The organism is Arthrobacter sp. 7Tela_A1 (assembly GCF_049311065.1).
Classification (GTDB): Bacteria; Actinomycetota; Actinomycetes; order Actinomycetales; family Micrococcaceae; genus Arthrobacter_B.
This window is the reverse complement of sequence record NZ_JAXIOO010000030.1, coordinates 1-40,464: the sequence shown is the minus strand read 5'-3', so window position 1 is coordinate 40,464 and position 40,464 is coordinate 1. Positions and strand designations below refer to the sequence as shown.

42 protein-coding genes are annotated in these 40,464 nt (G+C 66.5%); 14 read left to right on the top strand and 28 right to left on the bottom strand.

Going from position 1 to position 40,464, the window contains the following annotated elements; all coding sequences use genetic code 11:
- Window positions 1–16: 16 nt before the first annotated feature.
- On the bottom strand, window positions 17–610 hold the full coding sequence (locus TVB01_RS12605; protein WP_422456247.1) for a TetR family transcriptional regulator: 594 nt from the start codon (window positions 608–610) through the stop codon (window positions 17–19).
- Between the two features lie 82 nt (window positions 611–692).
- Here TVB01_RS12605 and TVB01_RS12600 point away from each other — a divergent pair, with 82 nt between their 5' ends.
- The 3 genes from TVB01_RS12600 (at window position 693) to TVB01_RS12590 (ending at window position 4,338) form a co-directional block, all read left to right on the top strand.
- Window positions 693–1,520 (top strand): SDR family NAD(P)-dependent oxidoreductase, encoded by an 828-nt coding sequence (locus tag TVB01_RS12600; RefSeq protein WP_422456246.1) that lies wholly within the window; start codon window positions 693–695, stop codon window positions 1,518–1,520.
- 1 nt (window position 1,521) lies between these two features.
- A complete protein-coding gene (locus TVB01_RS12595) occupies window positions 1,522–3,168 on the top strand; it encodes an FAD-binding protein (protein ID WP_422456245.1) in 1,647 nt (548 codons plus the stop codon).
- 327 nt (window positions 3,169–3,495) lie between these two features.
- Window positions 3,496–4,338 carry a class II glutamine amidotransferase gene (locus TVB01_RS12590; protein ID WP_400487785.1) on the top strand — a complete coding sequence of 281 codons (843 nt, stop codon included), beginning with the start codon at window positions 3,496–3,498 and terminating at the stop codon, window positions 4,336–4,338.
- 46 nt (window positions 4,339–4,384) lie between these two features.
- Here TVB01_RS12590 and TVB01_RS12585 read toward each other — a convergent pair whose 3' ends face one another.
- From TVB01_RS12585 to TVB01_RS12560, 6 genes are all read right to left on the bottom strand, one after another.
- Window positions 4,385–5,734 carry a dipeptidase gene (locus TVB01_RS12585; RefSeq protein ID WP_422456244.1) on the bottom strand — a complete coding sequence of 450 codons (1,350 nt, stop codon included), beginning with the start codon at window positions 5,732–5,734 and terminating at the stop codon, window positions 4,385–4,387.
- 2 nt (window positions 5,735–5,736) lie between these two features.
- Entirely contained in the window at window positions 5,737–6,183 is a 447-nt protein-coding gene (locus TVB01_RS12580) for a hypothetical protein (protein WP_152229009.1), read from the bottom strand.
- Window positions 6,180–7,640: an APC family permease gene (locus TVB01_RS12575; RefSeq protein WP_091608490.1), complete on the bottom strand. Its 1,461-nt coding sequence runs from the start codon at window positions 7,638–7,640 to the stop codon at window positions 6,180–6,182. The genes TVB01_RS12580 and TVB01_RS12575 overlap by 4 nt, the downstream gene beginning before the upstream one ends.
- 147 nt (window positions 7,641–7,787) lie before the next feature.
- Window positions 7,788–9,287 (bottom strand): MFS transporter, encoded by a 1,500-nt coding sequence (locus tag TVB01_RS12570; RefSeq protein ID WP_400487780.1) that lies wholly within the window; start codon window positions 9,285–9,287, stop codon window positions 7,788–7,790.
- Between the two features lie 166 nt (window positions 9,288–9,453).
- A complete protein-coding gene (locus tag TVB01_RS12565; RefSeq protein ID WP_422456243.1) occupies window positions 9,454–9,717 on the bottom strand; it encodes a hypothetical protein in 264 nt (87 codons plus the stop codon).
- A 108-nt stretch (window positions 9,718–9,825) separates the two neighbouring features.
- Window positions 9,826–10,062: a hypothetical protein gene (locus TVB01_RS12560; RefSeq protein ID WP_422456242.1), complete on the bottom strand. Its 237-nt coding sequence runs from the start codon at window positions 10,060–10,062 to the stop codon at window positions 9,826–9,828.
- Between the two features lie 188 nt (window positions 10,063–10,250).
- On the opposite strand from TVB01_RS12560, the gene TVB01_RS12555 reads away from it, so the two are divergent.
- Entirely contained in the window at window positions 10,251–10,724 is a 474-nt protein-coding gene (locus TVB01_RS12555; protein ID WP_152229055.1) for an ASCH domain-containing protein, read from the top strand.
- Between the two features lie 196 nt (window positions 10,725–10,920).
- Here the strand turns inward: TVB01_RS12555 and TVB01_RS12550 are convergent, their stop codons facing one another.
- Together TVB01_RS12550 and TVB01_RS12545 are read right to left on the bottom strand one after the other, a co-directional pair.
- The gene (locus TVB01_RS12550; protein ID WP_152229006.1) at window positions 10,921–11,577 is read right to left on the bottom strand and encodes an SRPBCC family protein; all 657 of its coding nucleotides are present in this window, start codon (window positions 11,575–11,577) and stop codon (window positions 10,921–10,923) included.
- Window positions 11,578–11,715: 138 nt separating this feature from the next.
- Window positions 11,716–12,612, bottom strand: coding sequence for a LysR family transcriptional regulator (locus tag TVB01_RS12545; RefSeq protein WP_422456241.1), 897 nt, complete (start codon window positions 12,610–12,612; stop codon window positions 11,716–11,718).
- A 92-nt stretch (window positions 12,613–12,704) separates the two neighbouring features.
- Between TVB01_RS12545 and TVB01_RS12540 the strand changes: the two genes are divergently transcribed.
- A complete protein-coding gene (locus TVB01_RS12540) occupies window positions 12,705–13,421 on the top strand; it encodes an SDR family oxidoreductase (protein ID WP_422456240.1) in 717 nt (238 codons plus the stop codon).
- A gap of 33 nt (window positions 13,422–13,454) precedes the next feature.
- On the opposite strand, the gene TVB01_RS12535 is transcribed toward TVB01_RS12540, so the two are convergent.
- The 6 genes from TVB01_RS12535 to TVB01_RS12510 all read right to left on the bottom strand — a co-directional run bounded on the left by TVB01_RS12535 (window position 13,455) and on the right by TVB01_RS12510 (window position 19,096).
- Window positions 13,455–14,249 carry an NAD(P)H-dependent oxidoreductase gene (locus TVB01_RS12535; RefSeq protein WP_422456239.1) on the bottom strand — a complete coding sequence of 265 codons (795 nt, stop codon included), beginning with the start codon at window positions 14,247–14,249 and terminating at the stop codon, window positions 13,455–13,457.
- A 1-nt stretch (window position 14,250) separates the two neighbouring features.
- Window positions 14,251–14,865 carry a TetR/AcrR family transcriptional regulator gene (locus tag TVB01_RS12530; protein WP_400487768.1) on the bottom strand — a complete coding sequence of 205 codons (615 nt, stop codon included), beginning with the start codon at window positions 14,863–14,865 and terminating at the stop codon, window positions 14,251–14,253.
- A 102-nt stretch (window positions 14,866–14,967) separates the two neighbouring features.
- Window positions 14,968–15,762, bottom strand: a complete 795-nt coding sequence (locus TVB01_RS12525) for a hypothetical protein (protein WP_400487766.1) — start codon at window positions 15,760–15,762, stop codon at window positions 14,968–14,970.
- 71 nt (window positions 15,763–15,833) lie between these two features.
- Window positions 15,834–16,991 carry a N(5)-(carboxyethyl)ornithine synthase gene (locus TVB01_RS12520; RefSeq protein WP_422456238.1) on the bottom strand — a complete coding sequence of 386 codons (1,158 nt, stop codon included), beginning with the start codon at window positions 16,989–16,991 and terminating at the stop codon, window positions 15,834–15,836.
- Window positions 16,992–17,287: 296 nt separating this feature from the next.
- Window positions 17,288–17,416 carry a hypothetical protein gene (locus TVB01_RS12515; RefSeq protein ID WP_422456237.1) on the bottom strand — a complete coding sequence of 43 codons (129 nt, stop codon included), beginning with the start codon at window positions 17,414–17,416 and terminating at the stop codon, window positions 17,288–17,290.
- A gap of 117 nt (window positions 17,417–17,533) precedes the next feature.
- Window positions 17,534–19,096: an LTA synthase family protein gene (locus TVB01_RS12510; RefSeq protein ID WP_422456236.1), complete on the bottom strand. Its 1,563-nt coding sequence runs from the start codon at window positions 19,094–19,096 to the stop codon at window positions 17,534–17,536.
- A gap of 242 nt (window positions 19,097–19,338) precedes the next feature.
- On the opposite strand from TVB01_RS12510, the gene TVB01_RS12505 reads away from it, so the two are divergent.
- On the top strand, window positions 19,339–20,349 hold the full coding sequence (locus TVB01_RS12505) for an NADPH:quinone reductase (RefSeq protein ID WP_422456235.1): 1,011 nt from the start codon (window positions 19,339–19,341) through the stop codon (window positions 20,347–20,349).
- Window positions 20,350–20,376: 27 nt separating this feature from the next.
- On the opposite strand, the gene TVB01_RS12500 is transcribed toward TVB01_RS12505, so the two are convergent.
- Entirely contained in the window at window positions 20,377–21,450 is a 1,074-nt protein-coding gene (locus TVB01_RS12500) for a DNA polymerase IV (protein WP_422456234.1), read from the bottom strand.
- An 83-nt stretch (window positions 21,451–21,533) separates the two neighbouring features.
- Between TVB01_RS12500 and TVB01_RS12495 the strand changes: the two genes are divergently transcribed.
- On the top strand, window positions 21,534–21,746 hold the full coding sequence (locus tag TVB01_RS12495) for a hypothetical protein (protein WP_404321083.1): 213 nt from the start codon (window positions 21,534–21,536) through the stop codon (window positions 21,744–21,746).
- A 19-nt stretch (window positions 21,747–21,765) separates the two neighbouring features.
- On the opposite strand, the gene TVB01_RS12490 is transcribed toward TVB01_RS12495, so the two are convergent.
- Entirely contained in the window at window positions 21,766–23,079 is a 1,314-nt protein-coding gene (locus tag TVB01_RS12490) for a hypothetical protein (protein WP_422456233.1), read from the bottom strand.
- A gap of 77 nt (window positions 23,080–23,156) precedes the next feature.
- Here TVB01_RS12490 and TVB01_RS12485 point away from each other — a divergent pair, with 77 nt between their 5' ends.
- From TVB01_RS12485 to TVB01_RS12470, 4 genes are all read left to right on the top strand, one after another.
- Complete coding sequence (locus tag TVB01_RS12485) at window positions 23,157–23,648, top strand: hypothetical protein (protein ID WP_055240695.1); 492 nt, start codon at window positions 23,157–23,159, stop codon at window positions 23,646–23,648.
- Window positions 23,649–24,325: 677 nt separating this feature from the next.
- Window positions 24,326–24,766: a helix-turn-helix transcriptional regulator gene (locus TVB01_RS12480; RefSeq protein WP_055242095.1), complete on the top strand. Its 441-nt coding sequence runs from the start codon at window positions 24,326–24,328 to the stop codon at window positions 24,764–24,766.
- A gap of 14 nt (window positions 24,767–24,780) precedes the next feature.
- Window positions 24,781–25,188: a VOC family protein gene (locus TVB01_RS12475; protein WP_154580004.1), complete on the top strand. Its 408-nt coding sequence runs from the start codon at window positions 24,781–24,783 to the stop codon at window positions 25,186–25,188.
- Between the two features lie 123 nt (window positions 25,189–25,311).
- Window positions 25,312–25,917 (top strand): class I SAM-dependent methyltransferase, encoded by a 606-nt coding sequence (locus TVB01_RS12470; RefSeq protein ID WP_404321086.1) that lies wholly within the window; start codon window positions 25,312–25,314, stop codon window positions 25,915–25,917.
- Between the two features lie 394 nt (window positions 25,918–26,311).
- Here the strand turns inward: TVB01_RS12470 and tatA are convergent, their stop codons facing one another.
- The 9 genes from tatA to TVB01_RS12425 form a co-directional block, all read right to left on the bottom strand.
- Window positions 26,312–26,590, bottom strand: a complete 279-nt coding sequence (gene tatA, locus TVB01_RS12465; RefSeq protein WP_055243124.1) for a Sec-independent protein translocase subunit TatA — start codon at window positions 26,588–26,590, stop codon at window positions 26,312–26,314.
- On the bottom strand, window positions 26,587–27,561 hold the full coding sequence (locus TVB01_RS12460; RefSeq protein WP_422456232.1) for an alpha/beta hydrolase: 975 nt from the start codon (window positions 27,559–27,561) through the stop codon (window positions 26,587–26,589). The genes tatA and TVB01_RS12460 overlap by 4 nt, the downstream gene beginning before the upstream one ends.
- An 8-nt stretch (window positions 27,562–27,569) precedes the next feature.
- Window positions 27,570–28,244: an N-acetylmannosamine-6-phosphate 2-epimerase gene (locus TVB01_RS12455; RefSeq protein ID WP_422456231.1), complete on the bottom strand. Its 675-nt coding sequence runs from the start codon at window positions 28,242–28,244 to the stop codon at window positions 27,570–27,572.
- Complete coding sequence (locus tag TVB01_RS12450; protein WP_422456229.1) at window positions 28,237–29,193, bottom strand: ROK family protein; 957 nt, start codon at window positions 29,191–29,193, stop codon at window positions 28,237–28,239. Before TVB01_RS12450 ends, TVB01_RS12455 begins: the two co-directional genes overlap by 8 nt.
- A gap of 5 nt (window positions 29,194–29,198) precedes the next feature.
- The gene (locus tag TVB01_RS12445) at window positions 29,199–30,131 is read right to left on the bottom strand and encodes a dihydrodipicolinate synthase family protein (RefSeq protein WP_422456228.1); all 933 of its coding nucleotides are present in this window, start codon (window positions 30,129–30,131) and stop codon (window positions 29,199–29,201) included.
- Between the two features lie 27 nt (window positions 30,132–30,158).
- The gene (locus tag TVB01_RS12440) at window positions 30,159–30,968 is read right to left on the bottom strand and encodes an ATP-binding cassette domain-containing protein (protein ID WP_422456227.1); all 810 of its coding nucleotides are present in this window, start codon (window positions 30,966–30,968) and stop codon (window positions 30,159–30,161) included.
- On the bottom strand, window positions 30,965–33,082 hold the full coding sequence (locus tag TVB01_RS12435) for a dipeptide/oligopeptide/nickel ABC transporter permease/ATP-binding protein (RefSeq protein WP_422456226.1): 2,118 nt from the start codon (window positions 33,080–33,082) through the stop codon (window positions 30,965–30,967). Before TVB01_RS12435 ends, TVB01_RS12440 begins: the two co-directional genes overlap by 4 nt.
- 2 nt (window positions 33,083–33,084) lie before the next feature.
- On the bottom strand, window positions 33,085–34,044 hold the full coding sequence (locus TVB01_RS12430; protein ID WP_422456225.1) for an ABC transporter permease: 960 nt from the start codon (window positions 34,042–34,044) through the stop codon (window positions 33,085–33,087).
- A 69-nt stretch (window positions 34,045–34,113) separates the two neighbouring features.
- Window positions 34,114–35,724, bottom strand: coding sequence for an ABC transporter substrate-binding protein (locus TVB01_RS12425; protein ID WP_422456224.1), 1,611 nt, complete (start codon window positions 35,722–35,724; stop codon window positions 34,114–34,116).
- Window positions 35,725–35,933: 209 nt separating this feature from the next.
- Between TVB01_RS12425 and TVB01_RS12420 the strand changes: the two genes are divergently transcribed.
- From TVB01_RS12420 to TVB01_RS12410, 3 genes are read left to right on the top strand one after another with little or no spacing between them, the layout of a single operon-like run.
- Window positions 35,934–36,671, top strand: coding sequence for a FadR/GntR family transcriptional regulator (locus tag TVB01_RS12420; RefSeq protein WP_422456223.1), 738 nt, complete (start codon window positions 35,934–35,936; stop codon window positions 36,669–36,671).
- Complete coding sequence (locus TVB01_RS12415; RefSeq protein WP_422456222.1) at window positions 36,668–37,411, top strand: glucosamine-6-phosphate deaminase; 744 nt, start codon at window positions 36,668–36,670, stop codon at window positions 37,409–37,411. The genes TVB01_RS12420 and TVB01_RS12415 overlap by 4 nt, the downstream gene beginning before the upstream one ends.
- Before the next feature lie 13 nt (window positions 37,412–37,424).
- Window positions 37,425–38,666, top strand: coding sequence for an N-acetylglucosamine-6-phosphate deacetylase (locus TVB01_RS12410; protein ID WP_422456221.1), 1,242 nt, complete (start codon window positions 37,425–37,427; stop codon window positions 38,664–38,666).
- A 56-nt stretch (window positions 38,667–38,722) separates the two neighbouring features.
- Here the strand turns inward: TVB01_RS12410 and TVB01_RS12405 are convergent, their stop codons facing one another.
- Window positions 38,723–39,010 (bottom strand): DUF1905 domain-containing protein, encoded by a 288-nt coding sequence (locus TVB01_RS12405; protein WP_227896287.1) that lies wholly within the window; start codon window positions 39,008–39,010, stop codon window positions 38,723–38,725.
- A gap of 199 nt (window positions 39,011–39,209) precedes the next feature.
- On the bottom strand, window positions 39,210–40,244 hold the full coding sequence (locus TVB01_RS12400; RefSeq protein ID WP_422456220.1) for an isopenicillin N synthase family dioxygenase: 1,035 nt from the start codon (window positions 40,242–40,244) through the stop codon (window positions 39,210–39,212).
- Window positions 40,245–40,464: the final 220 nt, after the last annotated feature.

The following is a 40,464-nucleotide window of genomic DNA, read 5'->3' as shown; positions in this document are numbered from 1 at the left end:
GCGCCCGCCCGCCCGGCTAGGACACGCTCAGCGCACCCAGGCCGGAAAGTGCTGCTGCAATGGTGGCTGCCGGGTCGGTGGCCTCGCTGTGCAGCGCCCACCAACTGAGCGCTTCGAGGATTGCTGTGTGCACTGCCGTCCCGGCGGTGACGGCGACGAGGCCCCGTGCGTCTTCGCCGCGGCGCCGCGCTACGAACCCTATGATGGCGTGGCGCCAGGCCTCGAACGTGGCAGATTGGTTGGCCCGGAGCTCGGGGGTGAGTGCTATCAGCCGGAGCCGAACACGCATGACCGCGAGGTCCTCGGCGTTCTGGTCGAAAACCCGGGAGACGGCGCCGGCTACGGCCTCGAAGACCGGAAGACCGTCGTCGGCGTTATCGAGTTCCCGCGTGAGCGTCTCAATCGACGATTCGATCCCGCCCCAGACAATGTCGGCTTTGGCGGGGAAGTAGCGGTGCAGCGTGCGCACGCTCATCCCGACTTGCGCAGCGAGCGATCCCATCGACGCCTGGTCGTAGCCCGCCCCGTCAATGAACCCGAGCAGCCTCGACCGCAGGACTTCCGGGTCGGCAAGGGGCGGCCGGCCGATCCGCGGTCTGTTGTGCTCCATCCGCCTAGCCTAGCCACTAGGCAGGAACAGAGTTATGGCATACCGTGACATAACTATCCGTGCACGTGCCAAGGAGGTCACCGTGTCTTTTCCTTTTCCCGATGTGTCCGCACAACCCATTGCCGATCTGATTGCCTTGAAGGGACGCGCGGCACTCATTACCGGTGGCGCGCAGGGCCTGGGCCGGGCAACCGCCGAGCGGCTCGCCGAAGCCGGCGCCAACGTCGCCCTCGCCGACCTGAACCTTGACCTTGCCGCCGAAGCCGCCCGCTCCATTGGGGAGCGGTACGGCGTCACGGCCGTGGGCGTGCGAATGGACGTCACGGATGAAGAGTCCGTAGCGGCAGGCGCCGATGAAGCCGCCGCCGCCATCGGCGCCATCACCGTGTGGGTCAACAACGCCGGCCTCTTCCCCAGCGTGCCGGTGCCGGACATGTCGGTTCAGGCCTGGGACCAGGTCTACGCGGTGAACACCCGCGGCACCTTCCTGGGGGCCCGCGAAGCAGCGAAGCAGATGGCCGGCCGCGGAGGCGTCATCGTCAACATAGTTTCCACCGCAGGTTTCCAGGCACCCGCGCCCGGCCTCTCCGCATACGTGAGCTCAAAGCACGCAGTCCGCGGCATGACGAAGGCAATGGCGCTGGAATTCGCACCGCTGGGCATCCGCGTCCTCGGCGTTGCTCCGAGCTACGTCCCGACCGAAGGCAACATGGCGATGGCCACGGCCATGATGGAACAGGCAGCCGCCGCGGGAATCGAGCTGCCGGAGATGGACGTCATGAACCAGAGCCTGATCGGGCGCACCGGCACCCCGGATGACATTGCCCGCGTTGTCCTCTTTGCCGCCAGTGACCTGTCCGCCATCATGACCGGCAGCGTCCTGCTCGCCGACGCCGGGGAGACGATCTAACGTGACACCGCAAAACAACACTGACCAGGATTACGACGTCGTCATCGTTGGCTTCGGCGTCGCCGGCGCCGCCGCAGCGATTGAGGCAGCGGACGGCGGTGCCCGCGTCCTCGTATTGGACAGCTCCTACGGCGGCGGCGCCAGCGCGCTGTCCGGCGGAGTGGTGTATGCCGGCGGCGCCACCCGGTACCAAACCGAGGCCGGCTATACCGACACTCCCGAAAACCTCTTCGCCTACCTCCGGCAGGAAGCCGGGGACGCCGTCGACGAGGCAACACTGCGCCGCTTCTGCCAGGAAAGCGCCGGGATGATCCCGTGGCTGGAGCGCCATGGCGTGTCCTTTGGCAGCGCCGTCGCGCCTTATAAAACGTCCTACCCGACCGACAAGCACTACCTGTATTTCTCCGGGAACGAAAAAGCGCATCCCTACCGGGAAACGGCCACGCCCGCTCCACGCGGACACCGGGCGGTAGCCAAGGGCCTCGCCTCGGGGAAGGTCCTGTGGACCCGCCTCGCCGAGTCAGCCATGCGGAAAGGGGTACGTTTCATCCCGATTGCCAGGGTCACCGGCCTCATCATGAACGACGGCGCAGTCAGCGGCGTGAAATACCGCGTGCTCGAGCAGTCCCACCCCGGCGCCGCACGCCACCGGCGGATGACGAAGGGCTCGGCCAAAATCGGCAACTGGGCACCGGATCTGGTCAAGGGAACCACGGAGCGTATTGCACGCATCTGGGAGGAAGGGGCGGTGGAGCGCGAAGCGCATGCCTCCACGGTGATCCTGTCTGCCGGCGGCTTTATCTACAACAAAGAGTGGGTAGCCAAGCATGCGCCGGAGTTCACGAAAATCTCGCCGCTCGGTACACCCGGCGACGATGGCAGCGGCATCCAGCTGGGCATGGACGCAGGCGGCACAACCGCGAAAATGGGCAATGTCACGGCATGGCGGTTCCTTTCCCCGCCCAGCGCCTTCATCGAAGGGGTGACCGTTGGCCTCAACGGCCGCCGCATCGCCAACGAAGATCTCTACGGGGCCACGCACGGAAACGTGCTCATGCGCCAGTTCGGAGGCAAGGGCTGGGCAGTCTACGACGCCGACAACTGGAAGAAGGCCCGCCGGCAGTTCTGGACCCAGACCCAGATCTTCCACAAGCTCACGGCAGCGTTCACCTTCACGCTCGGCCACACACGTGCCCGCACCCTCGAAGCGCTCGCCGCGAAGACCGGTGTTGACCCGGCAGCAATGATGGAAACGGTCGCCGCGTACAACTCCGGAATCGCCTCGGATGCCGGCGACCCCGCGCACAAGGAAGCCGACGTGTGCCATCCCGTCACCAAGGCTCCGTTCTACGCGGTGAACATCTCCGACGACGCGTCGTCCTTTTCGCCGATCCCCGGCCTGACCCTGGGCGGGCTGGTGGTCGACGGGCAGACCGGGCTGGTGAAGCGCGAGGACGGTTCCGCCATCCCCGGTCTGTATGCCGCCGGGCGCACGGCTGTCGGAGTCTGCTCCAACAGCTACATCAGCGGACTGTCCCTGGCCGACTGTGTCTTCAGCGGACGCCGGGCCGGTGCGCACGCGGCGTCGCTCCTCGCTGATGCCTCAGCCGTGCCGAGCGTTCTCGAAGAAGACCGCCAAGCCACGTGACTGCTCCCAGGCCGCTGTGGGGAAACCTTCGGGGAGATAAGGCTGTCTAGCCGGTTCCCGGCTCAACCTTCGGGGAGATAACGCTGCCTGCAGCGCTCCAGAACAGCGTTTTCTCCCCGAAGGTTTCAGCGGAGGGCCCTCAAACTGCGTTATCTCCCCGAAGGTTCAAGCCGAGGGCCTCAGAACCCCGTGGACAGTTACGGGGGCCCATGGAAGTTCCCCTGGTTCTGTGGTCCACTGACCTTGCGGCCCGAGCGTAGCTACACTACGTGAAGCCCACCCCTCGGACCGCCGGTTTGAACTCCGGCCCGATCCGAAGGAGTCGACATGTGTCGCTGGCTAGCGTATTCCGGTTCCCCCGTCCGCTTGGATGACCTTCTCTACAAACCCGTGAACTCCCTGGTGATGCAGAGCAAACACTCGCGCATGGGAGTGGAGACCACTAACGGCGACGGGTTCGGCGTCGGCTGGTACGGCACCGAGCCAACTCCCGGCGTCTTTCACAGCACCGAACCAGCGTGGCACGACCGCAACCTGCGCGAACTCGCTGCGCAGGCGTCTGCCCGCCGCGTCTTCGCGCACATCCGGGCCACCACCGGCACAGCCATCCAGCAGACGAACTGCCATCCGTTCCGCCACGGCAAATGGCTCTGGATGCACAACGGCGTGCTCACGGACTTTCCAAAGGTGAAGCGGGACCTGGCCATGGCGGTGGATCCTGGCCTCTACCCGGAGATCGAAGGATCAACGGACTCGGAGATGTTCTTTTACCTCGCGCTGACCTTCGGGCTGGAACAGGACCCCCGCGCGGCGGTCGCCGAGGCCGTGGGCTTCATCGAAGAGACCGGGCAGCGCCGCGGCGTCGAGCATCCCGTCCAGATGACCGTTGCCACCACCGACGGTGAGACGACGTGGGCGTTCCGGTACTCCAGCGTGCGGGACTCGCGGACGCTCTTTGTCAGCAGCGACATCGCGACGCTCCAGGAGCAGTATCCGGAGCATGAACTGCTCGGTAAGCTCTCGGAGGATTCGCGGCTGGTGGTCAGCGAGCCGCTGGGTGACCTCCGCGGCGCGTGGCAGGCTGTGCCGGAGGCAACGGGTGTCGTCGTGCGAGGCGGTGACCAGGAGCAGTATCCGTTTGAACCCGTGGCTCCTGCGGTCGCGGTCTGAGACCCGAGTTCCACCGGCCCCGGCATCCAACCGCGGCCGGTCCCAGTTAACGCGCGTTCGCAGCGCCGTACCGTGCCAGGAAAAGGGCCTCGGTCAGTGCCATATTTTCGATCTCGCTGGGAGCCACACTTTCATTGGGGGCGTGGATGAGGGCCTGGGGTTCCTCCACACCCATGAGGATGATCTCTGCGTTGGGATACGTCTGTTGCAAGACGTTGCACAGCGGAATCGAACCGCCCTGGCCGAGGCTTGTCATGGGGCGGCCGTAAGCCTCCCGGGCGGAAGCGGCCAGGGCCTTGAACGCGGGACCCTCAGTGGACGCCTCGAAGGGTGACCCGGTTGCCTCAACATCCACGGTGATGCGTACTCCCCACGGAGCTGCCGCTTTCAAATGCGCGGTGAGGGCCCGCTCCGCGGCCTCGGGGGCGGTGCCCGGCGGGATCCGGAGATTTAGCCGGGCCGCCGCGCGCGGAACGATCGCGGCGGCGGACCCAACCACGGGCGGACAGTCGATGCCGAGAATCGTGAGCGCAGGCCGCGACCACAGCATGTCCGAGACAGTGCCGTCCCCAAGCAGCGAGACGCCGTCGAGCACGCCTGCGTCCCGGCGGAACTGCTCCGGGTCATAGGCGGCGCCGGACCAGTGGCGGCTGTTGTCCAGACCGGCGACGGTCGTGTTCCCCTGTGCATCGCGGAGGCTGCCGAGCAGTACCACCAGCGCAGCGAGGGCATCCGGTGCCGGTCCGCCGAACATCCCGGAATGGATTTCCGAGTTGAGGGCTTCAACCGCCACGACGACGTTGACCATCCCGCGCAGGCTCACCGTGGCCGCCGGCGAACCCACTGCCGCGTTGCCGGTATCGCAGACCAGGATCGCGTCAGCACGGAGCAGATCCGGATGGGACTCGACGAACGCCTCCAACCCGCCGGTGCCCTGCTCCTCCGAACCCTCGACGACGAGTTTGAGGTTTACCGGGATGTTCTCGCCCAATGCCCGCAGGGCCGCCAGATGCATCACGATGTTGCCCTTGCAGTCCGCCGCGCCGCGCCCAAACCAGCGGCCGTCCACCTCCGTCAGCTCAAACGGCGGAGTCCGCCAGGCACTGTCATCAAGCGGCGGCTGGACATCGTAATGCGCGTACAGCAGCACGGTGGGTGCCTGCGGGTCGGCACTGGGCCGAGAACCGAGAACTACCATGCTGCCGTCCGGTGTCTCCTCCAGCCGGGCATCGGTGAAACCGGTCTGCGCGAATTTATCCCTCACCCACTGCGCGGCCCGCTGGCACTCTTCCGGCGGAAACTGCCGCGGATCGGCCACCGACTTAATCGCAACCAGCTCGGCCAGTTCCTGGTGTGCCTGCGGCATCAGCCGGGCCACGCGTTCCCGTGGATCCATGGTCAGGTTCCTGTCACGTCGTCGGTCTTTAGGTCCTCGATCGAGGCCTTGAACTCATCCAGCTCGTCGGGGCAGTAAACCTCGATGATCAGCAGCTGTCCCAGGACCGCCCGGCGGTCGGAAATCACCGGCCGGGCGCCGGGGCCCGTGGCTCCGTTGGCAAGCATCGAATTCAGGGTTGCCCGGCTCAGCGCCGCGTTCGGATTGGCGCAGGCCGCCCCGCCGTCGTCGCCCAGGATGCGGACCACCTGGTCCTTGTCCGGAGTGTTTACGCCGGCGGCCTCGACCAGCGTAATGAACCTGTCGGCTTTCTCCCCTGCTTCCCGTGACTGCCTGGCAGCCCCGAAGGCGAGAACAGCCCACAGCCCCATGCCTATAAGCAGCACCACGGCAACTATGTAAATCCAGGTGCGCTCGCGCTTTGGCTGATGCTCCACCGGCGTGCTCATGACTCCACCTCCGGCAGTGCGTCCTGTTTCCAGGAAGGCTTACGGAACCGGTAGAACAGGAACGGCACCAGAAGGCCCAGGCCCAGGGCGCCGCCGCCAACAATCAGGACGTAGATCCCCGGATTGCCGGACGCGAACTGCGACGGCGGCACGAACCCGACCAGCAGCGCCGCCAGGGAGGCCGCGAAGCCCACACCGCACAGCCCCAGGAGCATGGGGGCACGGAACCCGCGCGGATGGTCCGGGTGCTTCTGCCGCAGACGGACCGCAGCCACGAACATCAGCAGGTACATGATCAGGTACACCTGGGTGGTGATGACGGAGAAAATCCAGTACGCACTCGAAACGTTTGGCAGCAGCGCGTAGGCCAGGCCGATCACCGTGGTGACGATTCCCTGGACCACCAGGATGTTCTGCTGGACACCGTTCTTGTTGAGCTTCTGCAGGAACGGCGGAAGGTAACCTTCCTGCCTCGATATCAGCAGCAGCCCCTTGGACGGCCCGGCCAGCCAGGTGAGCATGCCGCCCAGGGACGCCGTCACCAGCATGATCCCGACGATCGGCGTCAGCCACTGCCAGCCAAAATTCGCGAAGACGGCGTCGAACGCCTGCATGACACCGGCGGTGAGGGAGAGCTCCTCTGCCGGAACGATCCAAGCGATAGCCAGGGCGGGCAGGATAAAGATCGCGAGCACCAGTCCCATGGCCAGGAACATCGCCTTGGGATATTCCTTCGCCGGATTCTTCAGCGAGGATACATGCACGGCGTTCATTTCCATCCCGGAGTAGGAGAGGAAATTATTGACGATCAGCACCAGGCTGGAGAGCCCGGCCCAGACCGGGAACAGATTTTCGGCGGTCATTGGCGCCGCAGATTCATTGCCCTGTCCCAGGAAGACGACGCCGAGGGTCACCAGGACAACGCCCGGAACCAGTGTCCCGATGATCAGCCCGCCGCTGGCCAGCCCCGCCACGCCTTTGGTGCCGCGCGAGGACACCCACACACCGGACCAGTAGACGACGATGATTACGCAGGCCGTCCACACCCCGCTGCTCGCGAGCTGGGGATTAATGACATAGGCGAGCGTACTCGCGACGAACCCCAGCAGGCTGGGGTAGTAGAAGATGGTCATGGCGAACTGGCACCACACGGCCAGGAAGCCCATGGGCTTTGAGATTCCCTCCGAAACCCATTTGTAGACGCCGCCCGTCCAGCCCGAAGCGAGCTCCGCGGAGACAAGCGAGGTGGGCAGCAGGAATACCAGGGCAGGCAGCAGGTACAGGAAAACGCAGGCCAGGCCGTAGACGGCCATTGTGGGTGCTGCCCGCAGGCTGGCCACCGAACTGGTGGTCATCATTGCCAGTGCAATCCAGGAAATCCACTGGGTGCTGGTGGGGCGGGTCCGGGCCGCCGCCGTCGACCCTGAGCCGTCTATCGGAATGTCGGCGGTGCTCATGGTGACTCACTTGGTATCGCGTGCGCAGTCATGAGAATGCCTCCGAATCAGGTAGGCCAGCCTAATGATGAGTTCAGTATGAAACCGGCCTCAGGAGGTAACCAGTGATGTCAAGTGAATGGGGTCGGCTCAGGCGAAAAGAGATGCTTACGTGATACTGGTGGGCCGGGAGGTAGCCGTTGTTGGCAAAGTGAACGTGGCAGCCGCTGCGGAAGCGGCGGCGTCCTGCAGGGTGCCTTGGACCCGCCGGTGCCGACCCATCACGAAGGCCATCAGCACGCCAAGCAGGCTGAACACCGCCATCACCCATGCGGCAGCTGTCAGCCCCGAGGCCAGGGCATCCCCGGCGGGGGCGCCCTCAGCTGTCTGCGCGCTGACGACATTGCCGTAGATGGTGGCGGCCAGCGCCGTGGCAACCGCTGCCCCGACGTAGCGGGCCATATTGGAGATCCCCGAGGCGCCGCCCACCTGGTTTCCGGGCACTGCTGCGGTGGCAGCCGATGACGCCGGACCGTTGGAGAGGCCCATCCCCACCGCGATGGCAACCAGCGGCAGCAGAAACAGGGGATAGGCCCACGTCGCCTCCGTGAAACCGACAATGACAAAGCCGGCGGTGGTCAGGGCGAACCCGATGCCAACGGTTTGCCGGCCGCCCACCTTCGCTGCCAGCCGGGGCACGAGCGGAGCCACGATCACGAGGCCCGCGGTGGCGGGAAGAGTGGCCAGGCCGGCCTGGAGTGGGCTGAACCCCAGGGTGGAGGGGTCCTGGAAGTACAGGCTCAGCAGGTACATGAGTGCATTGATGGTTCCAGCTCCGATGAGGATAGCGACGGTCGAACCTACCAGCACACGGTTGCGCAGCAGGGAGAGGTCCAGCAGCGGAACCGCCACCCGGCGCTCGACGGCGATGAAGGCGTAGCCGGCAACAACCGTGATGGCGAAGCAGCCAAGCGTGGCAATCGAGAACCAGCCCCAGTCACCGCTCTTGGAAACGCCCAGAATGAGGGGAGTCAGCGTCAGCGCAATCAGGATGGTGCCCGCGTAGTCGATGGCCTGCTGCCGGTTCGGATCCCGGGATTCGGCAACGGTTGCCGCGGTGAGCACAACGCAGACGACGGCGATTCCGGCGTCGATCCAGAACAGCCCCTGCCAGCCGGTGGCGTCGACCAGCAATCCGCCCGCCAGGGGGCCGGCGGCGGCGCCCACGGCCGCCGCCGCTCCCCACAGTGATACCGCCCGAAGCTGCGCGTCACCCGAGTTGGCCACTGACAGCAGGCTCATTCCGCACGCCAGAATGGTTGCTCCGGCCGCTCCCTGGATGAGGCGTCCGGCTATGACCATTCCGCCGGTGCCGGCTAATGCGATGATGACGCAGGAGAGAACGAAAAGCAGCAGCCCCAGCTGGAAGACCCGGCGCCGTCCGAAGACGTCGCCGAGCGAGCCTGACGTGACGATCACCGCAGCACCGACCAGCGAGTAGCCGGTTACTGCCCACTGGAGGGTATCCACGGAGGTGCCGGTGTCCGCAGAGATAGCGGGAAGCAGGATGCTAACCGCCGAGGTGTTCGCATTCACCACCAGGGTGGAGATGCAGGTGGCGGCGAGCACACCGCCCGCCCGGCCGTTGGCCTCCGCGGAGTCGTTCATCGCCCGGTTCCTTCCCCTGGCCAGCCCCCGGTGCACCTTATGCCACGGTAAGTCAGGTACTTTCACCTTGCGAGGGGTTCCAGCCGATAGGGGTACCTGAGCGGGGAGAATCCGCGCGGATCCACTGTTGTTTTCCCGGCGGGGCCCAGGCCTTTTCCGGGCAGGCCTAGCTCCGGTAGGCGCCGCAGGTCTGGAAAAACTTGCGAATGCTTGTTGGATCACCGGCCTGAGCCGGAGCGATCACGTTGGCCTCAAAGTCTTCGGGGTTGACGAAGTGCGCCTGGACCGCCGGCAGCTGGGTGTACCTGTCCAGGTACGCCAGGCTGTCCGATTGCCCGGACGCGTCATCGCTGTCCACCGCCTGCAGATATGAATCCATCCACGCGCAGAGCCAGAAGCCGGCCACCTGAACGTCCTGGTTGCCGTCCATGATCACCGGCACTTCGAGCGATGGGTTCTCTTCCGGATCAAAATAATTGATGGTGCGGAAATGCCAGTCAATGCCTGCAGGCAGCGGTTCCGGGAACTCAGCGACTGCTTAGACCCGGGCCTGGTCGAAGCAGTCCGGCCTGATGGATTGGATAGTGCCGGAGGAATCCGTCTGCAGGATTTCGCCGCCGGGGCAGGGCCGCGGATCCCAGGGTGTCGGGACCGGATTGGCCTTCGCCTCCGCGACGGCCTGGGCTTCATCGATCTCAGCGTCCGCCGGTCCGCAGCCCGCCAGCAGTGCGCCCAACAGAAGCGCGGCCGCAGGGCCCGCAATTCGGTTCCCCATGTGTTCTTGTCCCCCGATTGTCAGTTAGTCAGACCCTAAACGGCGGCGGGAATTTTGAACAGGCCCGGTTTTAGCGCGGTGTGCAGGCTGTGACTGGGACATATGCCTATCTTCGCGAGCGGGCCTGACATCATGGGCTGGTGGAATCTGACCCGGTACACCCAGTTGATCAGGACGCGGCCATCCGAATGTGGCAGAAGTACTCCGCCGCGCACCCGGAGGCGGCGGCCGCCTGCCCGGAATACACCGTGGAGCATTTCGGGGATACGCGACGGCTCGCTGACGAACTTCTCGCCCACGTGCTCAGCGGGAGGAAGCGCGCGACGTCGGAACTCGTCGCGGACTTCCTGGCCAGGGGTGACGCGGTGCCCCGCATCGGATCCCACTGGATCGCCTGCGACGGGACGGGCACACCGCAGGTCATCCTGCGCAGCATCGAACTGCGGCTGGGGTCCTTTCCTACGGCTGACGCGGCCTTTGCCCGGGAAGAAGGGGAAGATGACCTGAGCCTCGAAAGCTGGCAGTGTGAGCACCGCCGGTACTGGACGCGGGTTTCGGCGGCCCAGGGCCGCCAGTGGTCTGAAGCCGACGAAATAGTCTTCGAACGCTTCAGGGTCGTCTGGCCGCCTCAGTACGCAGATCAGGTGAGCGGGGACTGCTGAACAAACACAGGGCCCGCCGCTGCATGCATTATGACGGCGGAGCCCCGCCCAGCACCTTGCCAAAGAGCAGGTAGTCACCGTCCCTGCCCTCGGCGTCGTAACCCGTAGCTTCGTAGAGCAGGCGGGCTCACGGCGCGCGGAGCGGACGGCATAACCGGTGCCCGACGGCGGCGGGAACCTCGGCGGCAGCTGTCGGTCAGGCGCGCTCAGGGGAGGGCCCGCGTTCGGCACGATCGCGGATGCCCCGCAGCATCCGCTCGGTCATGACCCAGCTGACCATCTCCACCGGTTCCACGAGCGCCCCGGTCCAGCCGGTGAGGTAGACATACCGTTCGCGCACCACGAGACGGGTCGATCCATCCGGCTGGGGCAGCAGGACGAAGGCCCAGGTGAACTGAAAGGGTGCTTCGGCGATCGTGCCGTCGATGCCGTTGACGCCGACGCTGAGGACGAGGGCGCGCCCGTCGTCGAGCGCGGCAACCAGCAGTGCCGCGCCCGGGGCGAGGTTGACCTCGTCGCCGACCGAACGGACCTGCAGCTCCGGTTCGATGGCATCGGCGCTGTGGATTCCCAGCCCAACCAGGTTCTCCAGCCAGTCGTAGGAGTAGAAGCCGCCGCGGTTCTGGCCGAGCTGGGTGAGCCAGGGCCACACCGCCGACGGCGGCGCGGCGATGCTGATCGCGCGGGTCGCCGTGAGGTTGGGTGCCTGAAGCAGTTCGTCGCCAGGCAGCGGCATCCGCAGTTCATCGTCCGTGGCACCCCACCGCAGGGAAACGCGGCGTGCAGCGAGGAACACGGCTGCAAAAACTGCCGCGGCTGCTGCCGCGCCCGCCAGGCGCCGTGTCCATCGCATGGGCCAAATATGGCACCGGTGCGCCTCGAGGGCAACGGAGATAGACCGGCCCGGCGCCGGGGGGCGGATGTCCCCGGACCTATCGGGGCGCCGCGCGATGGCTAGCGACGCTGGCTTTCCGCCCTTCAGACCCGGAGCCTAGTTCCCGTCGTTCACTTCCAGGAGGGCATCGTGTTTGGCAGGTGCGCGGAGAGTTTTTGCCGCTTTGATGAGGGAAGCAACGCCAGGCGAGGGTGGTCCTGCCGGCCAGGCGAGAACGGTTGTGATTGTCGGTGCGTCCGGCACGGGTACGGCAACGTGTCCGGCCCACTGCCAGGCACCGCTGGAGGCAGGGATGACGAGCAGTGCTTTGCCGAGCGCAACGAGCTGGGCAAGCTGGGATTGGGTATGGACTTCGGGTCCGGGGCCGTCCGGGTAACTCCCGTCGACGCGCGGCCATCGAGCCATGGGCAGGTCCGGAACGTGAGCGACCTCCGCCAGGGAAAGCTGATCACGTGACGCGAGCGGGTGCCGGGCCGGCAGGATCACGACCTGCCCCTCAGCGAACAAAGGTTCGGCATCCAAGCCTGTGAAGTCATCCACTGGCTGATGCATCAAGGCCGCATCGGCGCGTCCGCTGCGCAGCAAACCGGCTTGCTGGCCTACCTCACACAGCAGAACCTCAGGCGCTGGCATCCCAGCCTGACGTGTAGAGGCCTCAAGGAGTCCTTGCAGCAGGGCATGGGAGGCTCCAGCCTTGGAGGCCAGTACCAATGCCCGCCCTGGGTCCTGGGCTCGCTGCGTCCGGCGTGCCGCGGCCGAGGCGGCCTCAAGGGTTGCCCTGGCCTCACGCAGGAGCACCTGTCCCGCATCGGTCAGGGCCACGCCGCGGCGGTTGCGTTCAAAGAGGCGGACGCCGAGGCGTCGCTCCAGCTGGGAAACTGCACGGGAGAGCGGCGGCTGGGCAATGCCGAGCTCCAGGGCTGCCCGCCCAAAATGCAGGTGTTCCGCAACGGCCACAAAGTACCGCAGTTCCCGGGTCTCGAGCTCGATCACACACCGCACCTTACAGGTGATACCTCTCGGGTATCACAGTGTACTGAGTTGGTCTTGGACGCCGTGTTCACCTCGGACCCATGATGAAGAGCATGGATAACACCAAAGCCGCGCTGGTCACAGGCGCCAACAAAGGAATCGGCTACGCCATCGCAGAAGGCCTTGGGCGGTTGGGATACACCGTCTTTGTCGGGGCCCGGGATGAGGTGCGGCGGGACGACGCCGTCGAGAAGCTGCGTGCCGCGGATCTAGATGCGGTGGGGGTATCCCTCGACGTCACGTCCGATGCCAGCGTGGCTGCGGCTGCCTCGGTCATCGAAGAGAAGGCCGGACGGCTCGATGTTCTCATCAACAACGCCGGCATTTCCGGACGAACCGACTCCGGAGCGCAGGATCCAACAACCCTTGACCTGGGCGTGCTGCACACGGTGCTGGACACCAACGTCTTCGGAGCGGTGAGGGTGACCAACTCAATGCTGCCCCTGCTGCGCCGCGCTGCCTCGCCGCGAATCGTCAACATGTCCAGCAACATGGGCTCGCTGGCCCTTCAAACGGGGCCCGTCCTGGCTGCCTACGCGCCGTCGAAGTCAATGCTGAACAGCATTACGACGCAGTACGCCCGTGCCTTCTCCGGCTCGAACATCATCATCAATGCTGCCTGTCCCGGCTACGTGGCCACCGACTTCACTGGATTCAACGCCCCGCGCACAGCCGAGCAAGGGGCCGCGATTGCGTTGCACCTCGCGACCCTCCCGGACGACGGCCCCCGCGGCGGCTTCTTCGACGACGGCGGTGCCGTGCCCTGGTGACCCCGCCACGCAGCTGAGGTCCGTGACAACCGGTCAATCGGTCCGGTGAATCCCCAGATCAGTGCGGCCGGGATGGAGATCGGCGCGCAGGGCACGGGTGCCGCGGTAGTCGCCGCCGCGCAGGCTCCGGAAGCGGCGGGGCGTCTCCGAGTCCAGGGCGTCCAGCCGCTCCCGAAGCCGCTTCACCTCCTGGTCCACCTGCGTGGAATCCAGGGCATCGGCGTCGTACACCACATGGAGGTCCAGGACCTCGACGCCCGTGTACCAGAGCACTCCGTGGGTGAGGGGGAAGAGCAATGACTCCAGGTCGCCGCTGATGCCCCGCGGGCCAATCGACCGTTCGTCTTCCCCGGCGGTCACCAGGACGAGTGCCTTTCGCCCGGCGAGCCCGCCGTCGCCGTACCGCCGGGGCACGCCGAGCTCCGGATCCAGGTCCCCGTAGGCGAACTGGTCGGTGAGCACGCGGTCGAACCAGCCCTTCAGAATCGCCGGGGGACCGTACCACCAGAGCGGAAACTGCAGGACGAGCAGCTCGGCTGCGGCGAGCTTGGCCTGCTCCGCCTGCACCTCAGCCGGCAACTGGCCGGCGGCATAGGATTCCCCTGCCTGGACTGCGAGGTTGCCCGGTACGCCTGCAAGGCCGCCAAGGTCGCTGTCACCCAGAACGGGATTAAATCCCTGGGCGTAGAGGTCCGACGTCGCCACCTGATAACGGGTCGACAGCGCGCTAACCCCTTCACGGAACAGCCGGCCATTGAGGGATGCGGCACGCGGATGGGCGGTTACCCATAGAGCGCTGCCCGGTTTCGGGGGATGGATGATTGGCATGTCAGGCCTCCTGGGTGCCGGCGGTCTTTGGGGAGCCGCCTGCGACGGCGAGAACGACCGCGGTGAGTGTGCTGCGGGCCTGGGCGGCGCTGATCCTGCCGCTCAGTGCGGTCCGGGCCAGGGCGTCTCCGGCGCCGGTGACGGCCTGGAGCCCGGCGAGGCTGGGCGGACCCGTGAAGGGTTCCAGCGCCTCCCGGTACATCGCCAGGTAGGCGTCCTCGGCCTCCTGCCGGATTCCAGCCAGGGTGGAGAAACCCGCCAGGGCGGCGACGACGTCGGCCAGTTCCCTGCCCTCGGCAAGGCAGCAGTCGATATAAGCGCCGGCAACCAGTCCCGCCACGACGGTCACGTCCGGCTCTGCGTCGGCCAGGGCGGCCGCCAGTGTTTTCCGCTGCCGTTCCTCGAACTCTCGGTAGAGCTCGGCGAACACGCCGGCCCGGTCACCGAAGTGGCCGTACACCAGCGGCTTGGTCACGCCTGCGCGTTCGGCCAGGCGGCCGAGGGTGAACTCGTCGGTTCCAGCATCCCGGATCAATTCGCGGGCCACTTCCAGAAGCTGGGTCCTGCGCTCCTGCCTGGAGAGGCGGCGCCGTGGCTGGGCTGCAACGTTGGTCATGCCGGCTCCCGGAAATCGGTAACTTACTAGTGGTAACTTACCGTTGGTAACCGTTAGTGTCCAGAGGTGTTCATGTCCCGGTCAGCAACCCGGTCAGCCAGCCTACGGTTCCTCGGTGCCGGGCCGGACGCCGGACCACGACGCCGTGCCGCCGGAACCGGGGAAGACGGTTTGTTTCACGGCACTGTCACCGGCGACCGCCGTGGAGACGTAGTAAAGCGAAAGATCAGGCACCTCCGGGTTGTAAGGCCCGTACAGGCCCGGCGCGAGTGCCACGAGCCGGCCGTCCACAAGACTGCCGCTGAACCAGGCTGCGACGCGGTAGTCCACGGACGAGGCATTCACGACCATTGGGTAACCCGGGTACGCGGCACTGGCGCCCTCGGCGGCCGGCTTCGCCAGGCCAACCTCGTAGCGGGCGCAGACAGCGAGGATGTCCCCGATGGTGTCCGTCCAGGCGAAGGGATCGAAGGATACGGCAGACCCCGTTGATGGTTCGGCCAGCGTGAGAACGCCCCCCATCGCCTGGGTCAGCTCTGCCAGCGGCGGTTCCACTACGGGCGGTGCATCCGCCGCGAGGCCCCGGAGCGTTTCATCGACAGCTCCGGCGGCCTCAGGCGATCCGGTGAAACCGAAGGTCCCGTCCTCGATCCGCACGAGGGAGATTGCCTGGTACAGAGGACCCGTGCCATCGGTCCCGAGCAGTTCGGAGCAGGTTTGCTCTTCGGTTGCCTCGGACGCCGCTCCGTCCGCTCCGGCGGACTGCCCGGCGGGCTGTCCGGTGGACGACGGCGGCGCCGACGGTGATGCGGTCTGAGAAGAAGCCTCAGACTCGGTATCCGTGCACCCGGTAAGGAGCAACAGGGCAAGGACAGGGACGGCAGCGGTTTTTCTCATGATTCCCCCGGAGAATGTGAACAGTTGTCCCACCCTAGCGGCATTGCAGCCCTGCCTCCGCCTGAATGGCGTTAGCCCAGCGCGGCGTGCGGGTAGGCGGCCTCGCGCTGCTGGAACTGGAGAACATCCTTGTTCCGGATGACGCCGTCCTGGATTTCAATGGCTTTCCGGATGGTGTCGTTGTCCTGCCAGGCCTCCCGCCCCGCAAGCACCGTTTCCAGGAAGGGCAGCAGTGCTTCGCTGATCTCCCAGCTGGCGGAATTCCAGAGGTAGGACGGGCTGTGGTCGACGGCGTAATAGTCGATGTGTTCGCCCACCTGGAACATGGGGTCCGCGAACGTGGTGGTCTTCGCCCACTCAAAACCCATGCCTTCATCACAGGAAACATCCACGATCAGGCTGCCGGGCCGGAAACCGGCCAGGTCATCGGTGCGCAGGTAGGTCAGCGGTGCGTTGGGGTCCTGCAGGGTGCAGTTGACCACAATGTCCGCTTCGGCGAGGAACGGTGCCAGCGGTACCCGGCCGTGTTCGGTAATGACTTCGCTGAGGAACGGTGCCTTCGGATCATGGTCGAACTGGATGATCCGCGCCGAGTGGATCGGTGATCCGACGGCTGCGACATCACGGTTGGTCAGCACCTGGACGTCGTGGATGCCGTGCGCGTTCAGGGCGGTGACTGCACCGCGGGCGGTGGCACCGAAGCCGATGACGACGGCGCTCAACCGCCGGCCGTAGTCGCCCGTGGAGCCGGTGAGAGCCAGGGCATGCAGCACGGAGGAGTAGCCGGCCAGCTCGTTGTTCTTGTGGAACACATGCAGGCCGAAGCCGCCGTCGCTCTTCCAGTGGTTCATCGCCTCGAAGGCAATCAAGGTCAGCTTCTTGTCGATCGCCAGCTGGGTGATCGCCCGGTCCTGTACGCAGTGCGGCCAGCCCCAGAGCGTCTGGCCGTCCCGGAATTCGGCCAGGTCCGCGGGCTGCGGCTTGGGGAGGAGGACGACGTCGGCTTCCGCGCGCCGCTGCTCGCGCGGCAGCATCCCTCGCACGAGGGGTTTGAGGACATCATCGGAAACGCCGAACATCTGGCCGTAGCCCTCTTCGAGGATGAGCTGCTGCCGAAGCTCGGGATCGATCCGCTCAACGTGCAGCGGATGGATCGCCAGGCGCCGCTCAGCCGGCTTCCGCGTACTGGAGATAATTCCCAGCGTGAGGCCGTTCGAAGGGGCACTCACTTTTTACGGCTTGCAGCCTGGGTGCCGGTGGCCTTTTCGGTGGGGCTGGGCGACTCTGCCGCGGCCCTCTTAGCGGCGCGTTTTTCCTTGATGGATTTACTGGACTTGGCGGATGCTGATTGGCGCGGGGACTTGTCTGACATGTTCGCTCCTGTAACGGAACCGAAAGGCTCCTGACCCCGCACCCTACAGGTTCAGGAACAGCTTCGTTGGCCAGTACCGCCAGCGGCTCGCCAAGTCTTCAGCAAAAAAGCCGGACCGCCCTGCCAAGGGGCGGCCCGGTATCGGTCTGCTTGTTACTTCTGCTCGTCGTCCTTGTTGCCGTCGGCGACGTCCTTGATCTTGTCCTTGGCCTGGTCAACCTTCTCCGGGTTGTCCTGGGCTGCGTCCTTCGCCTTGTCTGCCATTCCGCCGATATCTGCCATGGGATCTGCCCTTCTTTCTCTGGGCCGGGGCGGGGAAGCCTACTGCCTCAGCCGGTCTTCCCATCGTCCACCCGTACAACCAGCGGTGTCACCCCTCAGGCATTTCGGTGGCGCCGGCTAGCGCGCGAGTGCCTCGTTGGCCCAGGCATCGGTGTAGAAATCCGGCGACAGCGATTCCATCAGCTCGGCGTAGACGTCCGGCTCAACAGCCTGCGCCGAGCCCTCCGGGACCGTGGGAGCGAAGGCTGAGACGCCGAGGCCGGCCTGGCGGTCCTGCACGGTCAGCCCTGCGGCTTCCAGGATGGTGGGCAGCATGCTCAGCTGGTCGACGCCGGCACGGGGCTCGGTGGCCGTCCCGCCCGGAACCCAGATCCGGTTGAAGATGGTGCGGTTCTCGTGGTGGTCCAGCTGCTCATGGAAGGCGTCACCGGCGCTCATGTGCTTGAGGTGGTCGCCCATGATGACGACGGCGGTGTCCTCCAGGTAGCCCTGTGCCTTCATGTGCTCGACGAAGCCTGCGACCTGGGTCATCGAGCAGGCAAACGCAGAGGTGACCTTATTCTCGGTGTCCACGGTGCAGTAGTCGTAGATATGCACCGGTTCGTGGGTGTCCAGGGTCAGGACCGAGAGGTTGAACGGCTGGCCGGTTTCCTCGGACTGCGCGTGCAGCCGATCGACCTCTTCCTTCGCGTTGGCCATCAGCCGCTCATCGCTGAGGCCCCAGTCGCTGCGGAAGCTGTTCTCCGGTTCGCCGGCAGCCCGCCAATCGTCCAGGCCCTTGACCTGGGAGTAGCCATGGCCGCTCAGGAAGGTGTCCTTTGCGGCGAACGAGGACCTCGCGCCGCCCAGGAAAGTGCTGGTGTAGCCCTGCTCCTGCAGGATGTCACCAAGACAGGTGACCCCGCCCAGATAGGTGTCCACATCGCCGCTGCCCACGCTCTTGGCGTCGGTGGCCGTGCTGTCGCCGGCACCGAAAACCGTGCCCTTGAGCGGGATGCCGCACTGGGTGGAGACCAGGCCCGCCATGGTCCAGCCCCCGCCCTGGTACTGCTGGAAATCCTCGATGGTCTGCCAGCCGTCCGCTTCCTGCGTGACTTCCTTCAGGGGAACAAAGGCATCCTTTTCGAAGAGCTGGTCATCGGCAAGGGTCTGTTCCCCGGACTCCAGATAGATGAGCACCAGGTTCCGCTTGCTGTCCGCATCGGTGACGGTGGGCTCCACGTAGTAGTTGCCGACGTCGTACTTGGAGTTCGCTGCCTTGATGTAGTCCGCGATCCCCACCGTGGTGACGAATGCCGTGGTGCCGCCAACAACCACCGCGGAGACCAGGAACGTGGCAATGACCCGCATGGTCCAGCTCGGCCGGTGGGCCTGCCGCGCGGCGAGGTGCTTCCGCTTGCGGCGGCGGCGCTGCTGGAAGAAGGCGATAGCCAGCGTCAGGAGCACCGGAGCGACGCCGATGGCAAGGATCGCGGTCCACACAATGGCACCGCCGCCGCCGTCGGGATCCACCGACTTGAGGTTCAGGAGCATCTGGCTGAAGGAGATCCGGCCCCACGTGTAATGGATGACCGCAGCGGCGCTGAGCATCAACAGGCCGGCCCAAATCAGGACATAGACCAGGACGTGTCCCAGGACGACGCTGCCGCGCCGGGTCGCATGTAGAAACCGACCAGACATGGCAGCACCTCGCATTCCTAAGCAGTGTGGGCGAAAAATATGGCTGGCCTTGACATCCGGACAGTCCTTGGGTTCAAGCATCTTAGTTGGCTATTATGCCTCGTTCAACTGGGCGTCATCCGCCTGCGCCCCGGCGGCTGGCTCCCAAAGCCACTTGCACCGGTACCTGCGGCGGGGAAAAGTCCGGACCGAAGACCTGCGTGCAGGGAATAGATCAGCGTGGGATCGCCTTGGTCTCCACTATGAAAGCAATCGTCTACTCCGAGCCCGGAGCGTCCTCTGTCCTCTCCCTCGCCGAGCGTGAGGTTGCTGATCCCGGCCCCGGCGAAGTGCGGGTCCGCATCACCGTATCGGGGGTGAACCCCACCGATTGGAAGGCCCGCGCCGGAGGTGTTCCCTTCCCCGAGGTGGTACCCAACCAGGACGGCGCCGGCGTTGTCGACGCCGTGGGCGAGGGGGTTGAGGGCCTGCAACCCGGGGACCGCGTGTGGGTGTTCCTGGCAGCCCACGGCCGTCCCACGGGAACCGCGCAGGAATTCGCAGTCCTGCCGGCCGGGCGTGTGGTCCCGCTGCCGAACGGCGTGGGCTTCGACGTCGGTGCGAGCATCGGTGTGCCGGCCATGACGGCCCACCGTGCGCTCACGGTGCACGAGTTTGGGCCGTCCCGGCTGTCTCCCGGGGCGCTCGCCGGACGAACGGTGCTGGTTCAGGGCGGTGCCGGAGCCGTGGGGCACGCCGCGATCCAGCTTGCCGCCTGGGCAGGAGCTGACGTCATTGCAACGGTGAGCTCTGACGCGAAGGCAGAGCTGGCCCGTGCTGCCGGAGCCCGGCACATTGTCCGTTATCCCGATGACTCCGAAGCTGACCGCATCCGCGAAATCGCGCCCGACGGCGTCGACCACATTGTGGAGGTCTCCCCGGCACAGAACGCGGCACTCGACGTCGAGGTGATCGCCAACCACGGCAGCGTCGCCTACTACGCGAACAACAACGGCGAGGAATTCACCGTGCCGATCGTGGCCAGCTTCGCCAAGAACGTCCGCTGGCAGGGTGTGCTCGTCTACACGGTTGGCGAAGCGGCACATCTGGCCGCGGTGGAAGACATCACCGCTGCACTGCAGGACGGCGCACTTCCGGTGGGTGAGGAAACGGGCCTTCCACTGACCTGGTTCCCGCTGGAGGAAACCGCCGCCGCCCACGATGCGGTGGAGAACGGCACCACCGGCAAGATCCTGATCCAAGTAGGGGACTGACCTACTGCTTCCGGCGCGCGGCGGGCTTCACCACCCGCCGCGTGTAGGCGTGTGTCCCTGCCGGGCGTCGTCGGGCATTGTCATTTCCGCCCGCAGGCCCAGCAGACGGATGGGGCGGCCCGGCTCAATATTCCCTGCCAGATCCAGCGCCCGCGCCAGCACGTCTCCCCGGTCGAAGGTCTCGGGGATTTTGCGGGCGTGGGTCTTGGTGGTGAAAGGGGCGTAGCGGACCTTCAGGGTTAGGCCAATAACCGGCCTCCCCTCGGCTTCCACGTCCTTCAGGACCTCGGCAGCCAGCTGTGAAACGGCGTCGTTCACCTGGTCCGGCTCGGTGAGGTTGGTCTGGAATGTGGTCTCGCGGCTGTGGCCGCGCGCCACCCACGGTGTGTCATCGACAGTACTGGAGCCGTCCCCACGTCCAAGCGAGGCATACCAGGGGCCCATTTTCGGCCCAAACTCCGGGACCAGCGACTGCGGGTCAGCCGCTGCCAGCTCATCGACGGTCTTGATCCCGAGCTTCGCCAGCCTGGCGGAGATCTTGTTGCCAACGCCCCACAGTTCCTTCGTGGGTTTGGCTCCCATCACGGTGAGCCAGTTCTCTGCCGTGAGCCGGAAGACGCCGGCAGGTTTCCCGAAGTCGGTGGCGTTCTTGGCCCGGACAAGGGTGTCGCCCACGCCCACGCTGCAGTGCAGCTGCGTCCGTTCAAGCACGGCGGCCTGGAGCTGCCGGGCATAGGCTTCCGGGTCCTCTGTATTGACGCCAACGAACGCTTCGTCCCAGCCAAGGACCTGCACGACGGCGCCGGGCTGGGCGCGCAGGGTGGCCATCACCTCGTCCGACGCCGCGAGGTAGGCTTCGGCATCCACCGGGAGCAGGACGGCGTCGGGCACTTTGCGGGCCGCGATGCGCAGCGGCATGCCGGAACCGACTCCGAAGGCGCGGGCTTCATAGGACGCGGTGGAGACCACGGCCCGCTCGGTGGGATCGCCGCGGCCGCCGACGATGATCGGTTTGCCGGCCAGCTCAGGGCGCCGCAGTACCTCGACCGCGGCGATGAACTGGTCGAGGTCAACGTGCAGTACCCAGGGAATTGAGCTCACGCGACCTAGTGTGCCTTAGAACAGCTCCGTGGTCACCGGGTGGCGTAGGGTGGTCCGAACGTTGCCGACGGGGAGGACAGACTATGCGAAACGGCGGCCGCCCGTCCGGGAAGGAAGACCGGATCCCACATCCGCTGATGAGCGTTTCGACCATTCTTCTGGCCGTGCTGTTTGGCGTCTTCGACCCCTTCACCTGGTGGAGGACAATCGCCGTGATATTTCTGTTTTCCATCGGCGTCTACGGTCTGTATCAGTGGTGGAGTTTCCGGCGGGAGCAAATGCGGGAGAGTGCCTGAGACGCTTTCGGCGTGGGTATTATGCGCCCTGAAGGACAGCCGGGCTCTGCGAAGGCCGAGCGAAACACCAGACCAGCAGCGCCCCCGCCACTATGGGTGCGATAAAGCCCGCAGCAGCCACAACGTTCAGGCCCACAATTGCTGCAGCCAGTCCAGCTGCCGCGGTCGCGCAGACGCGAACCGCCGTCGAACCCGGTATGAGCCGTGCAAACGGCAACACGAGCGCGACGCCGAGCAGAAGTCCCGCAGCCACGGTCAGCGGCCACTGGACCGGATGCCCGGCGCCGGCCAGCTGGGCCGCTGACTCCGTGGCGAGGCCAGCGCTCGCCAGCACCGCCGACCCCGTAAGGACCCGGCCGAAACGCGGAACGAGGACCATGCCCAGGGCCAGGACTACCGGAATGGCGTTGAGGGCACCGGCGGCCAGACCCAGGTTCATGGCTTCCGTTGAATTCCCTGCCAGGGACGTGCCGCTGCCAAACAGGGCGAACCAGGCGCTCAGCAGCCCAATGAGGAGGGTGGCCGCCGCGATCCCGGCTACGGAGGTCCGCACGGCGCGGGATACCGGAACCGGTTCGGGCCGTGCCGCCACGGGGTGAAGGAGATCCTGCGAATTACTGCCCCGGACTGCACCCTCCGTGCGGTGCGCGTCCGGTCCATGGCTCTCCTTGGCCTGGCTCTCCCTGGCCTGGCCTTCGTTGTCCTGGCCTTCCTTGTCCTGGCCTGACCGAAGCGCGAGGAAGAGTACTGCAGCGGCGGCGAGCGGTCCGGCGGGAAGCACCGTGACATAAAGGAGTCCCAGCGCGAGCGCCGCCACGGCCGCGAGCAGGACAATCTTTGCAGTGCGGGCGTAGTCGGATCGAAGCCGCAGCAGGCAACTTACAGGAGGGATGAGGGCTGCCGTTCCGGCGATCCATGCTGCGCCGCCGAGCGGCACGGATGAGGCTTCGAACCAGGTGAACACTCCGCCGGCATCCGCGACCGCAAAACCGGCTGACCAGCTGGCCAGTGCCAGGGCAGCCAGCGCCAGGGCAGGAATTGTCAGCACCGCGGTGACCAACGCCGCCGGAGCGGATATTCCGCCGGAACGGAACCACAGCACCAGGACGGCGAAGGTCAAGGCGAGCGGGCCGAGGAACACCGAAGCGATGAGCTGGAAGACTTCAGCGCCGGGCCAGAACAGTGCGCCGCTCATGACGAGGATCGTGGAGGCGAGGAAGGCTGCCAAGGCCACGGCTGCGCATACCGGCGCCCAGGAGGGCCCCGCGTGCCCGCCCAGACGTTCAGCACGTTGCGACCATGCTTCGGAGAATGACAGAAAAGGATCGCCCATGGCGCTGAACATACCTGCGGCTAGGTAGTTTGGAAAGGAACACCCCACGATGGGGCGGGCGAGAGAGCAGGCAGAAGATGGACATTGAGCAGTCTCAGGCAAAGGCGCAGACCGAAGCTGCTCCCGGCTCGAAGTGGCAGGACCGGATGGACTCGGTCGGCAGGAGCCGCCGGCGAACGGCCCTGGCGATGATTGCCCTCGCCGTGCTCAGCGCCGGACTCTGGTGGGGCTGGTTCGGGTGGGACACCCAGCGGGACATTGATCCGGTAACCGGTTCGTCGTCCGGGCCGTATGAGTGGTGGCAGGTCCGGTCCTGCCTTATTTCCTGGGCGTTCCTCGCCTGGCTCGGCACGGAGGTGCTGAAGCCGTCCGCCGTCATCCTGATCATGCCTGCGGCGTTCACGGCGTCATGGATCCTGAGCGCTGCACTGACGGATGACTCCGGGCTGTGGGCAATCGGAGCGGTGCTTGTCGCCGTCGGGACCCTTGCCGGGAATGCCCTCTTCGTCGGGCTGCTGCATCTCCTGTTCCGGTGGAGGAGGAAGCCCGCCCTTCCGCCTGCCGGGTAAGCGGGTGCCCTGACGGGTAAGCGGCGCCGGTGCTGCTTCTGCCTGGCGGGTGCTGTCCAATGGCCGGCTCTGCTATATGGCCCTGCGGGCCCTGCGCCTGTGTGGCTGAGGCTGTCGAACCGCCGGCCCTGCCAGATGACGGTGCGTGGTGGGGGGTGCTGCCGAACGGCCGGGGTCGCCAGATGGCCCTGCCAGGAGGCCGTCCCTGCCAAGTGGCCAGCGTTGCGGCGGGTGCTGCAAATGGCCCGGGTGGTTTTCCTGCTCTTTGTGTTTTTCCCTGCCGTTTGGGGACATTCCTGACACGGCGCCGCGCAGGGAAGTCCCAAACCGGCAGGGATGTCTCACAACGGAGGGAATACAGGCCTTCTCAGGTCCCAACATGGCAGGGATGTCCCGCAACGGAGGGAAATGCTGCTGGGCCGGTGCCCAAACCGCAGGGGTGTCCCATTTCGCAGGGAAACGGACAAGGCTTGGCCGGTTGCGGAGGGCAGCCCTCTAGGGCTGGCGCCAAAATCGGCAGGGGTGTCCCACAGAGGAGGGAAATATGACTGAGCCGGTGCAAAACAGCGGTGATGTCCCGCAGCACATGAAACAACGACCGACCGCACTGCCGGACCAGGACGCTCGACTTTGGGATACGTCTGGTGCCGGACACAACCCGCCGCTACGGTGACGGCATGTCCAGCCGCGGAGCTACCGAACAGCGACTGCGAGACCTGGCCGTCCTCCGCCGGGTACGGGACCGGATCGACCGGGAATACGCGCAGCCGCTCAACGTCGACGCGCTCGCACGCGATGCCCACATGTCCTCCGGCCACCTGAGCCGCGAGTTCAAGCGGGCTTTTGGCGAAGCACCCTATTCCTATCTGATGACCCGTCGGATCGAACGGGCCATGGCGCTGCTGCGCCGCGGGGACCTGTCCGTCACCGAGGTGTGTTTCGCCGTCGGCTGTTCCTCGCTTGGTACCTTCAGCACCCGCTTCACCGAACTGGTTGGCGTCCCGCCGAGCACCTATCGTCGCGAGCAGGCGGACGCAACCAAAGGCATTCCGTCCTGCGTGGCAAAAAACGTGTCCAAGCCGGTCAGGAATCGAGAAGCGCACGCCGCGGAACGGTAGCTAGCGTTGCCCGTATGAACCTGAACATCCAGAACAGTTTCCTGCCTCAGACCGATCCGGACGAGTCGCTCGCCTTCTACCGTGACGCCTTAGGCTTCGAGGTGCGGAACGACGTCGGCTACGAGGGAATGCGGTGGATCACCGTGGGCCCGCCGGACCAGCCGGAAGTCTCCGTGGTGCTCTATCCGCCGACGGCGGACCCGGCAATAACGGACGAAGAGTCCCGCATGATCGCCGAGATGATGGCCAAGGGGACTTTTGCCACCCTGGTCCTGTCCTCCTCCGACGTCGATGCGGCCTTCGACAGCGTGATGTCCGCCGGCGCCGAGGTGATCCAGGAACCCACCGATCAGCCCTACGGCATCCGCGACTGTGCCTTCCGCGACCCAGCCGGCAACCAGATCCGCATTAACGGCGTCTAAGCACTCGCCAGGCAGCCGCCCACCATGGCTGCGGCGGCACGGTACGGTCAGGCAGCTGCGCGCTGGGTGGGTCCTTCAGGCACCGCGCCGGCACCCCAGTGCCGGGACCCGTAGGCTGGAGGGGTGCGCAAAGAAACCCTGTGGGAAGCCAAAAAACGCCAGAACCCGGAGCATTCAGCCTGGTACATCGAACGCTTCGAAAAGATGCGCGAGGACGGCGCCGATCTGGCCGGTGAAGCCCGGTTGGTGGACGCGATGCTGCCGCGCGGAGCCAGGATCCTCGACGCCGGATGCGGCCCGGGCCGTGTGGGCGGAGAACTCGCGCGGCGGGGACACGACGTCGTCGGTGTAGACGTTGACCCGGAACTGATTGCCGCCGCGAAGAAGGACTTCCCGGACCTGCCCTGGTTCACCATGGACCTCACCGAGCTGGACCTGCCCGCGCAGGGAATCTCCGAGCCGTTCGACCTCATCGTCAGCGCCGGAAACGTCATGGCGTTCCTGGCTCCGGGCACCGCGCCGGACGCCCTGGAACACATGAAGCAGCATCTGGCGCCAAACGGGCGGATCGTCGTCGGCTTCGGTGCCGGACGCGGCTACGACTTCGGCACGTTCTTCGAAGATGCTTCCTCCGTAGGCCTGACGGTGCAGCAGAAGTTCTCCACGTGGGACCTGCGCCCGTTCGACGTTGAATCCGACTTCCTGGTCGCTGTGCTGGGCCGTCGCTGACTTCCGGCTGGCTCTATCTTCCGGTTGCCGCAGGCTCGGAATGGGATCCGGCCGAACGGCGAGCAGCCGGCTCATCCTTCGGGGAGTTAACGCTCTTATGAGCCGAACGCCCGCGACCCTCGGGGAGATAACGCTGTCAAGGGACGGTATCTCCCCGAAGGATGGCACGAGACCCCTCTAAACGACGCCAACTCCCCGAAGGATGGCGCGAGACCCCTCTAAACGACGCCAACTCCCCGAAGGATGGCGCGAGACCCCTCTGAAGCCGGACGGTTGCAGCGGGAGAATCCCCGAAGCCTCCGTCCAGCGAAGGCCGGCAGCTAATTCCGAGGTGCCCTGCCACCCGAGTCCCCGCAGCGACTGCCTTTTGGGCTCCTTCCCGTCGAGAGGGCAGTTACGGCTCTTTTGCGGCCTCATTAGAGCCGTAAGTGCCCTCTCGATGAGTTGTGGCCGCAGCAGCGGGAGCCGGCGGAACCGGAGGAATAACCGCACCGGTCACCGGATCCGTTGCCGGCTTGGCCGGCGCATCCTCGTCCTTGAGCTGGCGCACCTCGGACTTGAAAATCCGCAGCGACTGGCCGACGCTGCGCGCCAGGCCGGGAAGCTTGGGGGCGCCGAAGAGAAGAATCGCCAGAACGACGATGATGACGATGTGCCAGCCTTCAAGCCTCATGAGCAGGTGCCTTTCATAGCGTTGGTCAGGGAAAAAACTGCCGACGGGCCGTGCAGTGCCCGGAACAGGGCCTGGTTCCGGTCCCGCAGGGTGCGCCGGCTGGCCGCTGAGTCCGGGCAGCTCAGCTCGAAGCCGTGGTAGGCGCCGGGATAGACCAGCAGCTCAGTGGACACGCCATCCTGCAGCAGCCGCATGGCGAAGGAAATGTCCTCATCCCGGAACAGGTCCAGTTCACCGGTCTGAATGAGGACTGGCGGCAGGCCGGAAAGATCCGCTGCCAACATGGGCACTGCGTACGGGGACGCGTGGGCCGCAGGGGATCCTGCCAGATAGCAGTCCCAGGCGAACTCGCTGTGCGTCCGGTTCCAGGTGGGAATCCCCGCGAACTCCCGGGCTGACCCCGAGGTATGGGTCGGATCCAGCATGGGGTACATCAGGTACAGGAAAGCCAGCGGAGGTCCGGACCGGTCACGGTTCAGCAGCGCCAGCCCGGCAGCCAGTCCACCGCCGGCGCTTGAACCGGCAACCGCCACGCGCTGCGGGTCCATGCCGAGTTCGGCTGCGGAAGCAAACAGCCATTCCAGGCCGGCGAGGGCATCTTCCAAGGGCACGGGAAACGGGTGCTCGGGAGCCAGCCGGTAGTCCACCGCCACCACCACGGCATCGATGCTGGAACACAGGGAAGCGCAGTACGCCGTATCCAGCTCAACGCTGCCGGCAATCATTCCGCCGCCATGCAGCCAGTACACCGCCGGATGCGGACCCGGACCGGCGGGTGTGAAGACCCGAAGGGCCAGCCCGCCGTGGACTGTGTCCCGGATCTGCACGTCCGCAGGATCCACGGCGACAGGAGGTGGTGCCTGGTTCCGGAAATCCGCCAGTTCCGCCCGCGTTACCGGTGGAGGATAGGTCTCCGAATAGGCCAGCCCGGGCAGCAGCTCGGGGTCCACGCGGTCCCGAAACGGTTTCACGGAAGACTTCACGGTGCCAGCGCGTCCGCGAACCAGCCGGTGATGGTGGCCGGGTGCGTAATAGCAGTACCCACAACGACGGCGAACGCTCCGGCATCCAGCGCAGCCCGCCCCTGTGCAGGGGTATGGATGCGGCCTTCGGCGATCAGCGGCAGTCCGAGGTCCAAGGATGCGATTTCGGCGAGCAGCTCCAGATCCGGCCCGTCCGTTTTTGGCCGTTCCCCGGTGTATCCGGCGAGCGTGGTGCCGAGAATGTCCGCACTTGCCTCCGCGGCTGCAACGGCGTCGGCTGCTGATCCGCAGTCGGCCATCACCAGCGCGGGGGAGCCCTTGTGCACCCCGGTGATGGTTTCCGCCAGGGACAGTCCGTCCGGACGTTCCCGCCGGGTGCCGTCCAGCGCCACGATGTGTGCGCCCGCTCCCGCGCAGGCCAGGGCGTGGTGCAGGGTGGGAGTGATGAAGACGCCGTCGTGCCCGTCCTTCCACAGCCCGATCACCGGAACTTCGACGGCGGAACGCACCCGGGCGATATCGCTGAGGCCCTGCACCCGCACAGCTGCGGCGCCGCCGATCACAGCGGACTGGGCCACCTGGGCAGTAGTGCGCGGATCCCGCATCGGTTCGCCGGGGTAGGCCTGGCAGGAAACGATCAGGGAGTTGCGGAGGGTTTCGAGATTAAGCATGGGAGCCTTCCGTAGCGGGGATCAGCGCCAGGGCCCGGCGGGCGGCGCCGCGGATGGCTGCGGTCTCGCCAAGCTGCGCGGGAACGATCTTTAGGCCGGACAGTGGAGGCAGCAGCTCCGCGCGGGCCTGGTTTTCCATGGCGTCCCACCAGAGCGGACCGGCAAAGGCCAAGCCGCCGCCAACCACCACGATGTGCGGATCCAGGACGTTGGCCAGCCCGCCGATCGCAGAACCGGCCGCCGCGGCACCGCGGCGCAGTGCCTCGGCAGCCGCCGGGTCGCCGTCGGCCGCCAGGGCATAGACGCCGCGGGTGTCCACGGCGGTGCTGCCGCCGAGGCGGGTGTACAGCGCGAAGATGCCCGGGCCGGACGCGACAGCCTCCACGTGCCCGGCGCCGCCGCAGCTGCAGGGCAGCGGCTGCCCAGACTCGACGGCGAACGGCGAGGCGAGGTGCCCCGTGTGCCCGGCCGCGAAGGACGCGCCTTCCAGCGGCTGGCCGTCCAGCACGTAACTGCCGCCAACGCCGGTGCCCATGCCCATAAACAGGACACTCGGAACACCGGCACCGGCGCCGAGCCAACTCTCGCCCAGGGCGTGGGCGTGGACGTCATTCAGAACCGTGGCGGGCAGGCCGGTGCGTACGGTGAGCTCGGCAGCCAGGGCTGTCCCGGCCCAGCCCCGGATTGAATCCGTGGCGGAGAGCACGACGCCGCGGGCTGAGTCGATCACGCCGGCGGAGCCGACGCCCAGGGCATCCACGTGCAGGCCGCGGCTCTCCGCCTCGGCCTGCAGCGAAGCCACCAGCCCGGCGGCAGCCTGCAGGACCTTGCCCGCACCGGCCTGCGACGGCGTCGGTACCGCGGAGGAGAACACAACGTTCCCGGCGCCGTCGACAATTCCGCCCGCGGTCTTGGTGCCGCCCAGGTCGATCCCGAGAACATGACGCATGGGAATCAGAGCAGTCCGCTGCGTTCGAGGATGCTGCGGATTGCTGCGGTCTCGGCCTCGTTCAGGGCCGCCATGGGAGCGGACATCACGTTGGTATCGATGACGCCGAGCAGCATGAGGGCGGTCTTGAAGGCACCGAGGCCGGCTGCGCCGGGGGAGACCCGGCCGGGGGTGGGCGTGTAGACGATGTCGAAGAGGCCAGCCAGCCGGTCCTGGACACGTGCGGCTTCGGCATAGTTGCCGGCTTTGGCGGCCGAGTACAGGGCGGCGTAGCCGGCCGGATCCACGTTGCCCAGACCCGGGACCACGCCGTGCGCGCCCCCGAGCAGCGCGCCGTCGACCACTACTTCGTGTCCCGTGAAGACGGCGAAGTCCGGTAGCCCGCGGGTGGCGAGCAGCAGCTGGCGGAAGGACACGTCGTCACCGGAGGAGTCCTTCACCCCGGCGAGCACGCCGTCCTGCGCCAGCTGCACCAGCAGCGGCAGCGGCAGTTTGTAGTGCGTGCGGACCGGGACGTCGTAGGCGAACAGCGGTACGTCAAAGGCGGCGTGCAGGGCCCGGAAGTGGGTATCGGTTTCGGCCATGTCGGAGATGGCGTAGAACTGCGACGTCGCCACGATGGCATCTGCGCCCAGCCCGATCAGGCGACGTCCTTCTTCGATGACGCGGGGCGTGGTCTGCTCGCAGGCACCTGCGATCACCGGGACTTCACCGGCGTTGACGCCGGCAACGGTGCGGATGACGACGTCGCGCTCCTCCGTGGTGAGGTAGGGAACCTCACCGGAGGAACCGAGGATGAACAGGCCCGTGACCCCGCCGTCGAGCAGGTATTTGGTCAGCTTCTCCAATGACGCCGTGTCAACGGCGCCGTCTGCCGTGCGGGGCGTGACGACCGGCGGGATAACGCCGTGGAAGCTGGGCTTGGGTGCGTGTGACAAGTAGTTCTCCAGTGCTTGGTTCTTGTTCTAGACGTGCAAAAGGCTGGGTGCTGCTCCGAGCAGGCTCTTGGTGTAGTCGGCGGTGGGCCGGTCAAAGACCTCCGACGCCGGTCCTTCCTCGACGATGCGCCCGTAGTACATAACGCAGATACGGTCGGAGACGTAGCGGACGGTCTGGATGTCGTGGGAAATGAAGACCATGCCCAGGTTCAGTTCCCGCTTCAGGTCAGAGAGCAGGTTCAGGACCTGTGCGCGGACCGAAACGTCCAGGGCCGACGTCGGCTCATCGGCCACGATCACGGACGGGTCCAGGGCCAGGGCACGGGCAATGGCCACGCGCTGGCGCTGGCCGCCGGAAACCTGGTGCGGGGTGACTTCCGCGGCGGACTGCGGCAGGCCCACCAGGCCCAGGAGCTCCTTGACCCGGGCCAGGCGGGAGGTCTGGTTGCCGATGCCGTGGACCTGCAGCGGGTCGGTGAGGATGTCCTGGATGGTCATGCGCGGGTTCAGGGCGGTGGCCGGGTCCTGGAAGACGACGCCGACGGCGCGGCCGAAGGTTTTCTTGGACGAGGAGGCCCGGGTGCTGACCTTATTGCCGTGGAAGAGGACCTCGCCCGCAGTGGGCTCCTGCAAACCGACCAGCACGGACGCCAGGGTGGACTTGCCGCAGCCGGATTCACCGACGATGCCCACGGTCTCGCCGCGGCGCACGGTGAAGTCCACGCCATCCACGGCCTTGACGATGTTGGGCCGGAACAGGGAGCCGGTGCGGGCACGGTGGTGGACCTTGATGCCCTTCAGCTCCAGGACGGGTGCGGTGCTGTTCTCGGCGCTCATGCTTCCTGCCTTCCGCTGGTGCCGGATTCCACGAGTTCCGCGGAGGCCGTTTCATGGCTGGCCCAGTAGTGCGTGCCGTCGCCCACCTGGACGAATTCAAGGACCTGGTTCGGATCGGCGTCGGGCCGCAGCGACCGTTCGGCGAAGCGGTCACCCGAAGCGAAGTCCCGGGGCGAGGGAACGGTGCCCTGGATCTGGTGCAGGCGTTCGGCACCGGCCTCGATGGACAGCACCGCGCCGAGCAGGCCGCGGGTGTATTCGTGCCGGGGGTCCTGCAGCAGGTCCGAGACGTCGCCGGATTCAACCACCTGCCCGGCGTACATCACCGTGACGCGGTGCGCCAGGGACGCCACCAGCGCCAGGTCGTGGCTGACGAACACCATGGCGAAGCCAAGCTGCTCACGCAGTTCGTTCAGCAGGTCCACCACCTGTTTCTGCACGGTCACGTCCAGCGCTGTTGTCGGTTCATCCGCCACCACGATCTTCGGCGAACGGGAGAGCGCCATGGCAATGAGCACGCGCTGGCGCTGGCCGCCGGAGAGCTCATGCGGGTAGCTCTTGAGCGTGCGGTCCGGGTCAAGCTTCACCAGTTCCAGCAGTTCGCGCGGGCTCTTGCGTCCGCCGCGGCGGGTGAGCTGGGCCATCTGGTCCTTGATGAGCATGGACGGGTTCAGGGAGCTGAGGGCGTCCTGGTAGACCATGGCGATCTGCTCGCCGCGCAGGCCCTTGTAGAGCCGGTCGCGTTCCTTCGGAACGTTGGTAAGCAGCTCCTTGCCGTTGAACCGGATGGAACCGGTGAGTTCGGCGGTGCGGGGGAGCAGGCCCATGATGGCAAGCGACGTGATGGACTTGCCGCAGCCGGATTCGCCGACCAGGCCCATGGTCTCGCCTTCGCGGACGGTGAAGCTGACCCGGTCCACAATGGCGGTGTCGCCGTAACGCTCCGGGAAGCGGATGGAGAGGTCCTTCACTTCCAGGATGACGGGGGCGTCCGCTGCCACTGCCGGCAGCCGGTCGGTGCGGCTGGCTTCGACGGCGGCGAGCCGTTCCAGCTCCACGGCAAGGGCTGCCAGGGAACCTGGTTTGTGGACGTTCGCGCCCACGGAAGGTGCGCCGGCGCCGGCATCCGGAGCGGCGCCGTCGTGCTCCGTCAGCGAGGTGCCGGCAGCATCCAGGGTGGAAGGCTGGGCAGCGGTGGCGACGGCGCCGGCGGCGGCGGGAGCCGGCGTGCGCGGCTTACGGCTCCGCGGGTTCACCATGGCGTCCGTGAGCCCTTCCGCCAGGATGTTCAGTGCCAGGACGGTGAGCAGGATGGTGATGCCGCCGAAGGTGGTGGGCCACCAGGCGCCGCTGAAGACCACGTTGCGGCCGTCCGCCATGACGTTGCCCCAGGAGGCTGCGGGCTGTTGCACGCCGGCGCCCAGGAAGGAGAGGGACGCCTCCAGGATGATCGCGTCGGCGACCATCACGGTGGCGAAGACCAGTACCGGGGCGGCGCAGTTGCGGGCAATGTGCTTGAGCAGGATGTACGTGCGGCCGGCGCCGATCACGCGTTCGGCGCGGACGTAGTCCTCGCCGTACTGGGCCAGCACGTTGGCGCGGACCACGCGGGCCAGCTGCGGCGTGTAGACAATGGCGATCGCCAGGATCAGCACCGGAACGGTGGAGCCGAACAGGTTCAGCGAGTGGTCCCGCAGCGCGAACAGCAGTGCGGCTGCCAGCGCGATGCCGGGGAAGGCCATCAGGATGTCCAGGATGCGCATCACCGTCTCGCTGACGGCCTTGCGGGAGGTGGCGGCGATGGCGCCGAGGACGGATCCGAGGATCAGCGCCAGCGCGACGGCGCCGAGGCCGATCGCGATGGAGACGCGGGCGCCGTAGAGCATGCGGGAGAAGACGTCATAGCTGGAGCCGTCGGTGCCGAAGAGGTGTTCGCCGCCGGGCGCCAGCACGGGCGCGCTGGATTCGTTCTCGCCGAACGGGGCGAAGAACGGCCCCACGATGGCGACCAGGACAATGAAGGCCAGGAACGCCAGGGCCAGCTTGGAACTGAGGTTCAGGGCGGTGAAGCGGGCTCCGGTGCTGCTGAGCCGCTCGGCCAGTGAATTGCGCATGGTTACACCGTCCGGATTCGGGGGTTGATGGCCAGGTAGAGCAGGTCAACCACAATGTTGACCAGGACGAAAGCGACGGCGATGGTGAGCACCGCGCCCTGCACCAGGTTGGTGTCCGACGTCGTCAGGCCCACCACTATCAGGTCGCCCATGCCGTTGAGGCTGAAGATTTTTTCGATGACGACGGCGCCGCCGAGCAGATAGCCGACGCGCAGTCCCAGCACGGTAACCGGGGTGACCAGGGCATTGCGGAGCACGTTGCGGGCTACCACGGTGCGGTAGGGGACGCCGTTGCCGATGGCGGTGCGGACGTAGTCGCGGTCCAGTTCCTCCACCATGGAGGTGCGCACCACGCGGATCAGGGAGGCGGAGACCGGAATGCCCAGGGCCAGGGCCGGCAGGGCCATGGAATACAGCCAGCCGACGAAGCCGTACTGGTCTGCCCAGGCCAGGCCGCCGGTGGGGAAGATGGAGCCTTCGGGCAGGGCGAACCACTGGATCAGCAGGATCGCGAGCCAGAAGGACGGGGTGGCGATCGCGGCGATGGAGAAGACGCGGATGGCCTGGTCCGGCCAGCGGTCGCGGTACAGGGCCGCGGTGATGCCGAGGGTCAGGGCCAGCACCACGGCGAGCAGGATGCCCAGGAAGGTCAGTTGCAGGGTGACCGGGAACGCCGAGGCGATCTTGGTGGCCACGGATTCCTCGGGCGGGTTGGTGACGCCGAAGTCGAGGCGGATCACGCCGCCCAGGTAGCGGAAGAACTGGACCACCAGGGATTCGTTGAGCCCGCGTTCCTCACGCCAGGCGTCCTTGGCCTCTTCGGTGGCGTTCTCGCCCAGGACAGCGGTGGCCCGGTCAGCGGGGACGACCGAGAGCACGATGAAGACCATCACCGTGACGCCCAGCAGCATGATCGGCAGGGCAGCAAGCCGGCGCCCAAGCAGGCGGATAAACATTGTCACTCAAGAACTCCAATGTGCGGGAAAAACCGGCGGGACGCCCGGGGAGGCGTCCCGCCGAGTGCGTGCTGCTTATTTGCGCCCGACGCCGACGAAGGAGACGCCGGTGGTGGGCAGCGGCGCGAAGCCGTCCAGTGCGTTGCTGTCCCAGGCGGTGGGAAGCTTGCGGTGGAACAGCGGGTACAGCGGAACTTCTTCGGAGACAATGTCCACCACGGAGGCGTGGACCGGCTTGGCTTCCTCGGGCGAGAGCTTCACGGCTTCATCCAGCTTTGCCTGCACGTCGGCGTACTCAGGCGTGGTGTTCCAGCCGGCGCGGTTCTCCATCCAGGTGGCGCCGCGGTAGAACCAGCTGAGCAGGATGTCGCCGTCGTTGCCGAAGACCGAGGGGTCACCCGGGGCGCAAAGCACATCGAAGTTCTTTCCGCCCACCTTTTCCGGCGCGTAGACCGCGGCGGACTGGAGGATTTCCAGGGTGGTGGTGACGCCGATTGCGTCCCAGTATTCCTTGATCAGCGGGACCACGCGGGTGACCCAGCCGGTGTCGGTGGAGGTCAGGGTGATGGTGATGTTCTCCATGCCGGCCTCCTTGAGGAGGGACTTCGCCTTCTCAGCGTCGTAGCCGTAGACGCCGGCGGCTTCGGTGTAGGAGGGGTGGCCCTTCTGGAAGTAGGACGTCGCGGCGGCCGCGTTGCCGAGCAGCGCCTTGGTGATCACGGCGTCGGTATCGATGGCGTAGTGCAGGGCCTGGCGGACGCGCTTGTCGGTGAACTTGGCGCAGTTGAACATCAGGAACAGCAGGCCGAAGGACTGGACGGATTCAACGTCCACCTTGGTGGCGAGCTGGTCCACGTCCAGGTAGGGAACATCCTCGATGGCCTGCGTGCGGGAAGGCACGGAGGCCACGCGGGCGGCCGGATCTGCGAGCAGCAGCCAGGTCATGTCCGCGACGCGTGCCGGGTACTTGCCGTTGTAGCCGTCGAACTTCTTGAAGACGATCCGGTCTTCCTTGACGGCGGAGACCAGGCTGTACGGGCCGGAACCGACCGGCTTGAGGTCGAAGCCTGCGGGGTCCGCGGTGACCACGGCCTTCGGCACGATCTTGATGACGGAGATCCGGGGGCTGAAACCGGGGAAGGGGTACTTGAGCTTGAACTCGACGGTGGAATCGTCCTTGGCGCTGACGGAGTCGATGAAGGGGATGAATCCGGCGAACAGGGACTGGTTGGCCGGATCCAGCACGCGCTCGAAGGAGAACACCACGTCTTCAGTGGTGACCGGATCCCCGTTGTGGAACGTGGCGCCGTCGCGGAGCTTCACTTCCCAGGTGGTGTCATCGACGTTGGTGGGCTCTGCTGCAGCCAGGGCGAGGTACGGTTCGCGGGTGGCGGGGTGCAGCTCGGTCAGGCCTTCGAAGATGTGCAGGTTGGCAGCCTGCGGCGTTGCTCCCGTGGAGATCATCGGGTCAAAGCCGGTGGAGAGCTGGTAGGAAATGCCGGCTTCGATGGAGCCGGTGCCCTCAGCTGCGGCAGCGCTGCCGGCCGGGGCGGGGCTACCGCCGGGGCTGCAGGCAGAAAGGGTGCCCGCAAAAGCTGCGGCGGCACCCATCACGCCGGCAAGCTTCAGGAAATTACGGCGGCTCGAGTCGTTCAGCAGGCCGCTGGTGTCAAGAGAATTGTTCATCTGTTGCCTCGCCATCCATGTCACTTATCGGACGTAGGATGTCCGATGCTTGTTCCGAGAACTGTAAGGTTCCTCACAGCTGGCCGTCAAGAGACTCAAGACACACTTTTGAAAGGCCTGTTCTAAAGATAGGACATCCTATAACCTGTGGTGGACACCCAGCTGTCCGCTCCAGCCGTACTGCCCATTCCGCCGTCCCAGGAGGACCCATGAGCCTGCCCCACGCTTCACTGCCGCCGGCGCGGTTCAGCGCCCAGAACCGCTCACGGGCGCTGCAGGCCGAAATCATGGAACTGATCCTCGAGCGCGATCTGGAAGCCGGCGACGCGCTGCCCACCGAAGCTGAACTGGTCGCCGCGCTGGGGATCGGCCGCAACACCCTGCGTGAAGCACTTAAGGTACTCCAGGCACTGGGCGTGGTGGAGATCCGCCACGGCTTCGGTATGTTCGTGGCGCCGGCGAACTTCGATGCCCTGGCGGACGGGCTGACTTTCCGCGGCCGTCTCTCCCTGCGCCACGAAGGTAAGGAAGCCCTGCAGCTGGTGGACGTCCGGCAGGCACTCGAAGCGGGCCTGATCGGTGAGGCCATGGACCTCTGGACGCCGGAGCACCTTGCTGAAATCGAAGCAACCGTCCAGGAAATGGAAGCAGCGGCGGCCGCCGGGAACTCGTTCACCGAGGTGGATGAGAGGTTCCACTACCAGCTCTTCGAACCGCTGGGAAATGAGCTGCTCTCGAATCTGATGTCCGTTTTCTGGAAGGTCTACAGCAAGATTCACCTTGAGCTGGGCGGGGATCCGCTGGTCAATCTGGTGGAGAATGCGGCAGTGCACCGCGGGATCCTCGAAGCGGTCAAGGCGGGGGACAAGGAGCTGGCGTCCGAACGGCTTCGGCGCCACTTTGACGGTATCCGGGAGCAGCTGGCCAAGCTGCCGGTTGCTCCATGAGCGCCGCTGCCGTGAAACATCCTGCAGCTCCACTGCTGCGCGTGCTGGAGCCGGCGGGAATCGGACCGGCTGCCTCCCAGTTGGTGCTGGACGTCCTGGCCTCCCGGCAGTCACCGGTAATCGGTGTGGCCACGGGGTCCTCGCCGTCCCCCCTCTACCAGGCGCTGGCCCTCAGCGGTGCCGACTTCGGCCACGCCGCCTGGTTCGCCCTGGACGAATACGTGGGGCTGCCGCCGGGACATCCGGAGAGCTATGCGGAAGTCCTCCGCCGCGAAATCATCGAACCCCTGGGCCTGGATCCCCGAGCGGTCCATCTGCCGGACCCGCACAGCGGAGACCTGCAGGCAGCCTGCGCCGCTTATGAGGAACAGATTGCCGCTGCCGGAGGCATCGACCTGCAGATCCTGGGCATCGGGCGCAACGGGCACCTGGCCTTTAATGAACCCGGCGGCGCCCTGGATTCCAGGACCCGGGTGGAGGCCTTGACCGAGGACACCCGGGAGGCCAACCGCCGGTTCTTCGATTCGCTGGAAGCCGTGCCGACGCACTGCCTGACCCAGGGACTGGGCACGATCCTCGGTGCCGGCCAGCTGCTCCTCATCGCGCAGGGCGAGGACAAGGCTGAGGCGCTGCGTGCAGCCCTGAAGGGTCCCGTCAGCCGGGACTGCCCGGCATCCGTCCTGCAGCTGCACGGCCGGGTCACTGTCCTGGCCGACGCCGCCGCGGCCGCACTCCTGTAGGGAAGGACTCCTCATGGCCCCTGGAAATCCCGTTCCGGTCCCTGCCGATCAACCGGCAGGCCACGAGACACGGTTCGTGCTCCGCGGAGCGGCGGTGGTCGGCGCGCGCACGGTTCCGGACACCGCTGTGGTGGTCGACGGCGGCGTGGTCACCTACGCCGGTCCCTCCAGCGCCCTGGAGCCGCGCTCGGGAGACGCTGTCGTCGAGCTCCCCGACGGCGAGGTGATGATCCCCGGACTGGTGGACCTGCACTGCCACGGAGCCTACGGCGTCGACTTTTCCCGGGCTGATGCCCCCGCGGTCCGGGACGCTGCCGCGAAGCTGCATGCTGACGGAACAACTACGGTGGTTGCCAGCCTGGTGACCGACGCTCCGGAGGCGCTGCTGCAGCAGTTGGCGCTGCTGGCAGGCCTGGCAGAAGAAGGCCTGGTTGCCGGAATCCACCTGGAAGGACCGTTCCTGGCCGCAGCGCGATGCGGTGCACAGGATCCGCGCTGGCTGCGGGACCCTGACCTCGGCCTGGCCCGCGAACTCATTGCCGCCGGCCGGGGACAGCTGCGGACCATGACCTATGCCCCGGAACTGCCCGGAGCTGACGCCCTGGTGGAACTGCTGGCGGGGAACGGCGTTATCCCTTCCCTCGGGCATACCGCCTCGCCGGCAGGCCGGGCCGGCGATTCCCTGGCGCTGTCCCGGCGGCTCCTCGCGTCGTCTGCCCTTGGTATGGAGGCTGCGCGGCCCACTGTCACACATCTTTTCAACGGGATGGACCCGATGCACCACCGGGCGCCCGGTGCCGTTGCTGGCTGCCTGCGGGCCGCGAAAGCGGGTGCTGCGGCTGTGGAGCTCATCGCCGACAACACCCATCTGGACCCGTACCTGGTCGCGTCGATGTTCGAGCTCCTGGGAGCCGGGAACATTGCCCTGGTTACCGACTCCATGGCTGCCGCCGGTCTGAGCGACGGTCAGTACCGGCTCGGCCCGGCCGAGGTGACGGTAAGCGGCGGTGTCGCCCGGCTGGCTTCGACCGGCTCCATTGCCGGCGGAACCGCTGCCATGCTGGACCTCGTCCGCAACGCTGTGGGCGCCGGGGTTTCCCTGGCCGACGCCGTCACCTCCGCTGCAGCTGTGCCCGCCGGCGTGCTCGGCCGGGGGGATGTGGGCAGGCTTGCAGCCGGAGGCGCTGCAGACCTTGTGGTGGTGGGACCGGACCTCGAGCGTGTCAGGGTGCTGCGCCGGGGCCAGTGGCTCTGATCTGAGCAGTCCCGAGGAGGGCCAAGCCGGGGTCCACTGGCAGGCGGCCCCGGGGATTAAGTCAGGCGTTCCGTAAGGTGCACTGTCACGGTGTCGCCGATGTCCTTGCCGAGCTTCTTCCGGAGCTTGGCGCTGATGGAGAGCATGTGGCCGCCCTGTCCGGTGGGCATGAGGCCTCCGCGGATGGGCTCATCATCGACGGTGGCCGCGACTTTGACGGTCTTCCCGGTGCCAAAGAACTTGGCCGACCCCGGCATCTCCACGCAGGACCAGATATCTCCCTTCACCTGCACCCCGATGGGCGCGGTGAAGGTGTGGTCGAGCGGGCCCGGGACTTCTGCCATGGTGTTCTCCTTGTCGGTGCCGGCAGCGCTGCCGGCCCTGTCACCCTATCGGTTTCGGCAGGGGAGAGGAACGGTAAACGGCGCGCCGCCCGGCCTTGTGCAGTGCTGCTGGGGACGCGGGGGAAACGGCAGCTTAAACGGCGGAGGCCCGGCCCAGGTGCCATAAGCACCTGCTGCCGGACCGCCGTCGTACGTTGTGCTACTTCTTGGCCGGAACCAGTTCCGGGTGGTGGATGGCGGCAACCTGCGGGTGGGCGCGCAGCCAGCCCTTCAGGACGTTGGCGCCGTAGGAAGCGAGCATCGGGTTCTGCGGGTCATCGGAGATACCGCGGGACTGGGCTGCCAAGGCCGGCGGCAGCTGCACCGGGTCAATGACCGAATCCAGGCGCGGGGACCAGAAGAACGGAATGGCATAGCGGTCGACGCCGGCGGGCGGGGCCTGCACGCGGTGGATGGTCGCGGACAGGTAGCCCTGGGTGGCGACCTCGAGCATCTCGCCGAGGTTCACGACCAGCGCGCCGGGGATCGGTTCGACGGGGAGCCATTCGTCGGATTCGTGCGGCTTGACCTCCAGGCCACCCACCTCGTCCTGCAGCAGCAGGGTGACAAAACCGTAGTCGGCATGGGAGCCAACGCCCTGGGTCCCGGCTTCCTTGACGACGCCGCCCACGTAGTGGATCAGCTTGGCCATCCAGGCCGGGGTGCCCTCGAACGGCTCGGTGAAGTGGTCCTCCGGCAGTTCCAGCGAAACGGAGATGGCAGACAGCAGTTCGGCGCCGACCTCGCTCATGAGCTCGGCCCACTCCATGGAGGTCTGCCGCAGTTCCGGCAGGACGGTGTCCGGGAAGAGGTTGGGTCCCTGCACCAGCCAGTACGGCTGGTCTGCGGGGTAGTCGGCGACGGGCTCGCGCTCCGGGCCGAAGTCGACCTGCTCGCGGGCATCGGGGCGGCCCTGGGTCAGCTCAGTGCCCAGGCGGGTATAGCCGCGGAAGTGCGGGGACTTGCGGTTGTCCAGCTCCAGGCGGTCTTCGAGCGGAAGGTCAAAGAAACGCTTGGTGACATCGAAGAGGTCCTTGACGCGTTCTTCGCCTGCGCCGTAGCCGACCAGCTGGAAGAACCCGATCTTATGGGTGGCTTCACGCAGCTTGTCGATGAACTCGGAGTTGAAGGTGCCGTCTGCATTGCGGGCAGTGCTGAGGTCCAGGACCGGGATCGATGTGGGGTTATCGCTCATTCCGGAAACGTAGCACCGTGGCCTGTCAACTAGGAACCAAATGTTACGCAACACGGCGTCATGAGGCTTCTGGCCTGCGGGTTTATGGTTCTGCGTTGGGGTGTGTGCGTAACATTCGAGGGCCTCCGTGCCTCCGTGCCTCCGTGCCTCCGTGCCTCCGTGCCTCCGTGCCTCCGTGCCTCCGTGCCTCCGTGCCTCCGTGCCTCCGTGCCTCCGTGCC

Excerpts from the sequence above, each read along its gene's own strand:
- TVB01_RS12560 (WP_422456242.1), bottom strand. The coding sequence starts at position 10,062 with ATGGGGAACCGAATTGCGGGCCCTGCGGCCGCGCTTCTGTTGGGCGCA.
- TVB01_RS12525 (WP_400487766.1), bottom strand. The coding sequence starts at position 15,762 with ATGAGAAAAACCGCTGCCGTCCCTGTCCTTGCCCTGTTGCTCCTTACC.
- TVB01_RS12605 (WP_422456247.1), bottom strand. The coding sequence starts at position 610 with ATGGAGCACAACAGACCGCGGATCGGCCGGCCGCCCCTTGCCGACCCG.
- TVB01_RS12585 (WP_422456244.1), bottom strand. The coding sequence starts at position 5,734 with ATGGATCCACGGGAACGCGTGGCCCGGCTGATGCCGCAGGCACACCAG.
- TVB01_RS12570 (WP_400487780.1), bottom strand. The coding sequence starts at position 9,287 with ATGAACGACTCCGCGGAGGCCAACGGCCGGGCGGGCGGTGTGCTCGCC.
- TVB01_RS12415 (WP_422456222.1), top strand. The coding sequence starts at position 36,668 with ATGAGCGCCGCTGCCGTGAAACATCCTGCAGCTCCACTGCTGCGCGTG.
- TVB01_RS12490 (WP_422456233.1), bottom strand. The coding sequence starts at position 23,079 with ATGGGCGATCCTTTTCTGTCATTCTCCGAAGCATGGTCGCAACGTGCT.
- TVB01_RS12515 (WP_422456237.1), bottom strand. The coding sequence starts at position 17,416 with ATGGCAGATATCGGCGGAATGGCAGACAAGGCGAAGGACGCAGCCCAG.
- TVB01_RS12565 (WP_422456243.1), bottom strand. The coding sequence starts at position 9,717 with ATGGACGGCAACCAGGACGTTCAGGTGGCCGGCTTCTGGCTCTGCGCG.
- TVB01_RS12485 (WP_055240695.1), top strand. The coding sequence starts at position 23,157 with ATGGACATTGAGCAGTCTCAGGCAAAGGCGCAGACCGAAGCTGCTCCC.
- TVB01_RS12540 (WP_422456240.1), top strand. The coding sequence starts at position 12,705 with ATGGATAACACCAAAGCCGCGCTGGTCACAGGCGCCAACAAAGGAATC.
- TVB01_RS12405 (WP_227896287.1), bottom strand. The coding sequence starts at position 39,010 with ATGGCAGAAGTCCCGGGCCCGCTCGACCACACCTTCACCGCGCCCATC.
- TVB01_RS12555 (WP_152229055.1), top strand. The coding sequence starts at position 10,251 with ATGTGGCAGAAGTACTCCGCCGCGCACCCGGAGGCGGCGGCCGCCTGC.
- TVB01_RS12550 (WP_152229006.1), bottom strand. The coding sequence starts at position 11,577 with ATGCGATGGACACGGCGCCTGGCGGGCGCGGCAGCAGCCGCGGCAGTT.
- TVB01_RS12450 (WP_422456229.1), bottom strand. The coding sequence starts at position 29,193 with ATGCGTCATGTTCTCGGGATCGACCTGGGCGGCACCAAGACCGCGGGC.
- TVB01_RS12425 (WP_422456224.1), bottom strand. The coding sequence starts at position 35,724 with ATGAACAATTCTCTTGACACCAGCGGCCTGCTGAACGACTCGAGCCGC.
- TVB01_RS12535 (WP_422456239.1), bottom strand. The coding sequence starts at position 14,249 with ATGCCAATCATCCATCCCCCGAAACCGGGCAGCGCTCTATGGGTAACC.
- TVB01_RS12475 (WP_154580004.1), top strand. The coding sequence starts at position 24,781 with ATGAACCTGAACATCCAGAACAGTTTCCTGCCTCAGACCGATCCGGAC.
- TVB01_RS12440 (WP_422456227.1), bottom strand. The coding sequence starts at position 30,968 with ATGAGCGCCGAGAACAGCACCGCACCCGTCCTGGAGCTGAAGGGCATC.
- TVB01_RS12505 (WP_422456235.1), top strand. The coding sequence starts at position 19,339 with ATGAAAGCAATCGTCTACTCCGAGCCCGGAGCGTCCTCTGTCCTCTCC.
- TVB01_RS12575 (WP_091608490.1), bottom strand. The coding sequence starts at position 7,640 with ATGAGCACCGCCGACATTCCGATAGACGGCTCAGGGTCGACGGCGGCG.
- TVB01_RS12495 (WP_404321083.1), top strand. The coding sequence starts at position 21,534 with ATGCGAAACGGCGGCCGCCCGTCCGGGAAGGAAGACCGGATCCCACAT.
- TVB01_RS12590 (WP_400487785.1), top strand. The coding sequence starts at position 3,496 with ATGTGTCGCTGGCTAGCGTATTCCGGTTCCCCCGTCCGCTTGGATGAC.
- tatA (WP_055243124.1), bottom strand. The coding sequence starts at position 26,590 with ATGAGGCTTGAAGGCTGGCACATCGTCATCATCGTCGTTCTGGCGATT.
- TVB01_RS12400 (WP_422456220.1), bottom strand. The coding sequence starts at position 40,244 with ATGAGCGATAACCCCACATCGATCCCGGTCCTGGACCTCAGCACTGCC.
- TVB01_RS12410 (WP_422456221.1), top strand. The coding sequence starts at position 37,425 with ATGGCCCCTGGAAATCCCGTTCCGGTCCCTGCCGATCAACCGGCAGGC.
- TVB01_RS12580 (WP_152229009.1), bottom strand. The coding sequence starts at position 6,183 with ATGAGCACGCCGGTGGAGCATCAGCCAAAGCGCGAGCGCACCTGGATT.
- TVB01_RS12530 (WP_400487768.1), bottom strand. The coding sequence starts at position 14,865 with ATGACCAACGTTGCAGCCCAGCCACGGCGCCGCCTCTCCAGGCAGGAG.
- TVB01_RS12420 (WP_422456223.1), top strand. The coding sequence starts at position 35,934 with ATGAGCCTGCCCCACGCTTCACTGCCGCCGGCGCGGTTCAGCGCCCAG.
- TVB01_RS12510 (WP_422456236.1), bottom strand. The coding sequence starts at position 19,096 with ATGTCTGGTCGGTTTCTACATGCGACCCGGCGCGGCAGCGTCGTCCTG.
- TVB01_RS12455 (WP_422456231.1), bottom strand. The coding sequence starts at position 28,244 with ATGCTTAATCTCGAAACCCTCCGCAACTCCCTGATCGTTTCCTGCCAG.
- TVB01_RS12435 (WP_422456226.1), bottom strand. The coding sequence starts at position 33,082 with ATGCGCAATTCACTGGCCGAGCGGCTCAGCAGCACCGGAGCCCGCTTC.
- TVB01_RS12480 (WP_055242095.1), top strand. The coding sequence starts at position 24,326 with ATGTCCAGCCGCGGAGCTACCGAACAGCGACTGCGAGACCTGGCCGTC.